At 33.7% G+C, this 57,671-nt stretch carries 54 protein-coding genes (2 of these 54 only partly in view); 15 read left to right on the plus strand and 39 right to left on the minus strand.

Annotated features, from left to right (window positions below; translation table 11 throughout):
* Positions 1-457, minus strand: partial view of a helicase-exonuclease AddAB subunit AddA gene (gene addA / locus F5ESL0230_RS03925; RefSeq protein WP_122021670.1) — the start only. 3,155 nt of this gene lie to the left of the window's left edge; 457 of the gene's 3,612 nt are visible here — the first part of the coding sequence; it begins with the start codon at positions 455-457; the stop codon falls past the left edge of the window.
* Between the two features lie 4 nt (positions 458-461).
* A complete protein-coding gene (locus F5ESL0230_RS03930) occupies positions 462-3,932 on the minus strand; it encodes a PD-(D/E)XK nuclease family protein (protein WP_122021671.1) in 3,471 nt (1,156 codons plus the stop codon).
* 80 nt (positions 3,933-4,012) lie between these two features.
* Here F5ESL0230_RS03930 and mvk point away from each other — a divergent pair, with 80 nt between their 5' ends.
* From mvk to fni, 4 genes are read left to right on the plus strand one after another with little or no spacing between them, the layout of a single operon-like run.
* Positions 4,013-4,921 carry a mevalonate kinase gene (gene mvk / locus F5ESL0230_RS03935; RefSeq protein ID WP_122022040.1) on the plus strand — a complete coding sequence of 303 codons (909 nt, stop codon included), beginning with the start codon at positions 4,013-4,015 and terminating at the stop codon, positions 4,919-4,921.
* Positions 4,921-5,883, plus strand: coding sequence for a diphosphomevalonate decarboxylase (gene mvaD, locus F5ESL0230_RS03940; protein WP_122021672.1), 963 nt, complete (start codon positions 4,921-4,923; stop codon positions 5,881-5,883). The genes mvk and mvaD overlap by 1 nt, the downstream gene beginning before the upstream one ends.
* 32 nt (positions 5,884-5,915) lie before the next feature.
* On the plus strand, positions 5,916-6,998 hold the full coding sequence (locus tag F5ESL0230_RS03945; protein ID WP_122021673.1) for a phosphomevalonate kinase: 1,083 nt from the start codon (positions 5,916-5,918) through the stop codon (positions 6,996-6,998).
* 11 nt (positions 6,999-7,009) lie between these two features.
* Positions 7,010-8,068 (plus strand): type 2 isopentenyl-diphosphate Delta-isomerase, encoded by a 1,059-nt coding sequence (fni, locus tag F5ESL0230_RS03950; protein ID WP_122021674.1) that lies wholly within the window; start codon positions 7,010-7,012, stop codon positions 8,066-8,068.
* A gap of 309 nt (positions 8,069-8,377) precedes the next feature.
* On the opposite strand, the gene F5ESL0230_RS03955 is transcribed toward fni, so the two are convergent.
* Genes F5ESL0230_RS03955 through F5ESL0230_RS03970 form a run of 4 tightly spaced genes read right to left on the minus strand, consistent with a single transcriptional unit; the run spans position 8,378 to position 12,265 of the window.
* Complete coding sequence (locus tag F5ESL0230_RS03955) at positions 8,378-9,166, minus strand: Cof-type HAD-IIB family hydrolase (RefSeq protein ID WP_122021675.1); 789 nt, start codon at positions 9,164-9,166, stop codon at positions 8,378-8,380.
* Positions 9,159-10,565: an RsmB/NOP family class I SAM-dependent RNA methyltransferase gene (locus F5ESL0230_RS03960; protein WP_122021676.1), complete on the minus strand. Its 1,407-nt coding sequence runs from the start codon at positions 10,563-10,565 to the stop codon at positions 9,159-9,161. Before F5ESL0230_RS03960 ends, F5ESL0230_RS03955 begins: the two co-directional genes overlap by 8 nt.
* The gene (locus tag F5ESL0230_RS03965; protein ID WP_122021677.1) at positions 10,558-11,523 is read right to left on the minus strand and encodes a hypothetical protein; all 966 of its coding nucleotides are present in this window, start codon (positions 11,521-11,523) and stop codon (positions 10,558-10,560) included. Before F5ESL0230_RS03965 ends, F5ESL0230_RS03960 begins: the two co-directional genes overlap by 8 nt.
* Positions 11,513-12,265: an SAM-dependent methyltransferase gene (locus tag F5ESL0230_RS03970; RefSeq protein ID WP_122021678.1), complete on the minus strand. Its 753-nt coding sequence runs from the start codon at positions 12,263-12,265 to the stop codon at positions 11,513-11,515. Before F5ESL0230_RS03970 ends, F5ESL0230_RS03965 begins: the two co-directional genes overlap by 11 nt.
* 86 nt (positions 12,266-12,351) lie before the next feature.
* Between F5ESL0230_RS03970 and lepB the strand changes: the two genes are divergently transcribed.
* Together lepB and F5ESL0230_RS03980 are read left to right on the plus strand one after the other, a co-directional pair.
* The gene (gene lepB, locus F5ESL0230_RS03975; RefSeq protein ID WP_122021679.1) at positions 12,352-12,930 is read left to right on the plus strand and encodes a signal peptidase I; all 579 of its coding nucleotides are present in this window, start codon (positions 12,352-12,354) and stop codon (positions 12,928-12,930) included.
* Between the two features lie 48 nt (positions 12,931-12,978).
* Positions 12,979-13,170, plus strand: coding sequence for an LBP_cg2779 family protein (locus F5ESL0230_RS03980; protein ID WP_118896502.1), 192 nt, complete (start codon positions 12,979-12,981; stop codon positions 13,168-13,170).
* A gap of 70 nt (positions 13,171-13,240) precedes the next feature.
* Here F5ESL0230_RS03980 and F5ESL0230_RS03985 read toward each other — a convergent pair whose 3' ends face one another.
* The 8 genes from F5ESL0230_RS03985 to F5ESL0230_RS04020 all read right to left on the minus strand — a co-directional run bounded on the left by F5ESL0230_RS03985 (position 13,241) and on the right by F5ESL0230_RS04020 (position 21,010).
* Entirely contained in the window at positions 13,241-14,071 is an 831-nt protein-coding gene (locus tag F5ESL0230_RS03985; protein WP_122021680.1) for a hypothetical protein, read from the minus strand.
* Positions 14,071-14,775 (minus strand): ABC transporter ATP-binding protein, encoded by a 705-nt coding sequence (locus tag F5ESL0230_RS03990; protein WP_122021681.1) that lies wholly within the window; start codon positions 14,773-14,775, stop codon positions 14,071-14,073. The genes F5ESL0230_RS03985 and F5ESL0230_RS03990 overlap by 1 nt, the downstream gene beginning before the upstream one ends.
* 2 nt (positions 14,776-14,777) lie before the next feature.
* Positions 14,778-15,137 carry a GntR family transcriptional regulator gene (locus tag F5ESL0230_RS03995; protein ID WP_122021682.1) on the minus strand — a complete coding sequence of 120 codons (360 nt, stop codon included), beginning with the start codon at positions 15,135-15,137 and terminating at the stop codon, positions 14,778-14,780.
* Between the two features lie 599 nt (positions 15,138-15,736).
* Positions 15,737-16,978: a peptidase T gene (gene pepT, locus F5ESL0230_RS04000; protein ID WP_122021683.1), complete on the minus strand. Its 1,242-nt coding sequence runs from the start codon at positions 16,976-16,978 to the stop codon at positions 15,737-15,739.
* A gap of 12 nt (positions 16,979-16,990) precedes the next feature.
* Positions 16,991-17,788 carry a Nif3-like dinuclear metal center hexameric protein gene (locus F5ESL0230_RS04005; RefSeq protein ID WP_122021684.1) on the minus strand — a complete coding sequence of 266 codons (798 nt, stop codon included), beginning with the start codon at positions 17,786-17,788 and terminating at the stop codon, positions 16,991-16,993.
* The gene (locus F5ESL0230_RS04010; protein ID WP_122021685.1) at positions 17,775-18,464 is read right to left on the minus strand and encodes a class I SAM-dependent methyltransferase; all 690 of its coding nucleotides are present in this window, start codon (positions 18,462-18,464) and stop codon (positions 17,775-17,777) included. Before F5ESL0230_RS04010 ends, F5ESL0230_RS04005 begins: the two co-directional genes overlap by 14 nt.
* A gap of 178 nt (positions 18,465-18,642) precedes the next feature.
* Positions 18,643-20,145 carry a hypothetical protein gene (locus F5ESL0230_RS04015; RefSeq protein WP_122021686.1) on the minus strand — a complete coding sequence of 501 codons (1,503 nt, stop codon included), beginning with the start codon at positions 20,143-20,145 and terminating at the stop codon, positions 18,643-18,645.
* Position 20,146: 1 nt separating this feature from the next.
* The gene (locus F5ESL0230_RS04020) at positions 20,147-21,010 is read right to left on the minus strand and encodes an ABC transporter ATP-binding protein (RefSeq protein WP_122021687.1); all 864 of its coding nucleotides are present in this window, start codon (positions 21,008-21,010) and stop codon (positions 20,147-20,149) included.
* A gap of 205 nt (positions 21,011-21,215) precedes the next feature.
* On the opposite strand from F5ESL0230_RS04020, the gene F5ESL0230_RS04025 reads away from it, so the two are divergent.
* Positions 21,216-21,656 (plus strand): 8-oxo-dGTP diphosphatase, encoded by a 441-nt coding sequence (locus tag F5ESL0230_RS04025; protein WP_122021688.1) that lies wholly within the window; start codon positions 21,216-21,218, stop codon positions 21,654-21,656.
* Positions 21,657-21,673: 17 nt separating this feature from the next.
* Complete coding sequence (locus F5ESL0230_RS04030) at positions 21,674-22,870, plus strand: CPBP family intramembrane glutamic endopeptidase (RefSeq protein WP_122021689.1); 1,197 nt, start codon at positions 21,674-21,676, stop codon at positions 22,868-22,870.
* A 90-nt stretch (positions 22,871-22,960) separates the two neighbouring features.
* Here F5ESL0230_RS04030 and rpoD read toward each other — a convergent pair whose 3' ends face one another.
* The 10 genes from rpoD to rpsU form a co-directional block, all read right to left on the minus strand.
* Complete coding sequence (gene rpoD, locus F5ESL0230_RS04035; RefSeq protein ID WP_122021690.1) at positions 22,961-24,082, minus strand: RNA polymerase sigma factor RpoD; 1,122 nt, start codon at positions 24,080-24,082, stop codon at positions 22,961-22,963.
* A gap of 14 nt (positions 24,083-24,096) precedes the next feature.
* Positions 24,097-25,887: a DNA primase gene (gene dnaG, locus F5ESL0230_RS04040; protein ID WP_122021691.1), complete on the minus strand. Its 1,791-nt coding sequence runs from the start codon at positions 25,885-25,887 to the stop codon at positions 24,097-24,099.
* Between the two features lie 18 nt (positions 25,888-25,905).
* Complete coding sequence (gene glyS / locus F5ESL0230_RS04045) at positions 25,906-27,972, minus strand: glycine--tRNA ligase subunit beta (protein ID WP_122021692.1); 2,067 nt, start codon at positions 27,970-27,972, stop codon at positions 25,906-25,908.
* Positions 27,965-28,882, minus strand: coding sequence for a glycine--tRNA ligase subunit alpha (gene glyQ / locus F5ESL0230_RS04050; RefSeq protein WP_090091999.1), 918 nt, complete (start codon positions 28,880-28,882; stop codon positions 27,965-27,967). The genes glyS and glyQ overlap by 8 nt, the downstream gene beginning before the upstream one ends.
* Before the next feature lie 245 nt (positions 28,883-29,127).
* On the minus strand, positions 29,128-29,883 hold the full coding sequence (recO, locus tag F5ESL0230_RS04055; RefSeq protein WP_122021693.1) for a DNA repair protein RecO: 756 nt from the start codon (positions 29,881-29,883) through the stop codon (positions 29,128-29,130).
* Between the two features lie 2 nt (positions 29,884-29,885).
* Positions 29,886-30,794, minus strand: a complete 909-nt coding sequence (gene era, locus F5ESL0230_RS04060) for a GTPase Era (RefSeq protein WP_122021694.1) — start codon at positions 30,792-30,794, stop codon at positions 29,886-29,888.
* Positions 30,794-31,318, minus strand: coding sequence for an rRNA maturation RNase YbeY (ybeY, locus tag F5ESL0230_RS04065; RefSeq protein ID WP_090092004.1), 525 nt, complete (start codon positions 31,316-31,318; stop codon positions 30,794-30,796). The genes era and ybeY overlap by 1 nt, the downstream gene beginning before the upstream one ends.
* Positions 31,318-32,271 (minus strand): PhoH family protein, encoded by a 954-nt coding sequence (locus tag F5ESL0230_RS04070; RefSeq protein WP_122021695.1) that lies wholly within the window; start codon positions 32,269-32,271, stop codon positions 31,318-31,320. The genes ybeY and F5ESL0230_RS04070 overlap by 1 nt, the downstream gene beginning before the upstream one ends.
* Before the next feature lie 21 nt (positions 32,272-32,292).
* The gene (locus F5ESL0230_RS04075; RefSeq protein ID WP_090092007.1) at positions 32,293-32,736 is read right to left on the minus strand and encodes a GatB/YqeY domain-containing protein; all 444 of its coding nucleotides are present in this window, start codon (positions 32,734-32,736) and stop codon (positions 32,293-32,295) included.
* Between the two features lie 130 nt (positions 32,737-32,866).
* Positions 32,867-33,043: a 30S ribosomal protein S21 gene (gene rpsU, locus F5ESL0230_RS04080; RefSeq protein ID WP_046306945.1), complete on the minus strand. Its 177-nt coding sequence runs from the start codon at positions 33,041-33,043 to the stop codon at positions 32,867-32,869.
* 186 nt (positions 33,044-33,229) lie between these two features.
* On the opposite strand from rpsU, the gene F5ESL0230_RS04085 reads away from it, so the two are divergent.
* The 3 genes from F5ESL0230_RS04085 (at position 33,230) to F5ESL0230_RS04095 (ending at position 35,649) form a co-directional block, all read left to right on the plus strand.
* The gene (locus tag F5ESL0230_RS04085; RefSeq protein WP_122021696.1) at positions 33,230-34,057 is read left to right on the plus strand and encodes a pyruvate, water dikinase regulatory protein; all 828 of its coding nucleotides are present in this window, start codon (positions 33,230-33,232) and stop codon (positions 34,055-34,057) included.
* A gap of 68 nt (positions 34,058-34,125) precedes the next feature.
* Positions 34,126-34,674, plus strand: a complete 549-nt coding sequence (gene msrA / locus F5ESL0230_RS04090; protein WP_122021697.1) for a peptide-methionine (S)-S-oxide reductase MsrA — start codon at positions 34,126-34,128, stop codon at positions 34,672-34,674.
* Between the two features lie 96 nt (positions 34,675-34,770).
* Positions 34,771-35,649, plus strand: coding sequence for a YitT family protein (locus F5ESL0230_RS04095; protein WP_122021698.1), 879 nt, complete (start codon positions 34,771-34,773; stop codon positions 35,647-35,649).
* A 76-nt stretch (positions 35,650-35,725) separates the two neighbouring features.
* Here the strand turns inward: F5ESL0230_RS04095 and lanKC are convergent, their stop codons facing one another.
* The 5 genes from lanKC to msrB all read right to left on the minus strand — a co-directional run bounded on the left by lanKC (position 35,726) and on the right by msrB (position 42,642).
* The gene (gene lanKC, locus F5ESL0230_RS04100) at positions 35,726-38,323 is read right to left on the minus strand and encodes a class III lanthionine synthetase LanKC (RefSeq protein ID WP_122021699.1); all 2,598 of its coding nucleotides are present in this window, start codon (positions 38,321-38,323) and stop codon (positions 35,726-35,728) included.
* A gap of 21 nt (positions 38,324-38,344) precedes the next feature.
* Positions 38,345-40,069, minus strand: a complete 1,725-nt coding sequence (locus F5ESL0230_RS04105; protein ID WP_122021700.1) for an ABC transporter ATP-binding protein — start codon at positions 40,067-40,069, stop codon at positions 38,345-38,347.
* 73 nt (positions 40,070-40,142) lie between these two features.
* Positions 40,143-40,271 carry a hypothetical protein gene (locus F5ESL0230_RS08625; RefSeq protein ID WP_255409268.1) on the minus strand — a complete coding sequence of 43 codons (129 nt, stop codon included), beginning with the start codon at positions 40,269-40,271 and terminating at the stop codon, positions 40,143-40,145.
* Between the two features lie 156 nt (positions 40,272-40,427).
* The gene (locus F5ESL0230_RS04110) at positions 40,428-42,017 is read right to left on the minus strand and encodes a type I restriction-modification system subunit M (protein WP_122021701.1); all 1,590 of its coding nucleotides are present in this window, start codon (positions 42,015-42,017) and stop codon (positions 40,428-40,430) included.
* A 193-nt stretch (positions 42,018-42,210) separates the two neighbouring features.
* Complete coding sequence (msrB, locus tag F5ESL0230_RS04115) at positions 42,211-42,642, minus strand: peptide-methionine (R)-S-oxide reductase MsrB (RefSeq protein ID WP_090092018.1); 432 nt, start codon at positions 42,640-42,642, stop codon at positions 42,211-42,213.
* Positions 42,643-42,791: 149 nt separating this feature from the next.
* On the opposite strand from msrB, the gene F5ESL0230_RS04120 reads away from it, so the two are divergent.
* On the plus strand, positions 42,792-43,979 hold the full coding sequence (locus F5ESL0230_RS04120) for an aminotransferase class I/II-fold pyridoxal phosphate-dependent enzyme (protein WP_122021702.1): 1,188 nt from the start codon (positions 42,792-42,794) through the stop codon (positions 43,977-43,979).
* 85 nt (positions 43,980-44,064) lie between these two features.
* Positions 44,065-44,559 (plus strand): thiol peroxidase, encoded by a 495-nt coding sequence (tpx, locus tag F5ESL0230_RS04125; RefSeq protein ID WP_122021703.1) that lies wholly within the window; start codon positions 44,065-44,067, stop codon positions 44,557-44,559.
* 55 nt (positions 44,560-44,614) lie between these two features.
* Here the strand turns inward: tpx and F5ESL0230_RS04130 are convergent, their stop codons facing one another.
* The 6 genes from F5ESL0230_RS04130 to prmA all read right to left on the minus strand — a co-directional run bounded on the left by F5ESL0230_RS04130 (position 44,615) and on the right by prmA (position 52,672).
* On the minus strand, positions 44,615-45,115 hold the full coding sequence (locus F5ESL0230_RS04130; protein ID WP_122021704.1) for an NUDIX hydrolase: 501 nt from the start codon (positions 45,113-45,115) through the stop codon (positions 44,615-44,617).
* Positions 45,116-45,221: 106 nt separating this feature from the next.
* Positions 45,222-47,069 (minus strand): aspartate--tRNA ligase, encoded by a 1,848-nt coding sequence (aspS, locus tag F5ESL0230_RS04135; protein ID WP_122021705.1) that lies wholly within the window; start codon positions 47,067-47,069, stop codon positions 45,222-45,224.
* A gap of 4 nt (positions 47,070-47,073) precedes the next feature.
* Entirely contained in the window at positions 47,074-48,360 is a 1,287-nt protein-coding gene (gene hisS / locus F5ESL0230_RS04140; RefSeq protein WP_122021706.1) for a histidine--tRNA ligase, read from the minus strand.
* Positions 48,361-48,635: 275 nt separating this feature from the next.
* Positions 48,636-49,073, minus strand: coding sequence for a D-aminoacyl-tRNA deacylase (dtd, locus tag F5ESL0230_RS04145; RefSeq protein WP_122021707.1), 438 nt, complete (start codon positions 49,071-49,073; stop codon positions 48,636-48,638).
* Positions 49,073-51,313 (minus strand): bifunctional (p)ppGpp synthetase/guanosine-3',5'-bis(diphosphate) 3'-pyrophosphohydrolase, encoded by a 2,241-nt coding sequence (locus tag F5ESL0230_RS04150; RefSeq protein ID WP_122021708.1) that lies wholly within the window; start codon positions 51,311-51,313, stop codon positions 49,073-49,075. The genes dtd and F5ESL0230_RS04150 overlap by 1 nt, the downstream gene beginning before the upstream one ends.
* Before the next feature lie 414 nt (positions 51,314-51,727).
* A complete protein-coding gene (gene prmA / locus F5ESL0230_RS04160) occupies positions 51,728-52,672 on the minus strand; it encodes a 50S ribosomal protein L11 methyltransferase (RefSeq protein WP_122021709.1) in 945 nt (314 codons plus the stop codon).
* Between the two features lie 59 nt (positions 52,673-52,731).
* Here prmA and F5ESL0230_RS04165 point away from each other — a divergent pair, with 59 nt between their 5' ends.
* Positions 52,732-53,241: an aminoacyl-tRNA deacylase gene (locus tag F5ESL0230_RS04165; RefSeq protein ID WP_118896533.1), complete on the plus strand. Its 510-nt coding sequence runs from the start codon at positions 52,732-52,734 to the stop codon at positions 53,239-53,241.
* A 115-nt stretch (positions 53,242-53,356) separates the two neighbouring features.
* Complete coding sequence (locus F5ESL0230_RS04170; RefSeq protein ID WP_122021710.1) at positions 53,357-54,301, plus strand: sugar-binding transcriptional regulator; 945 nt, start codon at positions 53,357-53,359, stop codon at positions 54,299-54,301.
* On the opposite strand, the gene citX is transcribed toward F5ESL0230_RS04170, so the two are convergent.
* The 4 genes from citX to citD form a co-directional block, all read right to left on the minus strand.
* The gene (gene citX, locus F5ESL0230_RS04175) at positions 54,294-54,836 is read right to left on the minus strand and encodes a citrate lyase holo-[acyl-carrier protein] synthase (protein ID WP_122021711.1); all 543 of its coding nucleotides are present in this window, start codon (positions 54,834-54,836) and stop codon (positions 54,294-54,296) included. The two genes, F5ESL0230_RS04170 and citX, sit on opposite strands and share 8 nt — an antisense overlap.
* A 223-nt stretch (positions 54,837-55,059) precedes the next feature.
* Complete coding sequence (gene citF, locus F5ESL0230_RS04180) at positions 55,060-56,598, minus strand: citrate lyase subunit alpha (protein ID WP_122021712.1); 1,539 nt, start codon at positions 56,596-56,598, stop codon at positions 55,060-55,062.
* The gene (locus tag F5ESL0230_RS04185) at positions 56,588-57,502 is read right to left on the minus strand and encodes an aldolase/citrate lyase family protein (protein ID WP_122021713.1); all 915 of its coding nucleotides are present in this window, start codon (positions 57,500-57,502) and stop codon (positions 56,588-56,590) included. Before F5ESL0230_RS04185 ends, citF begins: the two co-directional genes overlap by 11 nt.
* A gap of 3 nt (positions 57,503-57,505) precedes the next feature.
* Positions 57,506-57,671, minus strand: the 3' portion of a protein-coding gene (gene citD, locus F5ESL0230_RS04190; RefSeq protein WP_122021714.1) for a citrate lyase acyl carrier protein. It continues 128 nt past the right edge of the window; 166 of the gene's 294 nt are visible here — the last part of the coding sequence; its start codon lies off the right edge, out of view; the stop codon is at positions 57,506-57,508.

Raw genomic sequence — 57,671 nt, forward strand, 5'->3', positions numbered from 1 at the left:
CATCATTATTGGTTAGAAATTCATTTTCAATCTCATGCAAAGCACGTTCACGCATTAAGCTAGCCTGAGTTTCATCAGTTAAAATACTAAAACTTGGATCGAGGTCAATAACGTAATAAAAGCGATGAATAATATCTAAACAGAAAGCATCAATTGTTGAAATATTTGCTGCATCAATTAAATTAAGCTGTTGCCGCAAATAACGTTGCTTACTTGGTTCGGTAGTTTGGTTTAATTCAGCTTGAATAATCATCTTAATGCGATTTTTCATTTCTTGAGCAGCAGCTTTAGTAAAGGTAACGACCAGTAGCTGATCTACGCTAATTCCACCTAATATTTCTTGCAGTAAACGTTGGACCAAAACGGTGGTTTTGCCACTACCAGCAGATGCTGAAACTAATATATCGTGTTCTTTTAGAGTAATTGCCTGCTTTTGCTGATTAGTATAAGAAGTCACTATCTTATTCACCCTTTTCTAGTTTTGCTTTAACCTTGTCAATCAATTCGGCTTTTTTTAAGTTTCCAATTTGATGATATTTATTTTCTTTCAACATGGCATCAAAGAAGAAAATATCACGATAATCAGAGTAGGTTAATGCATTGCTACTCTTACCATATTTATATGGATTTAATTTGATTTCACCAGCAAGTATTTGTCTGGCAGCATTTTTAATTAAGACTTCATCATATTCGAGTAATAGATCAATTTCATCATCACTAAAAGAATTACCATAAAAAATCAAATGGCCATCTTTAGCAGATGATTTAACATTAGCATATAAATTTGATGATACGCCTTGTTTTTTAAGTTCGGCATCAGCTTTTAAAAAAGCTAACTGATCATTATTGATGATGCCCTTATAGTGTAACCGATTGTTACTATCATAATTAGTCTCTTTAATTTGCAAGTTAGTATTATAAAGCATCTTACTATTGAGCCGTTCTAGCTGCCTGGTAATTGTTTGATAAAAGGCACCTAATAAGGATAACGAGTTCTTTCCCGCAAAAAAGGGTCTATTTTGCTTCAAAACATCAAGATACGAGATCATTTGTAAAGAAATGCCTTCATAAAAAAGACCTAAATCAAACTTTTTAGCAGAAGACTTATAATCAATTATTTGGGCAATTGTTTCTTTTGTTTCTGGTAATTGAGCTAAGTCAATACGATCAATTTTTCCCCGTAAATTAACTTGATGATTAGTAAAATCAGGTATAGGGAAATTGAGTCCGCCTACTTTTTCACCTAAGCCAAAACTTAATTCAGAATATTTTGCTTGTAGAGGTGTTACTTTACCATTACGATGCCAATTATTTACTACCCGCGATGTGGTTTTATCAAGGCATTTGAATAGAAATTGATTGAATGGATCGTTTAATAACTGCTGATATTTGATTTCACTTGTTATATGCAAACGTACATCCTTAAGTATCTGATTTAGGGTTTTATCATCAATTTCTGCTAAATTAAGTGCTTGCCGATTAAGCTCCTTAACTAAGAAATCAAAGGTTTCATGACAGTAATTACCTGCCTGAATTAAATCTAATTCATTTTCAAAACGTTTATGTAAATGTAAGCCATAGTTTAAAAAATATTCATAGGAGTTTTCATAGAAAGTCTCTAATTGTGACACTGAAGCATTTAAGTCAGAACCATATAATTTTTGCGCCAACGCTGGGCCGATGTCTGTAGGCTCGTTAACAAACTGACTAGCTGCTGTAACTAAGGCCGTTTGATAAGGTAAATGTTGTTGGGTCATTTGAATTAAAGCCGTAACATTGTTGTTTTGTGTTTGTCCTAAGTATGTTAAGTATCCCAAACTTGCTTGTGGGTTAGTCAAAAAAGTTAAGACGTCCTGTATTCCTTCTGGCAAATCGTGTTGTTCAAATTCCGGTGCGCCAGCTTTTTTAATTCGTTCATAAAAGATTGAAGGAAGGGCTTTTTCATTGTCAGATCCAGCTACAGAATATGAAAGATAAACTTTATCTTCTGCTAGAGCTAAACAATCGCCAAATTGATAATTTTGATTCAAATTATTTAGTTGTTGAAAATCTTCCAAATAAGCTTCCTCACCAAAGGCTGGTCGCAGTTTTTCTAAATTTTCAGTACTTAAAAATCCCGGTGTTGTTTTAATTTGTGGTAGATTGACATTGGTTGCCCCTAAAATAAAAACTTGCTTATAGCCGCTAACTTGAACAATGCCAGTTTCTGATAAATTAACAGCATCTAATGTTGCTGGTATCTGAGCAAAAGTTGCTTCTTTGAAGCCATTTATCAGGACATCAAAAAAACTCGGTAGATTAAACTCAGTTTCATTAATTAAAAGATAATCATGCAATAAATTAATTAGTAAATCCCAAATTTGTTCAGATTGGCGGGCTTGTTGTAAGTCCCCTTCTTCTTGAGCCTCTTCGCGCCATTTTTCTAAGACTTGTGTAACTCCATTTTGGATTAAAAAATTAAAAAAGATGGTAATTGCTTTTTGCGTGTCTTTTTCTTTTTTAATACTAGTTAGTAACCCTGTTAATTGCTTGACAAAGTAGTTTTTTAACTTGTTTATTCTGGCTACTTCATCGGAATCTTGGTCAAGATAAATAACACCGGCAGCTGTGAAATCAGTAAAATCTCGTTTCCAAAGATTGTTATTAATACCGTGAGCTAAAACAAAATTTTCTAATTCATCAATATCATGTAAATAAGCACTCTCAGTTTGATACCAGTTCGGAATAATTAATCGGGTTTTCATCACGGCTAATATATTTTGGGTAGCAAGTGGGCGAGTTAATAGTTGGGCAATATTTTCAATTAAGACTACTAAAGGATGGTATTTCATTTCTTGCTGTAAGTCATTAAAGAAAGGGATTTTATTTTGTCGCAAAATTGGAGTTAGATAGGTTTCATATTCATGTAAGTTTGGTGCTAACACCAAAAAATCACGATAGCGATAATTATTTAAGGCTACCTGCTGGTAAATAGTTCGTGCGACAAAATAAGCCTCAGAGTAGCGGTTATCAGCCCGAACTAGCTGTATTTGATCTAGGTCGCTAATATCATCTATTACATTAATCCAAAATTCATTAAGTAATTCTCGTTTTGTTGGTACTGGTGCCATGGGTGTCTCACTAACTTCAAAGTTTAGTTTATGCACATTTAAATAATTGATTAACTGATTAATTGTTTTTTGAATAACATAATCATAATCTCCTGGTTCAGTTTGCTTTTTAATTTTACCTATTTTAGTTTTAAAGGCTAAAGTAACACTATGTGCTTTCATCATCAAGAGCTTAATTGTTAGACATTCTTGTAAAGTAAAATGGGAAAAATCGCTAAAGTAAAAATCAGTTTTGCTTAAATCAATTTTTCCCGCCAGATACTCATTTAATTGCAATTGAATTTCATTAGAAGTAGAAAATTTATCATTAATACCTGCGATAAAACCATCATATATAACTTTTAAATCAGCGATTTTATTTTTAGTTTCCAAATCTAGTTTTTCTTCATTAATTTCAGTTAAATCTAGATTGCCTTCGCGAATTTGTAAAATGGTGTCATAAATTTGCTTTAGTAATCCGGGGCTAGTGCTAACATTTTTGAATAAATGAAGTTGATCTCGATTTTGCTCAATAATTTTAGCTAAAAGCATTGCAGCAGCTGCATTATCTAGTTGAGTTGGTAGTCCTTTTTCAGCATCTTTTAAAAAGTACCATGCTAAGCGTGAAAAAGATAGCACTTGTAAGTTTTTAACTGATTGTTCAGTATGTTGCAAACTAACGGCTAACTTATTAATTGTCCTAATTTCTGTGGTAAACTTAATATGATTGGGAACGATAACGAAAGTTTCATGTTTTGGAAAACGAATATAATTTTCTACCGCTGCCTGCAAAACTTTTTCTTGTAAGGAATCTGTCTGTCGACCGATTAAAATCTTAATCATTTGTTCACTTCTCCTCTATATCTTTTTATTTTAGCATAGGAGGAGCAAATTTTTCACAAACAATGAGGATCTTAAATAAAATGAAACTTAGTTACAAAGCACATGGAAAGGTAATTCTACTCGGCGAACACTCAGTTGTTTATGGGTATAACGCTTTAGCAATGCCAATAAAATCTTTATGGCTTAAAGCAACAATTGAACCATCTACCATCTTATGGATGGATACTGCTCTATATCACGGCCCATTTTTGGCTGCACCAGCTGAATATGATGGCTTAAAGTATGTTGTTACCAAATTGTTAGCTAAAACTAACTCCCAACAATTGATAAAAATTACTTATACAGGAAAAATTCCAATTGAACGCGGCTTAGGTTCAAGCGCGACGGTAGCGACTGCAACTGTTAGAGCATTAAATGATTATTGGCAATTAAATTTGAGTGAAAAAGAAATCATCGCCATGATTAATCATGCAGAAATGATTAATCATGGTAAGGCGTCAGGAATTGATGCCGCTACAGTTAATTCTGATAATTTGATTTTTTTCAACAAAAAAAACGGTGCTCTCCAATTAAAAAGTAAATTGAAAGCCAGTTTATTAATTATGGATACTGGTGATTTGGGTAATACTCAAAAAGCAGTTAAGCAAGTTCATACAATAGTAGCTAACTCGATCCCAGCTAGGCAAAATATTAAAAAATTAGGTAACCTTACTGATCAAGCTAAAGTTGCTTGGGTGAACCAGGATAAGCAACAATTAGGACAAATTTTTAATTTAGCCCAAGATATATTACATTCTTTTAATTTATCGACTACTAAAATTGATCAAATACAAGATATTGCGCTTGCTAATGGTGCTTTGGGTTTTAAATTATCAGGTAGCGGTCTGGGCGGCATTGTGATTGCGCTTTGTGCCAATCATGAAATAGCTGAAAAAATTGCTGACCTAAGTCATAAATTAATTGTTAACCAATGGATTGAGGAAATTTAATGAATAAAACAGCCCGTGCTCATACTAATATTGCCCTAATTAAATATTGGGGTAAAGCCGATTCGAAAAATAAATTACCTTTAATGTCCAGCTTATCTATGACTTTAGACCAGTTTTTTACTGATACTAGGATTACGGTTAGCGAAAAAAATGAATTTGTTCTAAATGGTGTCCAGCAAGCAGGCAAAGACTATCAAAGAGTTTTTACTTATTTAAAAATTTTACAAAAAAAATTTGGTGTATCAGATAATTTACGGGTTGAATCGACTAACCACGTTCCCACTGCTGCAGGTCTGGCCTCTTCTAGTTCGGCTTTTGCAGCGATGGCTGGAGCTTTTTGTGCTTGCTATAATATTCAGCTTAGTAAACGTGATTTATCAAAAATAGCTCGATTAGGATCTGGTTCGGCTAGTCGTTCAATATATGGTGGATTTGCAATTTGGCAAAAGGGATTTGATCATGACTCATCTTATGCCTATGCTCTAGATGAGACTCCAACTATGGACTTACATTTGCTTGCAATTGAATTAAATCCTAATCCTAAAAAATTATCTTCAACTGCTGGGATGCTTCAAGCACAAACATCTCCATTTTTTATACCTTGGATAAAACGTAATGAGCAGGAGCTTAGCGCAATGGTTGCAGCAATTAAGGCCCAGGACTTTTCAGCTCTAGGTCAATTGGCAGAACTTAATGCCAATGAAATGCATGCGATTAATTTAACTGCTAACCCTGGCTTTAGTTATTTTGAGCCCGATACAATTCATGCTATTCACTTGGTACAGCAATTACGTGCTAGTGGGATTGAATGCTATTATACGATTGATGCTGGTCCTAATGTAAAAATTTTAACGCAATTAAAAAATGTCAAAGAAATTGTTAAACAGTTTCTATCAGAATTTGAGAATGTTAAGATAGTAAATGCAAGCTTTGGTCCAGGACTTTCATACTTGGATCAATAATGTAATTTAATTGATTAGGAGCTTAAATTCTTTTGATAACAGAAAAAGCACCCGGAAAGTTGTATATTGCTGGTGAATATGCGGTTTTAGAGCAAGATTGTCCCGCAATTTTAGTTGCCGTTGATCAGTTTATCCGAGTTTCAATTACTAAATCAAATTCAAAAATGGGCTTAATTCATTCTAAGCAATATTCGCAAAATTCAATTCACTGGGTACGTCGTGGGGCGAAAATGGTAATTGATAATCGTGATAACCCTTTTGAATATATTTTGGCAGCAATTTCGTATACTGAGCAGTACTGTCTTGAACAACATGTCAAAATGAAAGTTTATGATTTATATGTTAATTCTGATCTTGATTCAGCTGATGGCAAAAAATATGGCTTAGGTTCAAGTGCAGCAGTTACAGTGGCAACAGTCAAAGCAATTTTACGCTTTTATCATGTCGTATATAATAATGAATTAGTATATAAGTTATCTGCTATTTCGCATTATTCTGTACAAGGCAATGGGTCTGCCGGCGATATTGCAGCTAGTGTATATGGCGGCTGGTTAGCATATCAAACTTTTGATAAGGCCTGGTTAAGTAAAGAATTGGCTACTAAAAAATTAGTAGCAGTGGTCAGTGAAGCTTGGCCAGGATTAAAAATTCAGCTTTTGACTCCCCCTAAAGAAATGAAATTACTTATTGGTTGGAGTCAAACTCCCGCATCTACTTCACGTTTAGTTGATGAAACAAATGCGAATAAAGATGCATTAAATGAAAAATATAGTGAATTTTTGCAAGCATCAAGAAACTGTGTTTTAAAAATGATTGCCGGCTTTGAAGAGAATAATATTACCATTATTCAGCAAGAAATTCGCAATAATCGGCACTTACTTCAGCATTTTGCGCAAATCAATCAAATTGCTATTGAAATTCCTCGCTTGTCAAGACTAATTAATATTGCGGAAGACTATGGTGGAGCAGCTAAGACTTCCGGAGCTGGCAACGGTGATTGCGGAATCGTGATTGCTGATCATACTACCGATATTCCTGCTTTAATCAATAACTGGAAGCAGAATGACATTTTGCCATTAAACTTCCATGTGCATCAAGTAAAATTATTACAATAAGGGGGAATAAAATGTCCATTCGATCTCAGCGTAAAGAAGACCACCTTGCTTTAGCTGGTCAATTTTATAAGACGAATAAGCCAAATAGCTTTGACCAAATGCATTTATTGCGCCCGGCTTTGCCCGAAACTAAAGTTAAACTGGAGCAATTAACAACTGTAATGTTTGGCAAAAAAGTAGCAGCCCCCTTCTTTATTAATGCAATGACTGGTGGAGCCGATAAAGCCTATGCAATAAATCAAGCATTTGGTAAGATAGCTGCAAAAACACAGATAGCTTTAGCACTAGGTTCAGCCAGTATTTTAACTAAGGAACCAGAAGCCCTTACTAGTTTCTTGGTTGCTCGAGAAGAAGATCCAACTGGAGTTGTAATTGCTAATCTTAATGCTAAGACTAAAGCTGATTCGGCCCAGAAAATTGTCCGAGCACTCGAGGCTGACGCACTGCAGATTCATCTAAATTCTGTACAAGAAATAGCTATGCCAGAAGGAGAAAGAGATTTTACTTGGCTAACAAATTTACAAGACTTACGCCAAAAATTGACAATTCCAATTATTATTAAAGAAGTTGGTTTTGGCCTTGATCCAACAACTATTCGCCTACTCAAAAGTGAAGGCTTCACTTTATTTGATATAGCTGGTAGTGGCGGTACTAACTTTGCTCAAATTGAAAATGCTAGAAATGAACGTGATTTATCTTATTTAGAAGATTTAGGCTTACCCACTGTTTTAGCAACTATTCTTGCTAAAAAGGAGCAAGTTGAAGTAATTGTTTCAGGTGGTGTACGCCAACCATTAGATGTCTTTAAAGGACTTGCTCTAGGTGGTAAATATATTGGCGTAGCTAATGTTTTCTTACAAGCATTGGAACAAAAGGGAGCTAATTTTTTATTGCAAATGATAAAGAATTGGCAAGAAGAACTGGCATATTTGCTGGCTTTATATGGGATAAGTGATTTAAAGCAAATAACCAAGTTAAAAAAATATTATGATGAGCCTCTTTATAGTTGGCTTCAACAATTTAAACAAAAAAATTCATTTAAAAGTGAATTCCCAAAGTTAGACTACTAAATTTTAATAATGACTGGCTAAGGCTTGATGACAATATTTAATTGGCGTTAAGCCTTTTTGACTACACTTTATGTGTTCTTAATTATCATACGCAATGTTAATTAAGCTTACTCAGTTAGATTATGATAGCGGGCTTGTTGGTCCACATTTTCAAGCTGATGGAGCTTAACCAAATGGTTAACTAGCTACCCCGCTATTTTTTTATTGATAATAAAAATTGAGTTTCTGTTCCTTAGATAATTTTAGTTATAGAAAAAATCTCAAGAGTTGTCTAACTTTCGAGATTTTTTTCATTGGATGTCTTTTTTATTAACTATTTAAAATCTGCCAAATTTCTTTTTGTACCGCACTGTCATTGCTTGAGCCAATGACACGACTAGCAGTGTTTTTAGCAATTGGTAAAGCTGTAGCGGTAGCAAAACTTTGGCCAACATATTTGAACATGCCCACATCATTGCCGCTATCACCAAAGGCAATCATTTCACGTGGATTAATTCTAAATTTTTGACTTAGGTAGTCAAGACCAATTGCCTTGTTCATCCCCTTAGTGGACATATCAATTGAGGTGGCTGAGCCAGCTACAAAACCTAATTGCGGATATTCGCGTCTAAGTAAATCAATTAAGGTAGGTAGTTTTGCTGCTGATACGTCAAAAGTTACTTTAAAGATTTTATCAGCCAAATCTTCAAAATTAGCGACCAGGGTCAATTTTTCGTAATATTTTTTAAGTTCCTGAGCGTAAGCTTTGCCATCTTTAGTTAAAACATAAGCACTTGCTAGCCCTGAAACGGTTACCTTTTCATCAAAACGATTAATAATTTCCAAAAGTGTTTGCCAATCAGTTTCAGATATGCTAGCTGTATGCATAACTTGTCGGCCGTGAGCAACTAAAGCTCCATTTTCGGCAACAAAGTATATTTGACTTGCAACTTCTGGAAAACGTTGATAAATATTTTCAAATTGATTACCACTGGCCACTACGAACTTAATATTTCTTTTCTTCATTAACTCAAATTCGCGTAAAAATAGTTCATGATCATACGTCTTTTCATCAGTTAACCAGGTGCCATCCATGTCTGTTGCAATTAACTTAATCATTTTGTAATCCTTTCTTTACTGTACGTAACCCTTTAGGATAAAAATTTTTTAAAATACCATCCCCACTTACTTTACCAAAACTAAAGATTAAATTCTGACAACTAATTAAAACGAAGCCCCGTATTTCAGTTTCAATTCGGACAGTTTCGCCATGTAAATAGCACAAATAATCTTGCTTAGATAAATTAATTACTTGATTTTGTTTGATTTGACCTAAAACCATTGCCAATTGATGACTGGGTTCAAATCTTTTTTTCTTTAAAATCCCAAGGTCTATTCCATTATTGATGATTTTTAGATGTAAACTAGCAACTTCAGGAAATGCTGGAATACAAACGTGATTATTTTGGACAAGACCTAATTTTGACCAGTTTTTTAATTCATTAGGTAAATTAAAGGGCTCTAAAACTTTTTTGATTAATAAAATTTGTTCTTTATTAAGTAAATTCTGGTTAGTTCCGCGTTTACGTCTCTTTTTTGGTGAGCTTTTTACTAGCTGGGATTCAGATTTAACTAATTTTAGTTTTGCAACAAACTGCCCTTCACCTAATTCATCAAAAGGCCAAAAACGTAAGGTGTTTTGCAATGACAAATTTCCATCTGCCCATTCTGGATGTCCATGGTCTACTGCTATTTTTGCTAATTTAATTGGTAAAATTTCGAAATTAAAGTTGGTGACTAGCCAAGAAACTATTTGTTCATTTTCTTCAGGAGCAAAAGTGCAAGTCGAATATATTAATTCGCCTCCTGGACGTAACATTTTAACTGCTTCAGTTAAAATATCTTTTTGCCTTTTTTGGCAAACCGAAATATAGTCAGGTGACCAATAGTTGATTGCTTCATTGTTTTTCCGAAACATTCCTTCACCACTACAGGGAGCATCAACAACAATTTTGTCAAAAAAATGTGGTAATTGTGATGCTAATTTTTGCGGGGTCTCGTTTGTAATCAAAGCATTGCTAATTCCCCAGCGTTCAATATTTTCGCGTAATATTTTTGCCCGTGAACGGGAAATTTCATTAGCAAGTAGCAGACCTTGATTTTGTAATTGCTCTCCTAGAGCAGTACTCTTACCTCCAGGAGCAGCACATAGATCAAGAACACGCTCACCAGGCTTAGCCGCGGCAATCATAGCTGGAAACATAGCAGCTGGATCTTGCGAATAAACTGTACCACTAACCCATTCAGGATCAAGACCAGTTATTTTTCCATAAAAAGCGGCATTAATATTTAAAATTGGTTCATCTTGCTTATAAGAAACCTGATTTTGCCATTTTAATGAATTAATTCGATAAGCTTTTTTGGGTGAATATTCAAGTGAAGTAAATAGTTCTTTAGCCTTTTCAGCTCCTAGTAAAGCTTGATACTTATTTAGAAAATCAACTGGTAATTTAAGCATGCTTTTTTTCCTTTCTTAGATGCTGTAAAATAGTGTAGCTATAAGCGGCAATGATAAGAAACCAGCTAAGTAATAGTAACAAAATCATTTGCTGAGGTTTAGAGATGAAAGCATGCCATGAAAGAAAAAGGTATGCTCCCAGTACTAGGGCTGATTCTAATAGAATTGTTCTGACTCCCCGATTAAATAGCCAATTATGCAAAAGCTGCCCAGTTAACGCAGTATTTTTTACCACAGACCAGTCAAAAAGTGCTAATAATGTACTGCAGGACATAGCAATTATGGTAAAAACTATCACTAAACTGATTTCTCTAATTATTGAAAATTTATGAATTTGATGATTTTTAACAAAAACTGGTGTTTTAATTTTAACTTTATAGCGTGAAGCTAGTTTATTTATCATTTTACTTGAGCTATCAATTATAATGATGTAATTTGTTAGCTTAGCTTTTCCTGTTGGTTGTTTTGGACCAGTAGAAAGATAGTAACCATTTTGTTTCATTTGATGATAATGTTTTAACGTCCCAATCACTGAATAGTAACTATTATCCAAAACGACATATTCATTTCCTTGAGTTGCTAGAGTTTGAACTTTAGCATTAAGACTTAAAACGGCAAAGGATACCCTGCCTTGAAAATCGTCAGCTGTAAAATAGCGCCCACTTTCAGTTGGCAAAGTAATTACATTATGGTTAGCCCAAATCAGTGTTTGCTTAGGATCTATTTTACTTTTAAAATGTAGTTGAATTTTATATTTTGCATAATTTTTTTGTAAATATGTCAAAAAAGAGCTAATTGTTTGATTATTTTTGACTTCTATATAACGTGTATTATTACTTAAACCATAGGCTTCGAGAAGTTGATCGGCTTCCCTGGACTGTATATTAGATAACATAGAGCCAATGCCCAAAAGGGACAAAAAGATTGTCACAAAGATTATTATTTTTTTAAATTTCATGCTTTATCTCAAATATTTGTTCATTAATAAAATCGTAACTTTTAAAGGACTGATTAATTTTATCAACTTTTTCGGAATAGTTAAACTTAACTTCTTGCCAAAATGCCATCGAATTGGTGGCCCCGTTTTTTTCGCCGATAAAAAGCAAATGACTTTGTGGATTATATTTTTGCCATGCTTTAATTGCTAAAAGATCACTTTTGGTAAAATTAGGAGCCCAGGAGCAGATAATTAATTGTGCAGTAGCGAATTTTTTGATTGCCTTAGGGGCATCGTAATTTTTAACTGCCATATATGGATTATTTCCAGTTAAGGAAGTTTTAGCCCATTCCAGTGAATCAGTTGCAATAGTTTCAATCCCAACTTCAGTTAAAGCTTTAGCCCAGCAAGCATTGCCGGCCATGATTTCTAGTGCTTGATCAATTTGAAAATAATCTTTTATCAATTTAGCCGTTGCTAAGTTTGGTAAGGACCAAATACCATATTTAATGGATAAAAATTGGCGTACACTATTTAAAAGTTGATTAATTATCCTTACTTTTTTCTTTTTATTTGCTGCAACTTGAAAACAAATTGCTTCAATTTCATCTGGTAAAAAGCCTAGTTTTTTTGGAGCAAGTGGCATGATTTTCTTCTGTCTGGTAAAAGAAATCATTTGATTAACTATTTGCACTTGCTCATGAACCGACTGATTATCAATTTCACTATCTAATTGGTTAATTTTATTTAAAAATTCTGTCATTATCAAATACCTAATAATGATTTTAACATTCAATTGCCAAGATTTCAGTTATAATAAAAGGTAATGGAATATAAGGAGAATATTTTATGGCAAAAAAGATAGTAAATAAACAAGACGAGCAGGAAGAAAGTTGGGGAAAGTTCCTTTTAGATGTTGTAGTAATGATGGCAATTATTCTTGGAATTTTTTACCTACTATTTAATTTTGTACTTTCAAATGATCGTGTATCGGGACCATCGATGCAGCCAACTTTTGAAAATAATGAGCGGTTAATCTCAACGCGCCATTTCACCCCAAAAAGAAATGATGTTGTGGTTTTACTTGCGCCGAAAGCTGCTAACGACGCACCTGGAGCTTTATATATTAAACGTGTAATTGGTCTACCTGGAGATACTTTGGTTTCCAAAAATGATAAAATGTACATTAATGGTAAGCTTTTGAAAGAACCCTACTTAGAAAATTCTTTCAAAAAAGCAGCTAATGATGCTGGGCAAACTTATACCAGTAACTTTACTTATAAAGTACCCCAGGGCTATTATTTTGTTTTGGGTGATCACCGCGATATTTCTAAGGATTCTCATATATTTGGACCAGTTAAACGTAGTAATCTTGTAAGTAAAGTAGTATTACGTTATTGGCCATTTAATCGAATCCAAACTTTTTAGGTTATTTTAATTTTTTTAGCAAAATAAATTCTAGAGGAGCAATTTATTATGAATCAACAACTAGAAGAATTATCCGATGCAATTATTAATTATCAAGTTAAACACCATGTAACTGATACTGATTTAGCTTTTGCTAGTCATTTATCAGTAGAAAAAATTCATTCTATGAAAACTGGTAAAGGTGAATTTACAGCTGAAGAAATTAGTCAGTTGTATGACTATTTGGCTGCTAGTCATTAAAAAAACAAATTAAAGTAAAAACCATCAAGTTAAGCCTTGATGGTTTTTACTTTTAATAATTATTAAATAGTTACTTTTTCTCAATTGCTTCAAAGTAATGTTGCATTAAGAAAACGTTAACGATTAGGAAAAATAGATTCAAAATTAGTAAAACCAAAATGATTAATAAAGAACTTTTATCATCTACCATAAAGCCGGAAAAAATATTGTTCATTTTAATTAAACTACTAATTTTTACTAACAGCCACGCAATTAACCAAATTATGGCTAACCGAATAATACTTGATACTCCTCTGCCTGATACGTAGGGCAGGAAGTTCATAATTGCCCGACTCGTGAAATTTAAAAAGCTAATGATAAGATAAGTTAGTAAGGCAAACAAGATCATAATTGTGATGAAAATTAATGTTTTATCAAAAATATTATATAAATCGCCAAGACGGGAATTCGTATATTTATTTAACTCATTAAGTGTAACTGCAACATTTGTTCGAACTTGAGGACTAATTACGTAATAAATACCACTAAATATGGCTACGGTTACTAGTTCAAGTAATTTAAAGTAAACCATGGTGACAAATGAACTTAAGATATTACTAATGTAAAATAAACTATCGTTAATTGGTGTGAGCCGCCAGGTTTGGCTAAGATTGATTTTTTCATTTATAAAACAAATAATAATATAAAAAGCAAAAGTTGAAAAAATCATAATAGTGCCATATATAGAAAGTAATTTAATCATAAAAGTATCTAATACAGAACCATTATAAGAGTAAGCATCATACCTACTAGAGAAAAAAGTAATGGCAATTGAACCAATGAACTCGATTAACAGGATTAAATACAAATTTTTAGTTTTTTGTTTAAATTGCTGGCTAAATAAACTTTTAAAAATTGACATTATTCATCCTCCTTTAAGTAAAGCCCTTCATAATATTCCTCAATACTCAGATTATTTGCTCTAATTGCTTCAGTTGATTGATGTGTAAGCACCGTTTTATCTTTAATAACGACAACTTCATCAAGCATGGTCGCAATTTCGTTAACAAAATGATCGGAAATCAAAATTGTCGCTTGATCAGCCTTCCAGAGAATAATTGAGTTAATTATTTTTTTGCGAGCCATTGCATCTATCCCTGAAAATGGTTCATCTAACAAATATAAATCGGCTTTACGTGAAAAAGTCAATGCAATAATTAATTTTTCACGCATCCCTTTTGAAAGATGAGATAGGCGCATATTAAGATCAAGTTTCATAAAACTTCTTAATTGATTAAATTGCTCGTCATCAAAATCGGTATAAATAACTTGATAAAAATGCACAATATCCTGGATTTTCGTTGATTCACCAAACCCGGTTAACCCATCAGTAAATGATAAATGCGCTTTTCTCATAGCTTCTTTAGTTTCATTAAGAAGTGTAACACTACCTTGATAGTTTTTAGCCATTCCAGCAATGATACGCATCAAAGTAGTCTTGCCTGCCCCATTTTCACCTAAAAGCGCCACAATTTTTCCTGGTTGTAACTCTAAGTTAATTTTATCCAAGATGATTTTTTGGTTCTTTTTATAGGTTAAATCTTTAATTTCTAAAAGATTATCCATATTTATTCTCCTATTAGATAATTTGATAAAATAACACTAATTTGATCATCAGCTACTCCCAAAGCATTCATACTTTGAACAAACTTTTCTAATTCAGCCTTAATCAATTTAGCCTTTGTCTGTTCAAGTAAAGCAGTATCTTCGGTGACAAAATTGCCTTCGCCTCTTTTAGTGAACAAAATACCCTCAGCATTCATTTGTTGTAAAGCTCTTTGAACAGTATTAACGTTGACCGTTAACTCAACCGCTAATTCTCTTACAGAAGGTATTTTATGACCAGGCTGTAATTTACCAGTAATAATTTGCCGATAAAGGTACTGTTTGATTTGGAGATAAATAGGTATATTGTCCTTAAATTCCACTAGCACACCATCCTTTATACACTGTATTATATTTCTATTACACGATCATATCGTAAATTGTTAATTTATGCAATATTTATGTTTTTTCATATTATTAACTACTTTTACCTAACAAAGACATGGCTACGACAAACTGGTAAACTTTTCAATAATAGTAATTCTGAAAAATAAAGCCTAATTTTTTTATAAAAGCTGGCCAGCTGCGTCAGCAGCTATTTGTGATTATTAACATAAATTTGGCCGCTAAAAGCTAGATCAAGCAAAGTGATTTTAGATGATATCCTTTCATTAGTATTTTTAAATTTTCTATATTAAGTATCATTAGATTAATACCCTATTATTCTATAGCCACTTAAAAAGGCTTCAACTTTTTTTAATAAGTTTTTCGTTGTTTCACGACTATGAAATTTATTTACTTAAGGCAAAAAAATACCCACAAAGCCATCTAAAACAATGTTTCTGTGAGTAAATTTATTTTTTTATAATAGATGTGTATAATTAGCTGATTTTAAAAAACAGCCAATTATACCTGGTATAAAAGCTTTTTAAAAAATTAATCATCTTATTAAAAAAGTGTGATTAGCTATAATTTTGTTTCACTATTTGTTATTTGTCACATTTAATTCAACCATTTTTACCATAACGTCAACTGCCTTGTACATTGATTCTAAAACTGTGTACTCGTAGCGTCCATGCATGTTTTCTTGTCCAGCAAAAATATTAGGACATGGCAGACCCATATAAGTTAACTGAGACCCATCAGTGCCACCGCGAACCGGATCTTCATTAATTGATAATCCTTCACTGCGATAAGCTTCACGAGCTAAATTAATAATATCCATACGTTTAGCTAATTCATCCGCCATATTATAATATTGATCCCACATTTTTAACTTGATTCGTTCAGTACCAAATGCTTCATTCATTTTATGAACAAGCGATTTGACTAATGCTTTTCGTTCTTCTAGCCCTTCGCGCTCAAAGTCGCGAATGATATAGTCCATATGGGCATTATCAACCGTTCCGGTTAAATTCATCAAATGGAAGAATCCTTGTCGCCCATCAGTCTTTTCTGGAACCTCATCTGCTGGCAATTGATTTTGAAAATCAATTGCGATTTGAAGTGCATTAACCATTTGTCCTTTGGCTACTGCTGGATGAACGTTCACTCCTTGAATATCAAGCCCAAATTGGGCAGCAGAAAAAGTGCCCCAATCAAGTTTTCCTGGTGCTTCACCATCAACGGTAAAAGCAAAATCAGCTCCAAATTCTGTTACATCAAAATGCCCTGCTCCAGTGCCAATTTCTTCATCTGGCGTAAAAGCTAAACGAATCTTGCCATGCTTAATTTCTGGATGGGTTAAAAGATATTCTGCTAAAGTTACTATTTCTGCTACCCCACATTTATCATCGCCCCCCAGTAAAGTATCACCGGAAGTGGTAATAATAGTTTGCCCCTTATAATTTGCAAGATGGGGAAAAACTGCGGGATCAAGGTAAAATTCGGAATTTCCTAATTTTATTTTTGATTTGCCATCATAGTTTTCATGAATTTGCGGTTTGACATTTTCGGAATTGAAGTCTGCCGTATCACAATGAGCTAAAAAGCCCATTGTTGGAACTTTAAAATCAATATTAGCGGGTATTTCAGCGATTACACAGCCGGAATTTTGGTTATAATGAACATCGCTTAGACCTAATTCTTCTAAGTCCTTGATAATTACTTCTTTTTGAAAATCTTCTTCACGTTTAGTTGAGGGGAAACGATCAGCATGCTCGTCTGATCGTGAATTGACTTGCACATATTTTAAAAATCTTGGCAGTAAGTTTGGATATTCCATAATTCTCCTTTATTAAAATAAATCTTGAAATGGATTAGTTGAAACAGTAGACTTTTCCACTTGTAGGTCCCAATTGTTTTCTTTATTCCATTGAGTTAACTTTTGATACATTTTATCTTTAAATAGTTTTTCTGTATAGTGACCAGGATCAATAACTGTTAATCCTGAAGAAATTATATCATGACCGGTGTGATAATAGACGTCACCAGTAATAAATGCGTCAATTTTTTCTGCAACCGCCTGGTGCCAGAACTTGCTACCATCGCCACAAATAAAACTCACAGATGAAATCATCTTATTAGAATCAGCAGTTATTAACCGTACCATCTTAACTTTCATTTTAGCTTTAACATAATACGCAAAATCGTGTGCTGATAATGGGTGTGGTAATTTTCCTTTACGGCCAATGGCTATACCATCAGCATCAAAACAGAAAGGTTTAACATCAATTAAACCTAGTTCTGTTGCCTGCCAATCGCTAGAACCGTCTTGTGCCTTATCAGAATTAGTGTGAATTGAATAGACAGCAATTCCGTGAGCAATAATTTTGCCATACATTTCATTTTGTGGATCAGCAAAATTAAGATTAATAACAGGTCGAAATATAACCGGATGATGACTAATAATTAAATTAACTCCCCTTTGAATTGCCTCATCTACTACTTCTGGTCGCACATCAAGAGTAGTCATTACTTTATTTACTTCTCGATCAAGTGAACCAATCTGCAGTCCTACGGGGTCACCTTTACTAGCAATTTCTTCAGGAAAGTGTTGGCAAAGAGTGGTGACAATATCTTTAACTTTGGTCATTTAATTCTCCTTCAATTAACTCGATTTCTTGTTCTACTTTTTTGATACGCAAGGAATCCTTTTGTTTAGCCTTATTTAAATTATCTAAAAGCCGCTCATGATAATGTAACTGGTCTTGCCACTTTTGGTAAAAGACTGGATTTTTTTCTTTAATAATTATTGGTCCAAAAAATAACTGTGCCTGAGTTAATGTTTCTAACTTAGCTACTTTTTTAGCCTTAATTAGTTCATAAATATGACCTGCTTCAGCAATAATTTGTTCAGCTTGAATATGATAAGAGTGCTTAATTAGCCATTTTCGTACCCCATACTCACCAATATTTGGCGCTAAAATTAGCGTATCAAAACTTAAACCATTTTCCCAAGAAGTAGTTAAAATTTGGGTCATGAGTTTGCCCCCCATACCAGCGATTACCACAGTATCAATCTGATCTTCTTTATTAACTGTGTCAAGTCCTGCACCTAGGCGTGGTTCAATTTTTTCTGCAAGTCCGGCTTCAATAATATCTTGCTTTGCATTTGCTAGGGGACCTGATGCAATGTCACTAGCAATGGCAAAATCAATTTTACCTGATTTAACTAATTCAATTGGTAAATAAGCATGATCAGTACCAATGTCGGCAACCCGACTACCTGTATCTACCATATTGGCTAAAGTATTTAAACGTAAATTCACTTTTTCCCCTACTTTCTACATACTGAAATTTTAGCATATTACTTAAGCTGGTTTAAGAATTAAATGTTTTTGAAAATTGGTGTCTTGAATAAAATTTAGCTTTACCAAAAAGCTTCATTTTGAGTTTAATTCAAAATGAAGCTAATAAAGAACAATTTAATATGAATACTTATACCAATTATTTAATTAACTGCTTTAAGCTACACTTTATTAAAAATAAAACTAGGGTTACACCAAGATATACTAAGCAGACAGATGGATTTAGTTTATTTATGGGTAACAAGTTAGTAATTCCATTTAGGTAGATAAAACAAAAAATGACCATTAAAAAAATAAACATGCGGTTACCCTTGGTAATTAATCCTAAAACTTGTGCTAGCATGCAAATCATAATGCTAAAACATACTAGTAACAAAGCAGTATAACTTGACTTTAGCATGAAAGGTAAAAACAAGATTAGTGTAAATGTTAAACTAGCTACATATTCAAAAAATTGTTGCTTATTTTGTGCTTTAGGAATCGTCATCAGCCATTGATAGAAACTAAATTGAGTAATTTGTGAACCTAAATTACTCAATAATGGTAATTCTGTTAATAAGATTAAAGGTAAAATTATTAATTGCTTTATGGCTAATGAACTAAGCCATGCTGTTAACCACAAAATAATTAATGCAAGTTTATTATAAATAGATAGTGGTCTCCATAATAAAGCAAATGAAGTTTTTAATAAACTACTACTAGCCGATTTTGAATTGATTGTTTTCAATTTATGATGGTCGTGAACTAAGTTAATAGGGATGGAATTTTTACGAATTTTATTTGAGTATTTGTGCGGAGAAAAAATAAAACCTGCTAAAATTAGCATTACAATGCAAATTATGAGCTGAATAATAAAAATTAGTAGATCTTGCTGAGTAAATTTAATCGGTAAAAAAAATAAAGTCTGCTTTCCTGTTTCTTTAAAATTTCCTGAACTAAGTAGCATTGTTTGCTTTAATGGTTGCCCTACGGTCTTAACGCAAGTATCTTGAATCATTTTGAATAAATAGGAGCTACCAGATGGATTAATTATCTTTAAAAAAAAGGAATTATAATTTTCGATACTAACTCCATAACAAATTAATGAAAAAAAGCTAACAAGAATTATTCCTAGAATACCTCTTAGAAAAGGAACAATTTCTGTAAATATCGCAAGCGTCGAAATTATGAAAATACCAGGTAATAAAGTTAAAAATGGCGTTAAGAACTGATAAAAGTCAATAAATTTCCCTGGAAACTGTAAAATCACCATTATAATTGTCGCTAATATGATAACAATCCAGAGAATAAATAAAAGTAAACAATTCGCCAAGAATTTTCCACCAATGTACTTAATTTTAGAAAAGGAAACTGACGCCATTAAAACATTAGTATGATTTTGATCATCAATTCCAATTGTATTTTTTAAAAACAGGTAACTAATAATTGGTAAAAACAAGCCTAATACTAACACCACACTAACTGGAACCCAACTAGGATTGCTTGCTTGAATAAATAAATTCGGCTCAAGTACAAATACCTTAATTGGACCCTTAATTCTTGGATATCCAATAACAGCTGCGATTAAGGCCAAAATTATTAGAGCCCAATATGACAAGCGTCGACTTCGTTCTAAAAATGTAGCTTTAACAATTCTAGTCAAACTAATCACCGCTTTCTAAGATAGCCAGACTGGCATCTTCTAAGCGTGGTGTTACATTAACAGCTTCTGCATTAGGTTTAGATTGAGAGATTACTCTAATATGAACACCATCAATTTCTTGCGTAATAGAACTAACATTTTCTAGTTGATTAAGAACCTGATTAACTGGAGCAGTATATTCCCAAACTGAATTTGTTACTCTCTGTAAAAGTCCTTCCGGTGAACCTGTATATAAAATTTGCCCCTCTTTCAAAACAATAATTTTAGAAGCAACTGCTTCTATATCAGAAATAATGTGAGTTGATAAAATAACAATATGATTAACAGCCATTTCTGCCAAAACATTCCTAATAGTTACTCTTTCTAATGGATCTAATCCGACTGTAGGTTCATCAACAATAATTACTTTTGGATCACCTAGTAATGTGGCGGCTATACCTACTCTTTGTCGCATACCGCCAGAAAAGTCGGCCAATTTTGTATTTTTTGCATTAATCAAATGAAATTTAGTTAGTAAATTTTCAATATTACTTCGTGCTTGCTTTTTAGAAATACCTTTAAGAGCCGCAATGTATTGCAAATATTCAATTGCAGTTAAATGAGGATAATATGGAACTTGCTGTGGTAAATATCCTAATGAAATTCGCATCTTTTTGGGATATTTAACAATGTCTACTCCATCTAAAAATATGCTTCCTTTTTCAGGTTGCAAAATAGTTGATATTATCCGCAATAAAGTTGATTTCCCAGCGCCATTAGGACCAATTAGTCCAATGAGCCCACCTGAATGTAAGTTAAGGTTAATGTTATCAAGTATTAGCCTTTGACCAAACTTTAATGATACGTTTTTGATATCTAATTCCATAGTTAATTCCCCTAAAAGTGTAAACTTTAATATCATTTATATATTGTATTACTATACTATTATAGTACAAAAATAAACAAAAAAGACCAGATTTTTAATAAAGTTATTGACTGTAAGTAAATTAATGTATTGTAAATTTACCTAGTTAATCTTTCATCTTTTTTATATAATAAATTCAATAAAAAGATGAAAGAAGTTATACGGAATGGATAGAACTGAAAGAGTAACATTAACAAATATGTGTATGATTGAAAATAAGCAAAAAATATTAGTGATTAATCGTAACGATCCAACGTGGCCTGGACTCACCTTTCCCGGCGGACATGTTGAAGCGCATGAATCATTTCACGACTCGGTCATCCGAGAGATTAAAGAAGAAACTAATTTAACAATTAAGAAGCCACATTTAGTGGGAATTAAACAGTTTTATGACGATAATAATAATCGCTATATCGTCTTTTTTTATATTGCTACAAAGTTTAGTGGGCAGCTAAAAGCATCAAAAGAAGGAGAGTTGATCTGGATGACCAAAAAAGAATTGCAACAAGAAAAGCTTGCCTATAACTTTGACCGCGATTTAAAAGTTTATTTTAATAATGATATTGATGAACATCTACTTGATGGCAAGCGTGATGAACTGTTTTAAGTCTAGAAAGGTTTCTAATGGTTACAGAGAAAAAAATAAGAAGTTGGCACCTACTGCAGACCTTATTACAATTGCTACTTGTAATATTTAGTTTAATTTATAGTTTATTTATTCATGCTGGTGGGATTACTACTTTTAAAGCATTTATTTTGATAATTTTGATTAGTTTACAGTTTTCAGTATTAAATAAAAATGTAAATAGTAAGTTAATTCAATGCAATTATTATTTTCAGGCAATTAGTATCACTAGTACCCCAATTTTTTTCTTTACTTTTGTAAATGATCTTTTAATTAAGTATACAAATGAGACTATAACAACATTTGTTTTGTGTCTTATTACAATTTATAAAATTTTTATGTTTATTCCTATGGGCGAATTGGCTATGGGAAATGTTCAGAATAAATGGGGACGTTTTTGTTTACTATGGTTTATATATTTGATTATCGAAATAGAATCTACTTATCCTATTCCCACTAACCCTTTTTTAAAGGCTTGTACCAATAGTGCAATTATTGGTAGTTTAAGTTTTGTTGTTACTACATGGTTTGTGATGAAAAAATGGGGATTTGTTACTCCTAATTTTAAGTTTAGTTCAAGAGTTTCAAAGGTAATTTTGAGTATTCTAATTATTTTTATTGTCATAGATTGTCTGTTTAATGGTTTTAATGATGCCAATTCATTGAACAGTATTCTTACTAACTGGAATTTTAGGGTAGCTTCAAATAGTAATCTTTTATATTTAACTTTAAATGCTTTTGCTGCTGGAATTGGTGAAGAATGGATGATGCGCTTTTGCATTTTAAGTTTTTTATTGAAGTTACTCCAAAATTCTAGTAGGCAAATCTTTTGGGCAATATTTCTTGATGGCTTAATTTTTGGTCTAATTCATTTTTTAAATACTCCTGTTCAACCATTATCAGCTACTATTTTGCAAGTGATTAATGCAATGACAGTAGGTATACTATTTTCAGCACTCTATTTATACACTGGTACAATTATTAGCAATATCGCATACCACTTCTTATATGATTTAGCGGGGATGATTGCGTCTGGGAGTATTTCGATGTTAAGTCCTACAATATTTGACTGGCAATTATTAATTTTTATAGTTTTAATTTATCTCGGCCTTGCTTTGTTTCTAGTTACAGGTAAACGTAAAAAAGTTGTCGAATATAATTTGAATCTTCAAGGATTAAATAAAAAGGCATTTTAAATTTATAAGAGAAAAAGTTAAAATTAAGATAAAGCAAAAAAGCTTCACTTCGTACAATAAACGAAGTGAAACTTTTTGTATAGTATAAAGTTAATCCAAAAAATCACGTAACTGATTGGAACGACTAGGATGACGCAATTTCCGTAAAGCCTTGGCTTCAATTTGGCGAATACGTTCACGAGTAACACCAAACACTTTACCGACTTCTTCTAAAGTTCTAGTTCGGCCGTCATCAAGACCAAAACGTAAGCGTAAAACATTCTCTTCACGATCAGTAAGTGTATCTAAAACTTCTTCTAACTGCTCTTTCAACATTTCATATGAAGCATGTTGTTCTGGACTAGTTGCATCTTTATCTTTAATAAAGTCACCAAGATGAGAATCGTCTTCTTCACCAATTGGTGTTTCGAGTGAAACTGGTTCTTGAGCAATCTTAAGGATATCACGTACCTTAGAAGTTGGCATATCCATTTCGGCACCAATTTCTTCAGGAGTTGGTTCACGTCCTAAATCTTGCAATAGCTGTCTTTGAATTCTGATCAATTTGTTGATTGTTTCTACCATATGAACCGGAATTCTAATTGTCCGTGCTTGATCTGCAATTGCCCGGGTGATGGCTTGCCTTATCCACCAGGTCGCATAAGTTGAAAACTTGAAACCGAGGCTATAATCAAATTTATCTACAGCTTTCATTAACCCCATGTTACCTTCTTGAATTAAATCAAGAAAAGACATACCACGACCAACATATCGTTTAGCAATTGAGACAACCAGACGTAAGTTAGCTTCAGCTAATTCTTGTTTGGCTTCTTCGTCACCTTTTTCAATTCTTTTAGCTAAAGAAATCTCTTGATCGGCGTTTAAAAGTGGTACACGACCAATTTCTTTTAAATACATCCGCACAGGATCATTCATCCTCACGCTTGATGGAGCCGACATATCTTTTAGTTCGGCTTTTTCAATGTCTTTTTGTTTCTTTAAAGCTAATTTAGAAGGATCGCCATTCTCATCGACAATACTAATACCGTTGTCTTCAAATTCCTGAATTAATTGATCGACAGCCTTATTTTGTAAATCATAAGGCTTAACTAGGCGATCTACAAATTCAGTTTCAGTAATCGATTTATCTTTTTTTACGTCTTTGACAACTTGCTTAACAACTTTGTCTAAAGACAATTCTTCATTATTATTGGTATTTTTATTTTCTGTCAAAATAAAGCCCCCCTTTAACCCTGAATTCTTTTTAACTCTAAAATTTTCTGAGTAATTGTCATTATTTCTTTAGTGTCCGTCTTTCTTTTGGCATCTTGCAATTCATTCATTAAGTGATGCAATTGCGTACGAATTTCTCGCATTTTTAATGCATCAATTTGCTCATCAATTTCTTGATCTGAAAAATCCTGGGGCATGTCTGTCATTTCGGTATTAACTATTATACCTTGAAGTTGACTTGGAATAAAATTTAAGAAACTATTGACGGATGGATTTTCTTGTTCTTCACTAAAACTTAACCATAATTCCGCTAATCTTTGAAAAGCCTCATCTGGAAATAAAAATTTTCTATTTAATAAATAATCGCGTGCATGAGTAGAATGAATGAATAAATATAATAAACGCACTTGAATCGGATCAATTGCGGTCTCTTGAATCGATTTAATTGGAGGCATTTGCCTACTTTGATCAAACCCACTATTTTCTTTACGACGTTGAGCAATATTAAATTGACGTCTATAGCGTGCTAAGGTCGCTTTTAAAGAATCAAAAGAGACATTTTGCTCGCGCGCTATTTTATCTAAATATAAATCTTGTTCAACGGGATTAGTTAATTTAGCAATTGCTTTAACTGCTTCATCAATATATGCTAATTTTTCGCGGTCATTATCTAAATTATATTTTTTAGCCAAGCGTTTCAAGAAAAAGTCAGTTGGTGTCAATGCCCCCTTAACTTCTTTAGTATAATTTTCTGCGCCATATTTTTTTATATATTCATCTGGGTCTAATTTTTCCGGTAATATTACAATACCTAGATTAAATCCACCAGCTTGAGCAAACATTTTAACTGCACGATCTTCCGCATGAATGCCAGCCTCGTCGCCATCGTAATTAATAATAATATTTTTAGTAATTCTACGAATCATATAAAGTTGCTGATCGGTAAGACTTGTTCCCATAGAAGCAATTCCTGACTTTATCCCGGCTTGATAGGCTGCAATTACATCCATATATCCTTCATATAAAACTAAATGGTTTTCATCACGAACGGCTTTTTTGGCCTCAGCAAAATGAAAGAGTACCTTTGATTTTGCAAAAATTTTTGTTTCTGGGCTATTAATATATTTTGCTTCAGTTTTGTCATTAGCAATTCTTCTTCCCGAAAAACCAATGACATAACTACCCTCATTTGCAATCGGAAACATTAACCGGTCACGAAAACGATCAAGCAGGCTGCCATTTTTTGTCTGAACGAATAAGCCACTTTTTAACAAGTCACTATCTTGAAAATCACGTCCTCTTAAGTAAGTCAAAAGTAAGTCGTTTTGCCGGGGCGCATAGCCAATTTTAAAATGGTCAATTATTTTCGCATCTAGTTTTCGCTGCTTGGCATATTCAAGTCCACGTCTTCCTGCATTCGTTGAAACTAGTACACGTTGATAAAATTTTGCTGCTTGCTCATTTATTTTAATTAAAATATTAGAGTTTTCTGCTCTAGCATGGGTTACGTCCCCAATATCAATATGCGCAAAATCCGCTGCCTTTTGAACACTTTCCGGGAAAGTCAAACCATCCTTTTCCATTAAGAAGGTAAAAACATTACCGCCTTTACCGCAACCAAAACATTTAAAGAATTGTTTACCCTCGTTAACGGTAAAGGAAGGAGTTTTTTCTTGGTGAAAAGGACACAGGCCAATATAATCTTTACCTTTTTTTTCAAGTGATACATATTGGCTGATAACGTTCACAATATTGATATTTTCTCGTACTTTAGCAATTGTTTGCTCAGGTATTAATCCAGCCACTTCATCACCTACAAATAACTATTTAATAACCAGCTTACTTAAATCCCCTAATCCAGTAGCTAATTCTGAAATCAACTTAAGCTGTGCTAAGCGATTATTCTTAACTGTTTCATCTTTGGCCATAATCATATTAGTTTCAAAATAAAGATTTATAACTGGCTGTATTTCAACAAAGCCTTCATATAAAGCTGTCAAATTGGTAAGCTTACTTAAGTTATTTACTTCGATAAATAGCTTATTCTCACTTTCATTTTCAAACAAGTCTGGATTAATTATGTTTTGCCCTTTGAATTCAGCTTTCTTTAAAATATTATTTATTCTAATTAAGCTTTCAACAACTGGCTTAAATTGTTCATCATCATGGTGCAATTGCAACACATTAGCTGCTGACAAAATTTGAATCGGATCTTGTTGATTGGAAGCTAACACGGCATCAATAATGTCATACTTAAATTGATTTCTTTGTAAGTATTGATTAATCCGATCCCGAATAAATGAAGCAATCTCATCATCTTGCAGCTCAGTCTTAGGTAACTTAGCCGAGGTTTGACCGTCAAGTTCGGTTACAATTTCAGGCAAAACTTTATTAAATGGTAAAGACCAACTTTGATTTAATAAAATACGCACTATCCCATATGCATAACGGCGTAGAGCATATGGATCGTTTGATGAATTGGGAATCATACCTGCCGCAAAAAAGGTAATGATTGTATCCAATTTATCTGCAATTGATAAAAGAGAACCAACAATAGTTTGTGGTAATTCACCTTCAGCAGTTGTTGGCATGTAATGCTCTTTAATTGCAACAGCGACTGTTTGTCTCTCTCCAGCTAAGCTAGCATAATGCATGCCCATCACACCTTGCAATTCAGCAAATTCACCCACCATTTGAGTAACTAAATCAAATTTATATAATTCACTGGCCCGATTAAAATCAGCGATTGTTTGTTCATCTAATTGCCATTTCTCAGCTAAAAAGTTACCAATGATGCGAACACGTTTGATTTTTTCTGACATTGAACCAATCTTGTCATGGAAAGAAACATTATCGAGCTTTTGTACAAAATGACTAAGCGGATATTTTCTATCTTCATCATAAAAGAATTGGGCATCATCAAGACGTGCAACTAAAACTTTTTCATTCCCTGAAATAACATTTTCCAGAAAATCTTGATTACCATTACGCACAGAAATAAAATGATTAACTAAGTGATCATCTTGATCGTAAACTTCAAAGTACCGTTGATTATCTTTCATTGAGGTAATTAATACTTCTGCTGGCATTTGTAAGTATTTTTCATCAAATGTTCCTGCAAAAACAGTTGGATATTCAACCAAATTAGTCACTTCCTCAAGCAAACTGGAATCTGGTTTGATTTTCCAATTATTTTCTTTAACCAATTCGGACATTTGCGTAACAATCATTTCTTTGCGCTTAGTTGCGTCAACAATGACAAATTGATCTTTTAAGGCATCTTCATAATCGCCCGTATTAGCTAATACTACTGAATCACCTAAGAAACGATGACCTTCAGTTTTACGACCAGCTGTAATATCTAATAGTTTGACGGGAACGACTTCATTGCCAAAAAGAGATACAATCCAGTGAATTGGTCTGATAAATTCAAAATCATTAGCCGCCCAACGCATTTTAGTAGGGAAAGTCATGGCCTTAACTACCTTATTCATGTTTAACAAAATTTCGCTCGCTTTTTTCCCAGTTTTTTTAACATGAACATAGGCATACTCTACACCTTTAAGTTCTTCAAAATAAATATCATCAACGGACATTCCCTGTCCACGAGCAAAACCTTGAGCAGCTTTAGTCCAATTATTATCTTGATCTAGGGCGATTTTTTTAGCTGGTCCTTTTTTGATTTCATCAATATCATCCTGCTTTTCAGCAAGTTCTTCGACTAAAATCGTTAGACGTCTTGGCGTAGAAAAAGTCTTGATATTCTTAAACTTTAAACCATTTTCATTTAAGAATTTTGTGGTTTTGTCAGCTAGTTGATTAACACTACGGGTGACAACATGTGCTGGCATCTCTTCGGTCCCAATTTCAAATAAATAATCTTTAGTCATTTTCAAGCCCTGCTTTCTTATCTTCTGCACTCTTTAATAGCGGGAAACCTCTTTTTTCCCGTTCTTTGACAAAACAAACAGCTACTTCATGGGCAAGATTTCTAATTCTCGCTAAATATCCCGCCCGCTCCGTCACTGAAACTGCTCCGCGTGCATCAAGCAAGTTAAACGTATGCGAGCATTTTAAAATATAATCATATGCTGGTTGAACCAAGTTTAATTTAATCAATTCCTGTGCTGTTTTTTCGTAAACATCAAAGAATTTTAACAAGTCTTCCTGGTTTGATTCTTCAAACGCATATTTTGAATTTTCATACTCTGCTTCTTTAAAGATATCGCGGTATAAAACACCATTGCCCCACTCCAAATCAAAAACAGAGTTAACATCTTGAATATATGAAGCTAAACGTTCAACCCCATAAGTAATTTCACTCATTGTTGGTTTAACTTCGAGTTCACCGACAACTTGAAAATAAGTAAACTGACTTACTTCCATTCCATCAAGCCATACTTCCCAACCGACACCGGCACACCCCATTGAAGGATTTTCCCAATTATCTTCAACAAAGCGAATGTCATGCTCAAGTGGATTAATTCCTAAAACTTTTAAACTATCTAAATAATATTGTTGAATATCTGTTGGCGCTGGTTTAATTACTACTTGAAATTGATGATGTTGGAATAAGCGATTAGGATTATCACCATAACGCCCATCAGCTGGTCTTCTTGATGGCTCAATATAGCAAGCAGCCCATGGCTCTGGCCCCACAGCCCGTAAAAATGTATACGGGCTCATTGTACCAGCCCCTTTTTCTACATCATATGAAGGCATAACCATGCAGCCTTTGGATGACCAAAATTCTTCTAATTTAAAAATCATATTTTGAATGTTTAATTTTTTCTTTGTCATTTTTAATCCTTTCTGCATTAGACCATAAAAAAAGCCTATGCAAAACTTGCATAGGGACGAGATTTAATCGCGGTTCCACCCTAATTCAGGGAAAATATACCCTGCACTTAATTATTGACTAAAGGTGCCTTTTCCCAGATGTCCTTGCACTATCTAACACTCGCTTGACTGGTACTTTTCTTCTTCCTTATCATTGCCAAAATACAAATTAATTTTACCATAATCCAAGGATAAGCTAAAGCAAACTAAGTTAATAAATTTAACTCGTCTAAAAATTTTTTGGTTTTTAAGTTTAAGTCAATCGTTGCCTGATAAATTTGGTCAATTGCTTTTCGCGTTGCTTTTTTAGTTTGAGCGCTAATTGTAATTTCACCCAATCGTTCAGCTGGTAATAGCCCAATCGTTCTTAAAACAGCCGTCTCTTTAGGCTTTAGATGGAGGCGATTAGGATCAGTATAAAAATGGTCGCTACATAAAACCCCGCCATACTTTATTGAATAATCAAAATTGCCTTTTTCTTTCCTACAAATAATGCAGTGACGTAGTTCTGGCTTTACCCCAAATGCAGCTAAAAGTTGCATTTGAACGATTTGAGTAATCATTTCTGCGTCAACTCCAGCATTGATTTTTTGCAAAGCAAAATCAGCTAATAAGTAATATTGATCTATATGTTGATATTCAATAAAGGCATGATCAATTAAATCTAAAATGAAAGAAGAATACGCATTTTTATTTATATCAGTAAAAATATGATTAAATTGTTTGATATTTTTATAAGTTCGTAAATTACTAAGCCCATGACCATTGGTATAGATAATGTAAGTACCGTAAGAAAAGTTAAGTAAGGCTGCGCCTAACTTCGACTTGGGACGTAGTGCTCCGCGAGCAAGCATGGTAATTATGCCGTAATTTTTAGTTATAATTTTAGCTAAGACATCAGCTTCATTATATTTTTGCCGTTTAAAAATTATTCCTTGAACTTCTTTGAGTTCTCGTGCCATTTTTAGGACAAATCCTTCTTATTATAACCAATCTGCTTCAAAAAGCGGGGATCAGATCGCCAATTACGTTGAACTTTAACCCACAAGTGCAGGTTAACTTTTTCACCTAATAAGTCCTCAATTTGTTTACGGGAATTAATGCCTATTTGCTTAAGCATTTTCCCTCCTTTACCAATAATAATCCCTTTTTGCCCACTTTTTTCGACATAAATTGTAGCTTCAATTTGCAGCTTGTTATTTTCATGCTGATTCATTTGTTCAACCCATACGGCAGCTGCATGGGGTACTTCTTCGGCAGTTAAATTTAAAAGTTGCTCACGAATTAATTCACTAACCATAAAATATTCTGGCCGATCAGTAATTTGCTCAGGATCATAGTAGGCTGGACCTTCTGGTAAATAATCATATAAAACCTGATTTAAGTCAGAAATACCGATTCCCTGAGTAGCAGATATTGGTAAAAATTCTTTAAAAAGATTTAATTGACGATATTCATCAATTATTCCTAATAAGTCATTTGGATTAACCTGATCAACTTTATTAATTAGTAAAAATGCTGGTACCTTAACTTGTTGTAAAAGATTAACGATATATTCGTCACCTTTACCCATTTTTTCTGGTTCAACCATAAATAAAATTAAGTCAACATCATTTAAACTAGATAAACTTGCTTTGTCCATATAGTCATCAAGTTCACCGTGTGGCTTAAATATTCCTGGTGTATCAACGAAAATTACCTGCATACCTGACGTAGTGTAAATACCTGATATTTTATTACGCGTTGTTTGCGGTTTGTTAGAAGTTATTGCGACTTTTTGCCCCACTAAATAATTCATTAAAGTTGATTTACCAACATTGGGTCTACCAATTAACGCAACAAAACCAGACTTATTTTTTTCATTATTCGACATTATTTACCTCTGCCCTCATCTAACTGGTCTGCATATAAAGGCAAGCCATAGTTTTTTAAAATTTTACCTTGAATGGCAAACATTTCTTTTGCTTCGTCAGGTTCTATATGATCATACCCATTAAGGTGTAAAAAACCATGAACAAGGGTGTAGCCAAACTCACGCTGCCAACCAGTACCATATTCTTCACTGTGTCTTCTTATGACACTCGGACACATGAACAAATCACCAATATCTTCACAAAAATCAGGATCTGCTGCAAAAGCGGCAATCTCAAACTTATCTTCACCGTCTTCAATCGCAAAGGAAATTACATCAGTTGGTCGATTTTTATCACGATATTTATAATTGATTTTTTGACTACGCTCTTCATTGACAAAGTTAATACTCATTTCTAAATTATTTTCTTTACCAATTTCATTTTTGGCTAACAATAATAGGTCAGTAATCCACTTTTGCCAGTTACATTTTTTATCTTGTAAAAAATCAACTTCATCATTATAAGTAATATCGATTGGGGTCATTAACTTTGTTCTTTCTTTTCATATGCATTAATGATTTTAGCTACAACTGGATGTCTAACAACATCATTAGCTGAAAACTGAATAAATTTAATATGACTGATACCTTTTAAAATATGCTCAGCGTCTACTAAACCGCTACGCTGGCGTCCAGGTAAATCGACTTGCGTCATGTCACCATTAACAATCATCTTGGAATTAAATCCTAAACGAGTTAAAAACATCTTCATTTGCGCATCAGTAGTATTTTGAGCTTCATCTAATATTATAAATGCATCATCTAATGTACGCCCACGCATATACGCAAGTGGAGCAACCTCAATTACTCCCCGTTCCATCAAATGATCAGTCGTATTAGTACCCAAAATAGAATAAAGAGAATCGTAAATTGGTCTTAAATATGGATCAACCTTTTCCTTTAAATCTCCAGGTAAAAATCCAAGTGACTCACCTGCTTCAATTGCTGGTCGGGTTAAAACAATGCGTGAAACTTCACCCTTTTTAAAAGCTGCAATTGCACAAACAACGGCAATGAATGTCTTACCAGTACCAGCAGGACCAATACCAAATACGACATCATTTTTTTCGATTGCTTCAACATAATTTTTTTGACCGATATTTTTCACCCTAATCGGTTTACCTTTAGCATCCCGAATTAGAATTTTTTTATATAGATCAGGAAAATATTCGGTAATCCCTTTATCCGCCATTTTCATTGCGCTGACAATATCAGGAGCACTGATATTAATATTAGCACTAACTACATTGTCTAAGGCTTTTAAAACAGCAATTGCTTTTTGACAATTATTGCTATCGCCTGCAAGCAGAATTTGGCTTCCAGTATCAGTGATACTGATATCATATCCCTCTGCTAACAAATCAAGATTGCTGTCATTAACCCCAACTAACTTTTGAATATTTTCTGGATTTCTAGGAATAAAATTGGTTTGAGCCAATATCTTTTCTCCCTTTCTTGCTTAACTCAGTTTGTTTTTAACCAGGTTAGAGGCAACTTTTCCATCTGCCCTACCTTTGATTCTAGGCATTAAAATTTTCATAATCTTACCAAAGTCAGCTTTAGTTGCACCACTGACTTCAGCAATTGCTGCACTAACGATTTTTTCCAACTCAGATTGTGAAAGTTGCTTAGGCATATAGGCTTCAATAACGGTTAATTCTTTTTTAGTCTCCTCAACTAAATCAGTACGCTTAGCTTTAACAAAGTCAGCCAATGATTCTTCACGTTGCTTTTTTTCACGATTTAAAACTGTTAATTCTTCATCGGAATTCAATTCACGCCCTACTTTGATTTTTTCGTTCATTAAAGCAGCCTTAATCATCCGCACAGTGTTCAACTTAACTTTATCATGTGCCTTCATCGCATCTTTCATATCAGCCATTATCTGTTCTGATAAACTCACAGTAATCCCTTCTTTCTAATATAGCTTGCTTAAATTATAACAAATCTTGTTATAGGTATAAAATAAATATTCTTAGCAAAATATCTAAAAAACGACCTCTACCATAATTGATAGAAGTCGTTTTTTTATATTAATAATGCTTACGCTTGCGAGCTGCTTCTGACTTCAGCTTTCTACGTACACTTGGCTTCTCATAGAATTCGCGCTTGCGATATTCTTGCAAAGTACCACTTCTAGAAACGGAACGTTTGAAACGACGAAGAGCATCATCAATAGACTCGTTTTCGTGAACAACAGTCTTGGCCATATGTGATCCCTCCTTCCATTTCTTGACGTTTCCGTCATACATTTATTTAAATTATATCAAACCATATTCATCGGTCAATACATACAAGCAATATTTTTTAAAATTATTTTTCATTACCGTTTTAGCTATTTAAAATCTGTTAATATTAAAGGGAGATTGTATAATAAATGAAAAAAGGAGCAGACAATGACTGACGAAACCCCAAAAAAAGAAGTTAATATTATAATTATTTCTGATTCTGCTGGTGATACTGCTTTTAATAATGCAGTGGCAGCAACAGCGCAATTCCCCGATGCTCAAATTAACTATCGGCGATATCCATTCGTTTATAATAAAGAAAAATTGGCAGAAACTTTTCAAGAAATCGAAAAGTATCCTAATTTGGTAATTATCTATAGTTTAGTTAAAGATGAAATGCAGTTACCAGTAATTCGTTTTATTCGGGAACATAATATCCATGGGATTGATATTTTATCTCCAGTGGTTGAAGCAATTCAAAGCGCTACTGGTAGCCGACCGCTTAAGAAAATTGGTGCCCAACATAAAATGAATCAAAAATATTTTGATCGAATATCTGCAATGGAGTTTGCCGTAATGTATGACGATGGCAAAGATCCAAAGGGCTTTTTAGAAGCTGATGTCGTTTTATTAGGTGTTTCTCGAACTTCAAAAACACCACTCTCTTTATTTTTAGCTAATAAAAATTTAAAAGTAGCTAACTTACCATTAGTACCAGATACGCATATTCCAAAGGAGATATATCAAGTTAATCCTAAAAAAATTATTGGTCTGACCAATGACTTATCCGTATTAAATGAAATTAGACGGCAAAGAATGATTGCCTATGGGTTAAATCCCGATACCACTTATTCAAATACAGACGCAATTAAAAAAGAACTTGATTCTGCCCAAACGCTTTACAATGAATTGGGGTGTTTTGTTATTAATGTTGCTAACCGGTCAATCGAGGAAACGGCTGCCTTGATTTTAGATCATCTGGGAATTGAAGAATAAACAAGCACTTAAGACCGGTCTTAAATATTTTTTACCTAAGTCCGGCAAGATGAAATGAGGTCAATAAAATGGCAAATATAAATAAGGATAAAAAACAAAATTTTCAAAAAGCCATCTTTGCTGGGGGCTGCTTTTGGTGTATGGTAGAGCCATTTGACACTTTACCTGGTGTCAAAAAGGTGATTTCTGGCTATACCGGCGGTCACGTCCCTAACCCTACTTACGAACAAGTAGCTAGTGGATTGACTGGGCACACAGAAGCAGTTGAAATAACTTATGATCCAGAGCTGATGTCTTATGAACAATTATTAGAATACTATTGGCAAGTAACTGATCCAACTGATGCCATGGGCCAGTTTCAAGATCGCGGTGATAATTATCGCCCAGTTATTTATTATAATTCTGTCCAACAACAGTTAGCTGCCGAAAAATCAAAGCAGAAGCTCCAAGAAAGTGGCAGATTTACTGCACCGATTGTTACCAAAATAGAACCGGCTCAACCTTTTTATCCAGCTGAAGAATATCATCAAGATTTCTATAAAAAGGCCCCCAATCGCTATGCACTAGAGGAAGCTGGTGGTCGGTTAACTTTTATCAAAGAACACTGGAAAAAATAAAATTAACTGAATTCTCTCAGTTGGTTACCTCCCCAACTTTTGTTACACTGAATTAAATGAATTACTATTATTTAGGACAAAAGGAAAATGTGAATAATGGATCGACTCGATACCTTTAACAGACGTTATAATTTACTTTCAAAGATTTCAGCTTCATTTTTTTATTCAATTGCAGTAGCAATTGCGTTAAATCTTTTTTGGGGTCCGGGGCACATGTATTCTTCTGGTATTACCGGATTTGCTCAATTAATTAATACATTGAGTGAACGTTATCTCCCCTTCACTTTGACAACTTCGGCAATGTATTTTGCCTTAAATGTGCCACTACTTTTAGTTGCTTGGTTTAAGATTGGGCACAAGTTTACTTTTTTTACAATTATCACGGTAATTTTGGGCTCGATTATGATGCGCGTGCTACAACCAGTTAATATGCATGTTGATCCCCTTGTTTGCGCAATTTTTGGGGGAATGATTAATGGCTTGGGAACTGGTTTTGCCTTAAAAAATGGCATCTCAACTGGTGGCTTAGATATTGTGGGAATTGTTGTTCAGAAAAAAACGGGCACAAGTTATGGCAAGGTAAGTATTTTTATTAATTTAGTAATTATTGCTGCTGCCGGTGTTGCCTTTGGCTGGAATCGTGCTTTATACTCGGCCCTGACTATTTTTATTAATGGACGGGTGATTGATGCTGTCTATACCCAACACCAAAAATTGCAAGTCACAATTGTCACAGATCAGCCACAAGCGATTATTGATGGAATTCAAGAAAAAATGCATCGCGGCATCACAATTTTTCACGATGTCGAAGGAGCGTACAGTCACATAGAAAAAAAAGTTTTAATAACAGTTATTAATCGCTATGATATGTACGATGTTTTACAAATTGTTCAAAAAAGTGATCCCTATGCCTTCATGAGTGTCACCGAAGTAGAACGTGTTTATGGGACATTTAAAGAACAAGAAATTGTTTAAAATATATCTATATTTGATACCACAAAAGCCACTCCATGATAAATGGAATGGCTTTTTAGTTATGTTAATTAAAAAATTATTTACTTCTTAGAAGTGGTAGCCAGGCATTCCAGGTATGTTGTTTAATATCTGTTAAAAGTAGCAGTAAGCCACTGCTTCCAGTAGTCAAATCTAAAGAACACTTAAAGCCAAAGCTGCCAGGTACCATTACGCCGCCATTTTGAGCAACTAAGTAATTATTAAGTAAATTGTACTTCTTCTTTAAAGTCACTTTATTATTGGTACAAATTGCAAAGGCATTATCTAAAATCAGCAGGCTAAGAAAACCATCGAATAATCCGGCAAAAAAAGTTACAAAAACATCATTTTGCTTTAATATTTTTAATAAAATTTCTAATTCCTTTTTGGTAAAAACCTTAGGATCATCTTGTAAAAATTCTATCATTAATAAGGCTAAGCCAGCACTACCATGATTAACATACGGGATTAAACGTTCATATGAGTAGGAATTATCTTTAATAAATGCACCGTCACTTGTAAGTTGTAATGAATTTTTTATTACTACCTGGTAGATTCTTAAAGCTGCTTGCTTATATTGCTTTGCCTTTGTAACAATACTTAATTTCCATAAAAATAATGCTGCACCCAACCAGCCAGTAATTAATCCACTATCAGTTTTTTCGGTATAGCGTTCATGCTTAATGATTTGCATTACTTGTTTACCAAGATCAATTGCATTTTGTAAGTAAATAGTTTTTTTGGTTTGTCCATAAAAGCATAAAAAAGCTAGCCCAACTCCGGCTAAACCAGAGTAAATTGAAATGTCATTGGTTAACTTAAGTGCCACGTTAGTCTGTATTTTTTTCATTATACTGTAACTAATTTTAGTGTAGCCTTGTTCATACAAAACAGTGGCAATACCGCTTAGGCCAGTAAATAATCCGATATCTGTTGCTGGCTCAGCTAACAATTTTTTTAAATTTGGTAATTGCTGTTCGAGCCAAATATTAATTTCTTGCTTACTTTTCTGATCTAAAGTCTGTGATCTATTTAAAGCCATTATAGCGCCAAAAGCACCATTGGCCACGGAATAATAACTAATTTCAGAACTGTATTGCGGAATGTCACCATAAATTAATCCTTTAAAGTTGTAGTTCAAGTTGTCGCTGATTCCCTTAGCTACTTCGGCTATATTTTGATTTAACTGATTCAGTGAAAATGGTGTAGACGGTACTGTTAAATTTTGATAATAATACTGCGGGTGGCGTGAGTCAGAATTAAAATTCAAATTTAATTGCTTTTTTAAATTATGCAAAAATTCTACAATTTGCTTGCCAAATTCATTGCTAATATTCTTATCTTGCACCACTTCTAATTCAGGCGCCCAATCAAAGCCAGTTGCGGTTGGCAAAATCAGATAACGTGCAATTTTGTATAACGCAATTCGATCAGCTTCTGCAAAAGTCTGCGCATTAAAATCAGAATAGCCAGGCGTTGCCAGACCAGGATTGTAGGCTGCTGACGCTTTTTGAGCATTTTCAAAATCAATTAACTTTACTTTATCCGTATCTAATATAATTATATTATCTGGTTGTAAATCACCAATTGCAATTCCCTTTTGGTGAATTTGGTTAATTGCCTTTAAAAGTGCCGTAATAATTTTGACCGTCTTTGTAAGATATTCATTTTTCTTTTGCTTATTTGCGGTAAAGGGATATTGACTATCAACAAAATCAGCTAGAGTATCTCCTTGAAGGTACTCTTCAACTAAATATTGATGTTTCCATGCCTTAAAACTCTCATAAGCATTAACAACTGTTGGTATCTCGGCTAGTTGCTTTAATATTTTATACTCGTGTTTAATCCGATTAAAACCATCATTGCCATTAGCATCTAAGCCCGCAAAAGCACGGCCTTCTTTTAGAACCCATTCCTTCCCCTTGAAAACTGCATGATAAACTCCACCAGCATTGCTATAGTGTAAAGAAAAATCAACATTATAATTCATTAGTTTTTTGAATTCATTTTGATCATAATGTTGTACATTATTTTTCAATTGTTCAGGTTCTACAATAAAATCAGGCTGATAATAATATGGTAACCGTTTATCTTCAACTAAGTTATGTTTATTATCAATAATGGCGTAAACTTCTTCACCGTCAATCACCGTTTTCATTGCCTTAAAGGCACCGTAACGGTAAAAGACATGGCTATCTTGCCATTCTTGATCGCTTAATATATATGGCCCCTCTAAAAAGTCTTGGGTGATTTCTGCTAACGCAGTCAGAAGTTGGACAAATTCAGTAGTATTTACGGGATAAACTGTAATAAACTTTCCCGACTCTGTTCGGTCACCATATTTGGAATTACTTAAAAGCATTGCATCTACTGTATCAATAAATTTATAACTAACTTGTTGATTGTTTAAGTACTGGCTCACCGTCAATAATAGTTTTTGTGCATCCTTAATATTAGCAGTTAGATGAATTTTCCAGCCTTGTTGGGGCAATTTATGATCAAATAAAATATAATGCCAATAGCTATCAGTTGATTCTTGAAAGCTAGTTTTAGGTTTTGTAAATTTAAATTTATTTTTTGGTTCATCATTAGGATAATAAAAAAGTGAACGGTCGTTTTTAACAAATTCCATGTATTCATTACCAGTTAAGTCCATTTATCTGTTTTCTCCTTTTAATTATTTTTCAACTGCTAATATTTCTTCATTAACAAATTGTTTATATTTAGGAACCAATTGCATCAACTCTTGGTGGGTACCACTGCCGGTAATTTGATGATTATCTAAAAAATAAATTTTGTCTGAATCAACAATTGTCGATAAGCGATGAGCAATGACAATTAAAGTCGTCTGGTGATTAGCAAGCAACTCATTCAAAGTATTAGTAATAATTTTCTCCGAATCGGGATCAAGGTTAGAAGTTGCTTCATCTAGAATTAAAAAATTGGCTTGGCGCAAGTATGCGCGAGCAATCTGTAATCTTTGCCTTTGACCACCCGACAAACCGATTCCTTGTTCACCAACTAAAGTTTGTAAGCCATTGGGCATTTTTTGCACATCTTCTAACAAATTAGCCTTGTCTAGGGCGGCCCAAATGTCACTTTCTTCAGGAATAGCAGTCAAACCAAACGTTAAGTTTAAATAAATTGATCCTGAAATAATCGTGTTTTCTTGGGTTACTACGGCAAACAAATTACGCCAAGTATTTAGATCGTAGTTAGTAGCACTTACTGAATTTAATAAAAGTTGTCCTTCATTTAATTCATACAATCTAGTTAATAAATTAATAATTGTTGTTTTACCAGCACCAGAGGGACCAACTATTGCTATTTTTTGGCCACTATTAAAACTTAAAGAAATATTTTGTAAAACCGGTTCCTTTTGATATGAAAAAGAGGCATTTTTCAACGTTAAACAACTATTCTTAGCAAACAATATTTGAGAATTAACTTGATAAACACTTTTTTCTCCTGGTGTATTCAAAATCTTATTTAATTCCAAAGTAGCCCCTTTAGCTTGCTTGTAACTGGTATAAAAATTACCCAACATATTAATTGGCTCAATTACCTGAAAGAGATAAATTAAAAAGGATACTAAGGTGCCAATACTCAAACTAGCCTGCTGTACACGAATACCACCATATATAATAATTAAAAGAATAATTCCTAAAGTAAAAACTGTTTGAATGGGACCTACAATTGAAAATATGCAATCAGTTTTATTTGAAACTTTAAATAATTCAACTACTACCTGCTTAAAATTTAACAAGACTGGGCGATAAGCATTATTCAGCTTAATACTGCGGATATTATATATGTTTTCTGTACTTTGACCAGAAAGTTCACTTAATTTATTCTGGGTAGTGAGCGACAATTTTTCACTAATTTTTCCAATTGGATATGCAATTAAGATAATTAGTGAAAAAGATAAGACAATAAATACCGTCAATTGCCAATCTAAATGAAATAAAACAATGAATGATCCTAGCACTGCAATTAAACTATTAATGGTGGCTGGAATACTACTAGTCATAAAATCTTGAACTACTTCAGCATCATTAATTAAATGACTAGAAAGTTGACCACTTTTTTGATTAGTAAAAAAGCTCATAGGCAAAGTAAGTAACTTTTGCTCAATTTCCATTCTAACTTCAGCAATTTTTAAATTTCCGGCCACACTGATCAAGTATTGGCAAAAAGCACTAATAATTGCACTAAAAATAATGGTTAACACGATTACCGCAGCTAAACGAAAATTTATATGGGCGCTTATGTGCGTTTTACCGTCAATAAATTGTCGCACTATTAAAGGTATCAAAACCTCAATAAAGGTACCTAAAATCCCTAAAATAAGCCCTAAAATGAACTGCCAAGAAACTGCATACAGCTTTATTTTCTTATTCATAAATCTCACATTCTTTTACAATTAATAAAGACATATCTCATGACCAAAGATATGTCTTTATTAATTTATTTACTTAAAATATACCAAAGAAAGTATGCCCGCAAATTAACGACTTTCGTTTTTTATTATTGTATTTACTATGTTTTTGATGCTTGACCTTCTTCTTTTGTAGGCCAAAAATATGCCGCATTAATGAATCCATGTAATCGCTCCCTTTCATTGATATAATAGCATATTTGTCAAATCGATTAAATATTGTTTCTTCCTTTTTTGAAAAATCCTTTATTCTTTATTTGAATTATTTATAATTGATGTACTAATTTGATTAAAAAGCTAATACTTGCCACTATATAAAAACTCACTGGTCCCTTTTAATCTCTAAGACTTTTAAGTCTTTAGCAATTTTAGCTTCTAGTGCAGCGATGTCTTTTTTATCTTGGACCAATAATCTATCGATTTCAGTTAAATCAATTTTTTTATTTTCAGAAGTAGTAATATATTGTGAAACATTTAAATTATAATCATTAGCACGGATTTCTTCGATAGACGCTAAATAAGCATATTGTGGCATGGCTACACGTTTTTGATAGGTCTTGAAAATTTTATCAATGTTTTCTTGAGTTAAATAATTTTTCATTTTACCTTTAGCAAATTCTTTTGAAGCATCAATAAAAAGAATATCTTTGCTAGTACGCGTCTTTTTTAATACCAAAATAATCATTGGCCTTATGCCCTCATAAAATAGATTAGGCGGTAGCCCTATTACAGCATCGATCTGATTACCATCTGGATGCTCAACCAAATTTTTGCGAATTGTAGCTTCTGCAGCACTACGGAATAAAACTTCGTTAGGAAGAACAATCGCCATGATTCCCTTTTCGTTTAAATGATAAAGACCCTGTAAAACAAAAGCAAAACTAGCCTTAGTCCGGGGAGCCAATTTGCCATAATTACGAAAACGGGGATCTGTTAACTTATTTTGGTTATTATTCCAAGATTGAGGATCTGGTGGATTAGCCACAACCGCATCAAAGGTACGTGGATAATCAATTTCTTTAGTATTTGGTTCGGCCGGCCAATCGTTTTCGAGCGCATCAGTGTTGAACAATGTCATATTAGTAAATAAAACATGGTGCAACATTAAATTTATTCTAGCTAAATTGTAAGCGGTCAAATTTGCTTCTTGCCCATACAACTTGACAATTGCTGAGTTATTATCATTTGCTAGCGCTGACAAAATTGAACCTACCCCACAACTAGGATCATATACTGTGAACGATTGGGTTGCTTTAGGTAAATCTGCTGTCACTATTTTAGCTATTAATTTTGCAACTGCCGGTGGTGTGCAAAAAGTAGCCCCCTTCTTACCAGCTGCATATTTGCTAATTAAACCAGTAGAGATATCACCAAGAATATCTTTACCAGCTTCATCTTGATAATCAATACTATCAACTAATTTGACAATCTTCGCTAAAGACTTCACTCGTTCATTAGCTGATGACCCCAGGTAGGAATCGCCTAAGTTAAGATTACTAAAGATCCCCTTGAAGGTTTGACCTGCCGCTTTAGATAGTGCAGCATTCTTATCAAAATTAGCAAAAATAGTTTGATAGTCACTTAGATTTACTTGGCCCTTGTCAATTTTATTTACTAATGACTGCCAAGTGTCAAGTGGCGCAATGGCATAACCAAGATTTGAAAAGATATCCTTAAGATAAGCATTTAATTCAGCACCGCCTGCTTGTTCTAGGTAAGCTTCATTAATTGCTTGGCCTTTCTTAACATTTATAGCACTGCTACTAACAAGATACTGTTCTTGTTGTTCGGACAAGTAACGATAACATATGAAGGCTAAAATATAATTTTTGGATTCAGTTGTATCCGTATTAGTCTCTAGCTCATTGGTCAGTGTCCATAACTGGGAACTAATTGTCTGTAATTTTGTCATTATTCTTCCTTTCTCATGTACCCATTTAGCGCAATAGTACTTTTTGCTTTTGAAGATGGACTATTTGCTATTGCCTCATACTAATTAGCTTATCAAGTTTTTAGAAAATGTTAAATTAAGAGAGCTAAAAATAAAAAAGCATCTAATTTATTAAAGAAATCGATTTGCTTTTTTATACTTTACATAATTATTATTATTTAAAAAGTTTGCGATATTCGCCATATCCCTCTTTTTCTAATTGATCAAAAGGAATAAATTTTAAAGCTGAAGAATTAATACAATAACGTAAGCCTCCTTGATCTACAGGACCATCGGTAAAGACATGTCCTAGATGAGAGTCAGCCTCAGGACTCTTGACCTCGGTGCGTTCCATATTATGAGACTGATCACGATGATAAACTAGTTTTTGAATTGGCTTAGTAAAGCTAGGCCACCCACAACCAGCATCGTATTTGTCTTCACTCGAAAATAACGGTTCCTTAGAAACAATATCGACATAAATTCCCTTTTGGTAAAAATCATCATATTTACCCTTAAAAGGATAATCGGTAGCCCCATGCTGCGTCACTTCGAATTGCTCTTTGGACAAATGCTTTAATTGCTGCTTTTTTTGTTCTTGATCCATTATTGTCACTCTCCTTAAATAACTATCATAAATCTATTTTTGAACAACCGAAAAATTAATTGCTAAATTAATATTAATTTAAATATTCTTAAAGCGACTACTGCGTTATAATTGTATCTATATCAAAATTCAAGAAAGGTTCTTTTATTATGCCAACTCTAGCAAATAATTTATCTGATACAATTAACAAAAGGATTGAAAAATTACCTAAATCCGAAATTCGTTCATTTAGTCAAAAAATATCTCAGATTCCTGGAATAGTTAAGTTAACTGTCGGTGAACCCGACTTGAACACTCCCGACCACATTAAGCAAGCCGCTATAGATGATATTAACCGCGATGACTCACACTATGCGCCAGAAGCTGGTAAAGAAGAATACTTAAATGCAGTAAGTGATTATCTCAAAAAGAGTTTAGGCGTGTACTATAACCCCAAAAATGAAATTTGTGCAACTGTCGGAGTATCAGCAGCCTTAAATGTTTCCTTTATGGCTATCCTTAACCCCGGTGATAAAGTAATTGTTCCTACACCTGTTTGGGGGGTCTATTTTGGTATTATAAAAATGGCTGGCGGCGTACCTATAGAAGTAGATACTTCTGCTGATAATTTTATTTTGACTGCTGCACATCTAGCAAAAGTTATGGAAAATGAAGGAAAAGGAGCAAAAGCAGTCATTTTAACTGATCCATCTAATCCGACCGGACGAGTTTATGCTAAAAAAGATTTAAAAGAGCTAGCAAAAGTTATTGTCGATTATAATTTATTTGCCTTAAGCGATGAAATTTATGCCGAATTAATTTATGCTCAGAAAAAGCACTATTCGCTTACACAAATTATTCCAGATCGGACTATCCTTCTTTCAGGATTATCTAAAAATTTTGCCATGACTGGTTGGCGAATTGGTTATATTGCAGCGCCAAAAGAAATTATGCAAACAATCTCCAAAATCAATTCCTTTATGATTACCTCAGTTACTGATAATGTTCAAATTGGGGCAGCAGAAGCTATCAGTCATGGTGAACAAGATTATATCGAGGCCCGAGCAATTTATGAACGCAGATTACACATAATTCAAACAGGTCTTGAAAAAAATGGGTTTACAATGGCTACACCTGAAGGCGCATTTTATATTTTTGCTAAAATTCCAAGTAAATTCGGTACAGATGATGTAGCTTTTGCTACTGACTTAGCCAATAAAGTTAAGGTAGGAGTAATTCCTGGTAGTTACTTTGGGGCTGGTGGTCAAGGATTTGTACGTTTATCCTATGCATCATCTGAAAAATGTTTAAGAACTGCCGTTGAGCGCATTACAACTTACGTAAATGAGCAGCTTTAAATAATTAGCAAGCATTTTATTTTGGTCCAGTTCAGTATATAGTTTAGACTTTAGAGTAAACAGTTTTAAAGAAAGAGTAAACAAAATGCAAATTACAAGACTAAGTACCCCATTATCGACTAATGGTCAACCACCAAAAGTTGGCGAGATATTACCCGATTTAAAAATTGAAAAAGCTGATGGATCTATCGTCAACTTGTCAGAATTAATTAACAAACCCACTTTAATTAGCGTAGTACCCGATATTAATACTAGTGTATGTAGCATCTCAACCAAGCACTTTAATAGTGAAGTTGACAAATACGACAATATTAATTTTTATACCATTTCAACTAACTCACCCAGTGACCAACGTAACTGGTGTGCAGCAGAAGGAGTAGTAAAAATGGAATTACTCTCTGATGAAAAATTTGATTTTGGTAAGAAGATGGGACTATTTATTGAAAAAATGGGACTTGATTCACGAAGTATTTGGATTATTGACACTAACCAAAAAATACTTTATCAAGAATTAATTGTGGAAATGACGAATGAACCAAATTATGATGCAGCTTTAGCATTCTTAGATACTTTAAATTAAGCAAAGAAAAAGGCAACTAGGTAAAATACTAGTTGCTTTTTGTTTAAAATCTTGTTTAAAAAACTGGTCGTTGTAAAACTTGCCAAGTAGAAAAAGTTTGATCTTCTAAATTCATTTGCTCAGGATTGATGAGATACAATTTAGCCCACATAACTAAAGGAGAAGCATTGGTGAAACTGAGCTTTTTCAAAGGTACGCGTACTGCTCCTAATGAGTCTTGACCATCAAATTGGCTAACCTCACCTTTTAATTGCCCGACAGCTTTTTGAATATTATAAAAAACGCAGAAGTGCTGGTTAAAATGCCAATTTTCATAGTCCCAAGGATATTTAAATGATGTAATCCCTAATTGTTGATAAACTTGAACTAATAAGCCGGTCTCTTCTCTTATTTCCCGTAGTATAGCTTGATCCAGCCCCTCTCCATCCTCTAAACTACCACCCGGTAAATCATAACGATTAGTGTATGGACCACCATTCTTTTTAATGACAACAAGTTCGGACTGATTACCAATTATTCCATAACAGCCAAAGGCATAATGATATTTTCTAAGCATTGTTTTGTTTCCAATCGCTATTAAATACATTATGAAAATAAGCCACAAAACTAGAAGGTTACATCAAACAGTCAGTTTTGCAGCTTATTTTCTTTAAATTTATCTATTAATTTTCATCCCAAGAAGTATTTTTAGCAGCAGTTTCTTCTGCTTGTTGCTTAAGAGTTGTTTCAATTTTAGCTACACTTTCGTGATACTGTGCTTCAACTTCAATCCCCAAGTCAGCTAATTGCTGCTCAGCAACTGGAGCAGGTGCGTGCATCATTGGCTCTGAAGCATTAGCATTTTTAGGGAAGGCCAAGACATCACGAATATTATCTTTTTCTGCTAGTAGCATTGCAAAACGATCTAAGCCAATAGCTAACCCAGCATGTGGCGGGAAGCCCATATCAAGAGCATCTAATAAGTAACCAAATTGTTCATATGCCCGTTTTTTACTAAAACCAAGTGCTTTAAGCATTTTTTCTTGAATTGAACGCTTATGGATACGAATTGAACCTCCACCTAATTCATCACCATTCATCACAATGTCATAACTACGAGCATGCGCCTTGTGCGGATCAGTATCAAGTAATTTAATTCCCTCATCATCCGGCATAGTGAATGGGTGGTGAGCCGCAATCCAACGACCTATGCCTTCATCATATTCAAATAGGGGCCAGTCAACTACCCAAACAAAATTAAAGACATGCTTAGGAATAATATTGGTCTCTTTAGCAAATTCCCGGCGTAAATGATCTAATGAATCACAGCAGACTTTCCATTTATCAGCTATAAAGACCAATAACTCACTACCTGTAAGAGAAAATTCTTTAATTAGGGCAGCTTGATTTTCCTCATTTAAAAAGCGCGCAATTGGTCCATTAAATTCCCCATTTTCAAATTTAACCCAAGCTAAACCCTTAGCGTGGAAACGTTTAATGAAATCTTGTTTTTTCTCAATTTGTTTGCGCGAATAAGTCTCAGCGCCGTTTTTAACCGCAATCCCTTTAACAAAACCGCCCGCACTAATTGCATTAGAAAATACTTTAAAGTCACTATTTTTAAAAATTGGACTTAAATCATGAATTTGCATGCCAAAGCGAAGATCAGGCTTATCAGTACCATAATTGTTCATTGCTTCAGTCCAAGTAATGCGATCAATTGGCGTTTTTAAGTCAATCCCCATGACATCTTTCATAACTTTCTTTAATAGTCCTTCAGTATATTCTTGCACTTGTTCTTCATCAGTAAAGGACGTTTCCATATCAATTTGGGTAAATTCTGGTTGACGATCGCCTCTTAAATCTTCATCGCGGAAGCATCTAGATAACTGGTAATACTTATCAAAACCTGCTCCCATTAACAATTGTTTAAATAATTGAGGTGACTGCGGCAAAGCGTAGAAACTACCTGGATAAATTCGCGAAGGAACTAAATAATCTCGTGCACCTTCTGGTGATGATTTTCCTAAAATTGGTGTTTCAATATTAATGAAACCATTTTCATCAAAATATTCATGCGTTGCCTGTAAAATTTTCGAACGTAAAATAAGCGCTTTTTGTAAGCTGGGGCGCCGCAAATCTAGATAACGATATTTTAGCCTAGTTTGCTCGCCTACTTCAATATTATCTTTAATTTCAAAAGGTGGATTTTGTGATTTATTTAAAATAATAAGTTCTTGCGCATTAATTTCAACTTCTCCTGTTTTCATTTCTGGATTAATGCTTGAACGCTTAACTACCTCACCTTTAACTTGAATAACATATTCATTACCAAGTTGATCAGCAAGGTGCATCAATTCTTGGCCTGAGTCATGATTAATGACTACTTGAACTAGACCTTCACGGTCACGTAAATCAATAAAAACTAAATTACCTAAATTACGAACTCGTTGGACCCAACCATATAGATTAACTTTTTGACCAATATATTTAGCAGTAATATTACCACAATAGTTTGTTCTTTTTTCCATAATTTTAATCCTTTAAATGTTCTAAGACTGAATGCATATTTGCTAAATCACTTAACAGCAAATCAATTTTTTGTCCATCAGCTAAGCGTTTAATATTCAACTTACCCTCGGCTATTTCTTTAGCTCCGATAGTAATTACATATTTGGCCTTAACTCGATCAGCTTTTTTAAATTGCGCTTTTAACTTCTTTTGATCAACGTCATATTGAACCCTAAAACCTTGCTTACGTAACAAACGAGCAATTTCAACAACTTTAATTTCAGTCTCTTCACCAATATTAGTAATAAAAAAGTCAATTCCTTGATCAGTAAATAAGCCTGGGTTTTGTTTTTGCAAAACTAGCATTAAGCGTTCTTCACCAATACCAAAACCAACTGCTGGGGTTGCAGGACCATCAAATTCTTCAACTAGGTGGTCATAACGTCCACCACCAAGAATCGTTGTAGCCGATTCCCATAAACTAGCATCTTCAACCATAAATTCAAAGATAATCCCGGAATAATAATCCAGCCCTCTAACCAAATCATTATCAATTACATAATGGATATCTAACTGGTCCAGCATCTGAATAATTTGATTAAAATTATTTTTAGAAGCTTGATCTAAATAATCAATAATTTTTGGTGCATTAGGTAAAAATTGCTTATCTTGTTCATCTTTAGAATCTAAAATTCGGAGCGGATTTTTCTCTAAACGTCGTTTAGAATCATCGGAAAGCCGGTCTTTTAGGGGCGTAAAATAGTTAACTAGTGCATCATGATAACTTTGACGCACTTGACTATTACCCAAGGTATTAATGTGTAATTCATAATTTTTAACACCAAGTTTAGCCAATAAATCGTTAGCTAGAACAATGGTTTCAACATCAGCTAAAAAATTACTTGAGCCGAAACTTTCAATGCCAATTTGATGAAATTCTCGCTGCCGCCCAGCTTGCGGGCGTTCATAGCGAAAGGTGGACTCAATATAATAAACATTAAATGGCTTAGCCATTTCTGGAGCATAAAGCTTGTCTTCAACATATGCTCGAACAACGCCAGCTGTTCCTTCTGGACGTAAAGCAATGTGACGTCCACCCTTGTCATTGAAATCATACATTTCTTTTTCAACTACATCCGAAGTCTCACCACTTGATCGAGAAAATACCTCATAGTTTTCAAAACTTGGTGTTCTAATTTCTTGATAGTTTGCCTGTTTGAAAAAATCACGCAATATTTGTTCAACTTTTTCCCATGAACTGGATTGCCCTGGCAATATATCAACTGTTCCTTTAGGTTTTTGCACTCTCATCTAATCATCCTTTTAATCTAAAAAGCGCCCTTGAATTAAATCAAGGGCGCTTCGAATTAGCACGGTACCACCTTTTGCCTGCTGCGATTAACGCTCGCGAAACGTTTATTATCTGTTAAAGGGGTCACAGTTAGCTCATTATCTGTCCTTGCACCATAGATAGACAGTCTCTGAAATAAAATTGCTAAGCTTCATTCTTTGTCATTGATAATTCTTTTTTAGCTTATATTTTTACTAGCAAAAAGTCAACCTGTAGTATCATTTTGCACCAATTTTTACATATCTAATACAATCGTGAACGGACCATCATTTTCTAAATCAACTTTCATATCCGCTCCAAACTGTCCTGTTTCAACCTCTAAGCCCAACTTTTCTAATTCATGATTAAAAGATTGCCATAATTCAGCAGACTTTGGTGGTTTCATGGCTTGAACAAAGCTAGGACGATTTCCCTTTTTGGTATCTGCTAATAGAGTAAATTGACTTACACTAAGAATTTTTCCATTAACATCCTTAATTGCCAAATTAGTCTTACCACTCTCGTCTTCAAAAATACGCATCTTAGAAACTTTGTTTGCAGCTTTTTGAATAATTGCTAAGTCGTCCCCCTCACCTATACCAACTAATAAGAGTAGCCCTTGATTAATCTTACCAACTATTTCCCCAGCTATTTTTACATTGGCCTGGTTAACCCTTTGAATTACAACTCGCATTAATTATCTGCCCTCCTTGTCTCATAAACATCAGGAATGTCTCTTAATTTAGTTAAAATACTGGCTAATTGACTTGAATTGTTCACAGCAACGGTAGCATAAATGTGTGCTATATTATCGTCATTAACTTTACCTGAAAGATTATCAATATTAGGCGTTAGTGCATTTAAGCGGTTGATTACATCACTAAGTAGCTGGGCTCGATTGTAACCAAATATTTCAATATTTGCATTAAATGATTGATTATTATTTGACTCAGTGCCTTCCCAAGAAACTTCTACTAATCGACCTAAACTATCATTATTGTTTACAATATTACGACAGTCATTGCGGTGAATAGTGACACCACGTCCCTTAGTAACATAGCCAACAATTTCATCGCCGGGAACTGGATTGCAACACTTGGCTAAGTGGAGCATCAAATCGTTAATTCCTTGGATAGTAACGCCATCGTTATGTTTTGACTTAAGTGTTGCAGCATCTAAACGACCGTTAACTGACTTGTTAGCAGCTTTTTGACCAGAGTTCAAAATTTCTTCTTCTAGTTGCTTTTGCTTTTTTTTCTCATCTTCACGGCGCAAATCAGATGTTAGGCGGTTAACAATACTAACGGCAGACAAATCGCCAAAACCAACTGCAGCATACATTTCATCAACTGTATGATAATTCAGTTGAACCAAAATTTTTGCAACATGCTCCTTATCCATAAACTCTTTAGGTGAAAGTTCCTGGCTACGAAGCTGTTCAGCAATCATTTGTTCCCCTTGAGCAATACTATGGTCGCGATCAAGATTACGATAATAACGACGAATTTTATTGCGCGCTCTAGAAGTCTTAACCATATCCATCCAATCGCGCGATGGTGTTGCATTGGTTTGGGTCATAATATCAATGACATCGCCATTTTTCAATTTATAATCAAGCGGAACTAGCTTTCCGTTAACTTTAGCTCCAACTGCATGGCTACCAACTTGAGTATGAATTTCATAAGCAAAATCTAAAGTAACTGCTCCCTTAGGCAATTCATATACTTCCCCCTTAGGCGTGAAGACATAAACTCGGTCCGAGAAAATTTCGCTTTTGACACTTTTCATGAATTCACCAGCATCTTGGGTTTCATCCTTTAATTCAAGAATTTCACGTACCATATCTAGTTTTTCATTTGAACTTGTTTGCTCAACCCCATTAAAGTTGCCCTGTTTATATGCCCAATGTGCTGCCACACCATATTCAGCTACATCATGCATATGTTGCGTTCGAATTTGTATTTCTAAAGGTCGCCCACCTGGTCCAATAATCGTTGTATGCAAAGATTGGTAGCCATTAACCTTCGGAACAGCGATATAGTCTTTAAAACGCCCCGGCATTGGCTTCCACTTCGTATGGACAGCTCCTAAAACTGCATAGCAATCTTTAACAGTTTGCACAATTACTCGTACAGCTAAGAGATCATAAATTTCTGCGAAATCTTTATGTTTGTCAACCATTTTTTTATAAATGGAATAAATATGTTTAGGTCGCCCATGAATATCATATTTAATATTTAAGCCGTCTAAACTTGCAGTTAGCGTGTTGATTGTGTCTTGAATATAATTTTCTCGTTCGCTACGCTTAGAATCCATTAAACTTACAATTTGATAATATGCCTTGGGATTTAAGTAGTGAAAACTCATATCTTCTAATTCCCATTTAATTGTTCCAATTCCAAGGCGATCGGCAAGTGGTGCATAGATATCCATTGTTTCAGAGGCAATACGTCTCTGTTTATCAGGGCGTAAATGCTCTAAAGTATGCATATTATGGAGGCGATCTGCTAATTTAACCATAATTACACGTAGATCTTTTGCCATAGCAATTAGCATTTTTCGATGATTTTCTGCCAAAAATTCTTGATGTGATTTATATTCATACTTATTTAGCTTGGTGACTCCATCAACAATAAAGGCTACATCTTTACCAAATTTATCTTTTAAATCATTATTAGTTACTGGAGTATCTTCCACTGTATCATGCAAAAACCCCGCTGCAATCGTGTCGGGATCAAGCCCTAGAGTTGCTAAAGTTCCAGCAACTTGAGTGGGATGAACAATATATGGTTGACCAGAAGCACGTTTTTGATTTTGATGCGCTTTTTGAGCAAAGTCATAGGCCTGCTTAACAAATGCTAATTGCTCCTCATTCATATATTTTTGACACGCATTGATTACTTCATCATATGTCATTTCTACGTATTTAGACATTTTAATCACCTTCAACTATATATTTGCTTATCCATTAAGCCAAAAATTTCAAAAATAAGATAAATTAAACCAAATAATAGATTATAATTTGCATATTTTAATAATACTATCAAACAAAAACATGTTGGTAAAAGAAGTAGCCAATAATGCTTTATATTGATAGTTTTAACCAAATTACCTACGTGATATCCGATGAAGCAATTAATTACAGTGAATAATAGTCCCACTCGCCAAATAACTGAAATTTTCAATAGACTAAAAATAAAAGGTAAAGTAACAACTAAAATACTCCACCAAATTACTGGCATTGGCTTATACTGGTTTATCTTGCGAATAAAAGATATTTGTTTGAACTTATCAATCAATTTAATAATTCCTTACTTAATTTAACTTAATTTCATATTATAACTCTTTTCAATTATCTTTTCGCGTAATTATTAAACCAATCCAGCGATCTTGCTTTAAAGTAAGGATAATTTTAAAACCATTTTGGTCAAGTGAATGGGCTACCTTATCCAATTGCAAATAATCTATTCCTGAAAAAATCACTTTTCCTGCTCGAGTTAAATGTTGATCTAATTGTGGAATTAGTTCAAGTAATATTTCAGCCAAAATATTAGCAACAATAATGTCAAACTTTTCATTAACATTTTGTAGTAAACTTGTTTTTTTAATATCGATATTAGTTAATTTATTCAAAGCAACGTTTTCTTGGGCAGCTGTAATTGCCTGATCAGATATATCAGTTGCCATTACCCTGTTTGCTCCTAAATAGGCAGCTGCAATAGCTAAAATTCCTGAACCAGTCCCGACATCAATAACAGTCTTAGGTTCAACCAACACTTGTTCAAGTCCCATCATTGCTAAACGAGTAGTTTTATGGTTACCGGTACCGAAAGCAAGACCTGGATCGAGTTTAATTAAATGTTGATCACTAAATTTAGCTTGATAGTTTTCCCATTCAGGAACAATGGCTAAGTGGCGTGAAAAATTAACAACATGGTAAAATTTTTGCCAAACACGATTCCAATCGCTATCCTCAATATAGGTATAATCAATTTTATTTAAACCGATGTTTAAACCGTATCCTTTCAATTCGACTAATTTATTTTTATAAGCATTAATTAATTGAACTTGACTTTGATCTGCTGCAAAATAAGCAGCAAATTCCATATCTTGTGGCAAATCAACAATTTCATTTAAATCTACAATAGTAGAATCATGCTTTGTATTTGCATCTTCAAAATCAGAACGTTTACGTGTTTCTGTACCCAAGCAATGAAGAATATCTTGACTAAAAACATTAAGTGCATCTTCTACTTCATGACTGGTTTCAATTTTAATAACTAGTACTTTCATGCTTAAACTCCCTTTTTATTTATCTTTTATCAATGCTATTATTTAAGAAGGTGATTTTTATGGTAAAGAAGAAACGACAAATTGAAAAAACATTGGTTGAAAAAATTTTAGATCAAAATAAAATTTTATACCAGCAAGCCCAATTCCCTACTCATTCAGATTCTGGTGGTATAGCACAAATGGATACTTCTATTCTAAACGAGAATGAACATTTAATCTATAAAACACTTGTCTGTTTAGGAAATAAGACTGGTGTCTTAGTTGGCGTTATTTCGGTAACGGAACATTTAGATATGAAAAAATTAGCTAAAGTATCTGGTAATAAAAAATGCGAACTTTTACCACTAAAAGATTTAGAAAAAACAACTGGTTACGTCCATGGGGCTAATACTCCCATCGGCATCTATTTTAATCATCATTTTCCCATCTATCTAGATAGTAGCATGATGCAAGAAAACAAAATTGCTGTTTCGAGTGGTAAAATCGGGCGTAGTGTGTATCTCAAACCCAGCGATTTAAAAAGAATTACAAATGGAACATTCTGTGACTTAATAAAAAATAAAAATTAACTATCTTATGTATATTTTAAAATTTATAATTTGATAATTTTTTAGCATTTTACCTTTAAATAAACAGCACTTTTGTAATACAATGTAAATTAAAATAAAAGATAGGGATTATAAAATGACATTATTAAGTGATGAACAGCTAGCAAATATTGCTCACGATTATTTTTTGAGCAATTTAAATATTGCAGATATTTCTAAAAAATATGATCTTTCGCGCTACTTAATTGATAAAGCGATTAATGAAGCTCGTGACAAAGGAATTGTTAAAATAAATATATATCAGCGGCCAAAAAGAGCACATAAATTAGAGCAAGAATTTCAAAAATTATTCAATTTAAAAGAAGCTTATATATTAGAAGACTTAGAAACAAAAAATCAAGATAATGAAATGATTGTTCATTATGCTGCTAAGCAAATTCAAAATTATATTAAACCAGCTCATGTAATTGGTCTGAGTTGGGGAACCTTAATTAAAGACATTATTGACAATTTTACTGAGAGTAGTCGTGAAGATTTGACCTTTGTTCAATTAGTTGGTCTAGCAGTCAACACTAGTAAACGAAAAAATCAATTAACCCAGCAAGCAGCTGAAAAATTCAATGCAAAATGTCTAAATATGCCTGCCCCACTTTATACAATAAATTCTAAATTAGTAAAAGAAATTAAAAAGGAACCATATTATGAATATATTGATCAATATTTCAAAAAAATAGATTTAATTTTTGCCAGTATTGGTACTGTTAAATCACTTGAATCTGGGAAATTTTTTATGGACTATTATTCTGATAAATTATTAAAAGATCTTGATTATAGTCAAATTGCTGGTGTGATCTTTGGCAGACCTTATGACATAAATGGCAATTTTTATCAGCCGATTGAATCACATATCTGCGGCATTAGCATGCAAAATATATTACAAATTCCTACTCGTTTCATCGTAGTTAAAAATCGTTTTAAAGATGATGCCCTATTAGGAGCTTTAAGAAGCGGCATAATTACACATCTGGTAACAACTAGTGGTATTGCCCAAAGAGTACTGCAAAAAGCAAACATTAACTAAATGTTTTTTTATATAAATTGCTGATATAATTTTGTAATTCTTGCACAGAATGACGTCTAGAGCGAGCACAATCTTTGGCTGGTCGCTTACATAAAAAACATTTTCTTCCAGAATAGCCAATTTCAGACCTTGATAAGGCCTGTTTTTTATTTTTAACTAAGACATCAGCATCAAATAAACGATTTAGTGGCGCAGAATCTTCAAATTCAATCGCTACTTTTTTAACTTCAATTTTATCTGCAGTTAAAAGATAAAAATTTTCACAACCTGCAGGTTGATTCTGACTTTGCAATAAAACAAAAGGTAATTTATTTTTAGTTAATGCTTGTTCAAGCTCAGAAATTCCTGCATAAAAAATATTTTCTAAATAACTGTTATTTTTTATTGGACCTGGAATATTTAATTTTATATCTAATAAAGTATCATGCGGATATTTTTGAAATATTTCTTGTTGTAGGTATGCTCGTTGATCTTTATTTTTTAAAACTTGATCAATACTTAATTTTTCCCCTTCAATAAAAATTGACTGATTCATTTCTTTCCTTTCAGATATATTCATAGTAAAAATCAACATATTAAATTAGACCGACTTACTTAATATTACTATTTTATTTTAGCTACTAAACAAAAAACCTAACATTTTTGTTAGGTTTTCGCTATATTGATGTTCCCAAATGAATTTTATTAAACATACTTAAATTTGTTAATTGAATTTAACTAAAATCGAAAGCTATTTTTAAAAATTTTTATGGCAAATTTTATTCTTTAACTTGCTTAATAGTATCAATGATTGAACCATCGCGGTATTGGATAAGAGCAACTGTATTGTCAGTATATTCCAGTGCCTTTGGGCTACCAACTTGCTGTTCAGCCATTTTTTGCAATTCTTTAATATCAATAATATTTAGATTTGTTACTTTACTAAAAGCAGCAAGTAAATCTGGCCGCTTTGGATTAATAGCAATTCCGCGTTCCGTTACTAAAACATCAATTGAATCTCCCGGAGTTACAACTGTTGCAACAGCTGGAACTACAGTAGCATTTCGACCACGAACAAGTGGCGCAGTAATAATTGTCATTTTAGCTGAAGCTGCATCTTGATGTCCACCGATTGCTCCACGAATAACTCCGTCAGATCCTGTCATTACATTAACGTTAAAGTCGGTATCAATTTGCAAAGCAGATAAAATTGCAATGTCTAAATTATTGACTACCGCACCTTTATTATGTGGATCAGCATACCAAGACGCATCAATTTCTTGTTGATCTTTATTCTTAGCCATTGATGCAGCAGCACCCTTGTCAAAGTCCTGCACATCCATAACTTTCTTAACTAAACCCTCATCAAGCAAATCGGTAGTTGGTTTAGTAATACCACCTAAGGCAAAAGATGCTGTAATACCATCATTAATCATTGATTGCCGCAAGTAGCGAGTAACAGCTAATGCTGCGCCACCTGATCCAGTCTGGAAAGAAAAGCCTTCTTTGTAGTATGGCGAATTAACAATTACTTGATTAACCATTTGAGCAATTTTTAATTCTTTAGGATCTTTAGTAAAACGAGTTGCACCGGAACCAATTTTATCAGCATCACCAATTTGATCAACCTTGACAACATAATCGACTTGAGTTTGTTTAATTGAAGCTGGTGTATTGGGATAATCAACAATATTGTCAGTTAACAATACTACTTTATTAGCATATTGGGCATCAATTAAAGCATAACCAAGTGAACCAAAAATAGCGTCTCCCTCTTGACCATTGGCATTACCAGCTGGATCCGCATTTGGCACTCCTAAAAAGGCAACATCAATCTTAATTTCTCCTTCTTCAATGGATCGAGCTCGGTTACCGTGTGAACGAAAAATAACTGGTTTTTTCAACCCACCATGAGAAATGAAATCGCCTAAACTGCCACGCATTCCTGAAGAAGTGATATCCGTAATCACTCCTTTTTTAATGGCTTCAATAACCTTATCGTTCATAATTCCGGTCAAAGAGGATGGGGCTAAGGTTAAGTTTTTGTACCCCAATTTAATAATTAAATCCATTACCTTATTAAAAGCAAAATCACCATTTCTAAAATGATGATGAAATGAAATAGTCATTCCATCTTGCACGGTTCTTTTAATTACTTCTTCAAGCGAATTAACGACTTTATCTGCACCAGTCGTAACTCGAACTTTAGGTGCTACCCTGTTTACTTCGGGATTGCCAATATCTACTGTTTCAAAAGGCTTTAAACCCATTTCTGACATTAGATTATCTGGTAAATTACGCTTTACTTTATTTTCCAATATAATTACCCTCTTCGTCAATCAAACTTGATGCCTTAGCTGTCTCAATTACCCGATTAGCTTTTTCAACAACTGGTTTATCGACCATTTTACCGTTCATTGAAATGACGCCGGAGCCTTTAGCCTTAGCTTCACGAATTGCACTCTGAACCGCCATCGCATTTTCAATTTCATCTTTTGTGGGATTGAAAACTTTATTGACCATCTCTATTTGCCGCGGATTAACTAATGATTTTCCATCATAACCTAATTCGTAAATATAATTGGTTTCACGATAAAACCCTTCAGGATCGTTCATATTTGAAAAAACTGTGTCAAAGGCATAAACATCCGCTGCTCGAGCAGCTTGTAAAACCATATTACGGGCAAATTCTAACTCACGTCCATCAGGATAACGACGCGTATGCATGTCCGCTGTATAGTCCTCTCCTGATACGGCTAATCCCATCATTAAAGAAGTTGCTGTAGCAATTTCAGGCGCATTTAATACTCCCTTCGCACTTTCAATTGCGGCCATAACCCCAATTGAATCTTTTTTAATATCATACTCTTCTTCAGCTTGTTCCATATCTTTAACTAGCTTTTGAATCATTGCAGCTGATTCAGTCTTAGGTAGTCGAATTACATCTACACCAGCACGAACCATTGCTTTGACATCTTCTTCATAAAATTGAGTATCTTGACCATTAATCCGAACTACAATCTCGGCTCCACCAAAGTCTACAGTTTTAATAGCATTATAAACTAGCATTCGTGCTGCATCTTTTTCTGTCAAAGAAACAGCATCTTCCAGATCGAGCATGATGGAATCTGCACCATAGATACCAGCATCCTTAATCATTGAAGGGTTGTTACCTGGAACAAACATCATTGTTCGACGTAGACGATTTTTTACATAAGTCATTGATTACAATACCTCCAATTTAGGTTGATCCGAAGTTTCTGTAGCACGTTGGACAGCCGTCAAAGTTCGAGCAGCAATTACACAATCAAGCGCTCCTTTATCAGTAGCTTTAACCTTAGCATTTTGAACACCATATTTTTTTAGGGTAGTAATAATCACTTCTTTAATT

Source organism: Lactobacillus sp. ESL0230 (assembly GCF_003692805.1).
GTDB lineage: Bacteria > Bacillota > Bacilli > Lactobacillales > Lactobacillaceae > Lactobacillus > Lactobacillus bombicola.

Excerpts from the sequence above, each read along its gene's own strand:
- lepB (WP_122021679.1), top strand. The coding sequence starts at position 12,352 with ATGGCAAAAAAGATAGTAAATAAACAAGACGAGCAGGAAGAAAGTTGG.
- F5ESL0230_RS03965 (WP_122021677.1), bottom strand. The coding sequence starts at position 11,523 with ATGAAATTTAAAAAAATAATAATCTTTGTGACAATCTTTTTGTCCCTT.
- F5ESL0230_RS04025 (WP_122021688.1), top strand. The coding sequence starts at position 21,216 with ATGGATAGAACTGAAAGAGTAACATTAACAAATATGTGTATGATTGAA.
- citX (WP_122021711.1), bottom strand. The coding sequence starts at position 54,836 with ATGAATCAGTCAATTTTTATTGAAGGGGAAAAATTAAGTATTGATCAA.
- lanKC (WP_122021699.1), bottom strand. The coding sequence starts at position 38,323 with ATGGACTTAACTGGTAATGAATACATGGAATTTGTTAAAAACGACCGT.
- F5ESL0230_RS08625 (WP_255409268.1), bottom strand. The coding sequence starts at position 40,271 with ATGGATTCATTAATGCGGCATATTTTTGGCCTACAAAAGAAGAAGGTC.
- fni (WP_122021674.1), top strand. The coding sequence starts at position 7,010 with ATGTCCATTCGATCTCAGCGTAAAGAAGACCACCTTGCTTTAGCTGGT.
- F5ESL0230_RS04185 (WP_122021713.1), bottom strand. The coding sequence starts at position 57,502 with ATGACTTATGTAAAAAATCGTCTACGTCGAACAATGATGTTTGTTCCA.
- ybeY (WP_090092004.1), bottom strand. The coding sequence starts at position 31,318 with ATGACCCCAATCGATATTACTTATAATGATGAAGTTGATTTTTTACAA.
- F5ESL0230_RS04020 (WP_122021687.1), bottom strand. The coding sequence starts at position 21,010 with ATGGAATTAGATATCAAAAACGTATCATTAAAGTTTGGTCAAAGGCTA.
- mvaD (WP_122021672.1), top strand. The coding sequence starts at position 4,921 with ATGAATAAAACAGCCCGTGCTCATACTAATATTGCCCTAATTAAATAT.
- F5ESL0230_RS03985 (WP_122021680.1), bottom strand. The coding sequence starts at position 14,071 with ATGTCAATTTTTAAAAGTTTATTTAGCCAGCAATTTAAACAAAAAACT.
- glyQ (WP_090091999.1), bottom strand. The coding sequence starts at position 28,882 with ATGACAAAGAAAAAATTAAACATTCAAAATATGATTTTTAAATTAGAA.
- F5ESL0230_RS04030 (WP_122021689.1), top strand. The coding sequence starts at position 21,674 with ATGGTTACAGAGAAAAAAATAAGAAGTTGGCACCTACTGCAGACCTTA.
- F5ESL0230_RS04130 (WP_122021704.1), bottom strand. The coding sequence starts at position 45,115 with ATGCTTAGAAAATATCATTATGCCTTTGGCTGTTATGGAATAATTGGT.
- msrB (WP_090092018.1), bottom strand. The coding sequence starts at position 42,642 with ATGGATCAAGAACAAAAAAAGCAGCAATTAAAGCATTTGTCCAAAGAG.
- F5ESL0230_RS03930 (WP_122021671.1), bottom strand. The coding sequence starts at position 3,932 with ATGATTAAGATTTTAATCGGTCGACAGACAGATTCCTTACAAGAAAAA.
- dtd (WP_122021707.1), bottom strand. The coding sequence starts at position 49,073 with ATGCGAGTTGTAATTCAAAGGGTTAACCAGGCCAATGTAAAAATAGCT.
- prmA (WP_122021709.1), bottom strand. The coding sequence starts at position 52,672 with ATGAAAGTACTAGTTATTAAAATTGAAACCAGTCATGAAGTAGAAGAT.
- F5ESL0230_RS03960 (WP_122021676.1), bottom strand. The coding sequence starts at position 10,565 with ATGCTTAAATTACCAGTTGATTTTCTAAATAAGTATCAAGCTTTACTA.
- F5ESL0230_RS04085 (WP_122021696.1), top strand. The coding sequence starts at position 33,230 with ATGACTGACGAAACCCCAAAAAAAGAAGTTAATATTATAATTATTTCT.
- hisS (WP_122021706.1), bottom strand. The coding sequence starts at position 48,360 with ATGAGAGTGCAAAAACCTAAAGGAACAGTTGATATATTGCCAGGGCAA.
- F5ESL0230_RS03990 (WP_122021681.1), bottom strand. The coding sequence starts at position 14,775 with ATGGATAATCTTTTAGAAATTAAAGATTTAACCTATAAAAAGAACCAA.
- tpx (WP_122021703.1), top strand. The coding sequence starts at position 44,065 with ATGCAAATTACAAGACTAAGTACCCCATTATCGACTAATGGTCAACCA.
- pepT (WP_122021683.1), bottom strand. The coding sequence starts at position 16,978 with ATGGAATATCCAAACTTACTGCCAAGATTTTTAAAATATGTGCAAGTC.
- recO (WP_122021693.1), bottom strand. The coding sequence starts at position 29,883 with ATGGCACGAGAACTCAAAGAAGTTCAAGGAATAATTTTTAAACGGCAA.
- F5ESL0230_RS04165 (WP_118896533.1), top strand. The coding sequence starts at position 52,732 with ATGGTAAAGAAGAAACGACAAATTGAAAAAACATTGGTTGAAAAAATT.
- mvk (WP_122022040.1), top strand. The coding sequence starts at position 4,013 with ATGAAACTTAGTTACAAAGCACATGGAAAGGTAATTCTACTCGGCGAA.
- F5ESL0230_RS04170 (WP_122021710.1), top strand. The coding sequence starts at position 53,357 with ATGACATTATTAAGTGATGAACAGCTAGCAAATATTGCTCACGATTAT.
- F5ESL0230_RS04110 (WP_122021701.1), bottom strand. The coding sequence starts at position 42,017 with ATGACAAAATTACAGACAATTAGTTCCCAGTTATGGACACTGACCAAT.
- F5ESL0230_RS03955 (WP_122021675.1), bottom strand. The coding sequence starts at position 9,166 with ATGATTAAGTTAATTGCAACAGACATGGATGGCACCTGGTTAACTGAT.
- msrA (WP_122021697.1), top strand. The coding sequence starts at position 34,126 with ATGGCAAATATAAATAAGGATAAAAAACAAAATTTTCAAAAAGCCATC.
- aspS (WP_122021705.1), bottom strand. The coding sequence starts at position 47,069 with ATGGAAAAAAGAACAAACTATTGTGGTAATATTACTGCTAAATATATT.
- F5ESL0230_RS03980 (WP_118896502.1), top strand. The coding sequence starts at position 12,979 with ATGAATCAACAACTAGAAGAATTATCCGATGCAATTATTAATTATCAA.
- F5ESL0230_RS04005 (WP_122021684.1), bottom strand. The coding sequence starts at position 17,788 with ATGACCAAAGTTAAAGATATTGTCACCACTCTTTGCCAACACTTTCCT.
- F5ESL0230_RS04150 (WP_122021708.1), bottom strand. The coding sequence starts at position 51,313 with ATGTCTAAATACGTAGAAATGACATATGATGAAGTAATCAATGCGTGT.
- F5ESL0230_RS04095 (WP_122021698.1), top strand. The coding sequence starts at position 34,771 with ATGGATCGACTCGATACCTTTAACAGACGTTATAATTTACTTTCAAAG.
- F5ESL0230_RS04105 (WP_122021700.1), bottom strand. The coding sequence starts at position 40,069 with ATGAATAAGAAAATAAAGCTGTATGCAGTTTCTTGGCAGTTCATTTTA.
- era (WP_122021694.1), bottom strand. The coding sequence starts at position 30,794 with ATGTCGAATAATGAAAAAAATAAGTCTGGTTTTGTTGCGTTAATTGGT.
- F5ESL0230_RS04120 (WP_122021702.1), top strand. The coding sequence starts at position 42,792 with ATGCCAACTCTAGCAAATAATTTATCTGATACAATTAACAAAAGGATT.
- rpsU (WP_046306945.1), bottom strand. The coding sequence starts at position 33,043 with ATGGCCAAGACTGTTGTTCACGAAAACGAGTCTATTGATGATGCTCTT.
- glyS (WP_122021692.1), bottom strand. The coding sequence starts at position 27,972 with ATGACTAAAGATTATTTATTTGAAATTGGGACCGAAGAGATGCCAGCA.
- F5ESL0230_RS03970 (WP_122021678.1), bottom strand. The coding sequence starts at position 12,265 with ATGACAGAATTTTTAAATAAAATTAACCAATTAGATAGTGAAATTGAT.